Raw genomic sequence first — 47940 nt, 5'->3', positions numbered from 1 at the left:
AAGATCCGTCGCTATTTTTTAGAGGAAAAAGTGGGTCCCTATCCTTGCGAACCACCGGGTCCCTATCATGCGTACAGGTGGGGCCCTATCATGCGAACTCCAGGCTCCCTGTCATGCGCGCTGACAACTTTGATGAATTAGACAACTTTCTTTGGGCTAAGATTAATTAAATCGGTGACGGAGGAGATTTATATTCTTTACTATGTAGCGTTCGTAGATCGTGGTGAGGTACGCAGAATCATCAGCCTACGCCGTGCAACTCGTCGCGAGGTAAAGCACTATGTCGAAAACTTCTAAGAAAAAGACCATTCTTTTGCCTAGCGCAAAAGAAGACAAATCGATTATCGCAGCAGCGAAGCGAGACCCTGATGTACAACCCCTCACGCGAAAACAACTTAAGGCTATGCTTCCTCTACGCACTTTGCGTGGGCGACCAAAATCTGAAAATAAAAAACTTCTCGTATCGGTACGCTATAGTCCAGAGGTTGTGAGTTATTTCAAATCTACAGGCCAAGGTTGGCAGTCTTTAATGGATAAAGTGCTTCGTAACTACGTGGCACACCGTGCGCGCAGCCTATAGCGCAGGAGGCAGGACATGAAGAAGCCAGAAGTTTATCTTGAGAATGAAAGAAGAATCTTATCAATTTTTCTTTCGATATCTTGTGTGTAAAGATACGTTAAGTTTTTTGAGTTTTGACAATCTCTAATTTCTTCTTCTATTGCTTTAGGAAGAGGCTCCTTAATAAATTTGTCTATTTTGTGTTTTCTACTTTCAATCAATTCACTGAGATCGGCTGCAAACTCTCTGATGGCAAATAATCTGTACGCTTGCCATTTATCCCAAGCTATCATCCAAAAGAAATATTTTTTATTGCAAATTCTACATCGCAGAAAACCAGCAACAGCACCATCGTAGTAATCTAATAAGTAAATAATTTCAAAAGGCGAAGAGCCAGATTTTTTTTGTAGAAATAAAGTACAACATTGTATGCTCATGGTATCCTTCCAAAAAGTCGGTTATATAGATCCGTAATTTGCTGAGTGACCGGCTTTGGTAGCTCTAAAGTTTTGTGGCCAGTATCCCATTTTTTTGGAGTATCATGAACCTTAAAGTATTTTTCAACTTCATTTTTTTGCGCAGTTGAGATCTCTCGGCCATCAGTAGGTTTATTTTCACTTACAGAGACTCCATGAATTTTAGTATTAGGATCGTTTTCCGCTTCTTGTGACATTCGATTAAGTCTACGAACTGATTCTTTTGAACTTCCAAACCGATGCAACTCCGCACTTGCCTCCAAATAATTCGCCCCATGCCCCACGGCCATCATCGCACCTGCTGCGATTTGAGTAGTTCCCAAGGCCATCGCCGGCACAGCAGCAAGCGTACAGGCCCCAGCGGTAACGCCTTCGCACGCAAAGCTGAGTCCATCGGTAGTGGCCCCTGTACTTATAGCAAGGGCATCTCCAGCTAAACCCACAGCTGCACCATGCATTTGCCCTGTGGCAAAAGATTTTCCATCGCTGCAGTGAGAGTCTTCAATTTTGAGAGAACTCTGAATGGGATCTGTGAAAGATGAAACAGGATTAATCCCACGGCCAAAGCCTTTTACATAATCACTCACCTCACAAAAAGAATCCGAAAGCTTTTGTTCCAAATTTTTCAACCGACTCACTTGCTGCGGTGGATCCGGCGGATTCAGAGATGAAGAGGCTTGAGCAGCCCCGGGAGGAGGTGAATGATTTTCTGTTCCTGAAATAAAGTTTTGCACTTTAGCAACAGAGTTTGAAAAGAATGAGGTGATTGAAGAGAAGTCCATGCTGCCTTACAGAGCAGGAACTGTGCCTGTTTGCTGTAAAAAAAGAGCTGTTGAAAAACGAATACTTATTCAATCTACAAAAAAGAAAAAGAAAAGACGGCGTTCATAAATCGAACGCATAAAACTTTAAGCGTCCGAGTTTCAAACTTCCACAAAATAAAAGTTCATATTTTTCGTCCACTTTTTTTGGCATTTCCAATGCATTAGCTAGACCCAGTATTTAAAATAATTTAAAAAAAAAGTGAAAATTATGAAAAAAATTTTCTGCTCTTTGTTGCGTCAATTTTAATGTTGTGTGTGGTGAGAGTTTGGAGACGAAAAGTGGATTTGTAGTATGGTGAACTCCCCTCGATCCCCCAGGGCGAGCGCATCTAAATTTGTCCACCCTGAGCAATAATAGTTAAGAGGAAATCGTTATTCCATCCCGCGTTGCGTGATTTCGCCGCAATTCACCCGTTTTGATTAGGTCGTTCATTTAAGCATAGTCAAATGTCGGCGCGTATGACAGGGGAGAAAATGCGAGAGCATTTTCGTGAGTTCATATTATTCAACGCATTCCATTTTTCCTACACTCGTTCGATTTCCATACGCTCCATTTTTTCACAAATTCAATAAGCTCTCATTTTTCATCAACTCTTTTTTCCAGCAAACAGGCACAGTTCCTGCTTTGTAACTAAGCATGGAAACTCAACTCTCTTTTAAAGACCGTGCCAAGCAAGCCTTCTATTTTTATGCCGGGATAGGGCAAGGGGTTGTAGACACCGCCAAAGGCCTGGCCAAGCTCTCTCTGCTCCCTGCCATACAAGGCTTGGATACCTTAGAAAAAACGGCCGATTTTATTTCTCACCCCCAAGAAAAAGCAGAAGCCGCGTATCAAGAAGCCAGGCAGGATTATAAAGATCTGCAAAGGCTTTGGGATCAGCCCAAAGAAGAAATTTTAAAAAGATCTGAGAGACTGGGTCACGCAGTTCAACACGAATGGAATGAATTCACAAAGCCTTTTGAAAGCAGTGACCCCAATGTAAGGGCCAAGGCTTGGGGAGAGACTACTTTTAATGTTGCGTCCCTATTTTATGGGCCGGGAGAATTGAAAGGTGTGCTGGCGGTTGAGAAAGAGGCCTCTCTGCTGAGTAAGGCTGCAGGTCTTGAAGAAGCAGGGTTAAAAATTCTGGCTCAAACTGAAAAGAAGATTATCCCCGAGGCAGCAGAGCTTTTGGCCCAGGGAGCGAATGGATTTGAAAAAGAAACTTTGCTTTCAAAAATAAATCCCGAGGGTGTAGGTGAACTTAAACCTCAAAAATTTACGGTACACGAAGGCAAGCAGGGAAAGCATATTTTGGGGCATAATAATTTTGATCTACCGAGAAGCATCCTTACTCATCCTGATCCACAGGGTCTTGTTGATAAATTTGCAGGAACGGGTAAAGCTATGGGGCCTGGAAAAATATTTCCTGAAGCGGGTTATAAAGAAAGAATTGATTTTGGTGAAACAATTGGAAAATTTTATGACAAAGAAGCTAAAACATATTTTGAAACTACAATTGGTTCGATTGATTATGCAAAAAATGACGTCCACATCGTACCTAGGAGCCCTCGAAAATGACAATCACAGAAGAAGAAAATAAATTTAGAATTAGACTATTATTAGGCGCACAAAGTGCTTTACGAGGTGTTGCTACTCCAAGCCTAAGAGCTATCACTCTAGGCTGGGATTTTGAAAAGAGAATTATTTTTGTAAAATCTTATTTTGATAAATCCATTTGTGACATTGAAAGAGATTTAGTCTCCGCTTTCGCGACAGAAATAGCTTCTGATTTTTATGAAAACTGGCAGCTCGACGAACAAGTCATTCAACTAGATGCCCCACAAAAAATGGAGAGGCTTAAAGAATGGGTTTATATTCGATATGAAGGGGAATTGGGGCCACTTCCCTATTAAGAAACACTTCTTCTCCTGACAATTCTCACCGCACCCAACATCAAAATTGACGCAGCAAATGCATACAGTGTTTCATCATGAGAGGGAGAAGAAGAAAGAGAACACCCTCCACTGCTAGAAGCCGTGGCTGCAGGAGCTACCGTTACGCTTTGGTCGGTGGTTACGATTGAAGCTGGGTTACCGACTGCATTGTAAGTGCCATCGCTAGCGGCGAATTTGTAGCTGTGGCTGCCTTCGGCTAGGGCGTGGGTGACGTGATAGATTTTGCCGTCAGTGTAAGTGGTGTCTGTTGGGTCTGCTTCGGTCACTGGTGTTCCATCAATGGTTACGGTAATACTTGTCGGTGCTTCGTTATCGGCATCGGTATAGGTGACTTGAAAGACGCCTGTTGTGGAATCTATCGAGGGGCTTGAGAGCGTGGGTTCTTTGTTGCCCAGTAATGTCACAATTTTATTGCTGCCGGTGACAGAAATTAAGAGGTCCGCGTGGCCATCGTGGTTGAAGTCGTCGGTGACGATGTCAAAGGGATTGTTAATGGAGCGATTGGGCTTTTTTATCCTCTCTGTCGAAAGATGCCATTAAAAATTTTCTAAGAACTCAAATAAGCGACCTGGAATATTTCGCTGTCTTGCTCGCATCGCTTCATCTCTGGTCGTGGTAATGAGAGAGCCCAATCTTTGTACAGTCCAATCCATACCTGTTACTTGTTTTGTCCATGAACTTATGGATTCTGCATAAGCCCCGGATACAAAGAATTTTTAAGCTGTAACTAGCTTTAATCTAAAGAAAATAAAAATTATTTCATTAGATGCATTTAATTACTGGGGGTAGTTTTTTTTCATTTTTTTAAGCAACAATTTTATTCTCTTACCGATAACTCTTCTAGTGTTTTGATAATTAAAAATTCAAGGAGAGTTTATGTTTTCTTCCATTACAAATGTTATTCGTCAAACTCAAGATTTCTGGGCCGATCATCATTCGGTGACTCAAGCTTACAATGAAGCAATTGATCAAGCAGCTGGCCTTGTTGATACCCGTTTAAATGAAAATCACTCTTCTTCTGCTACTCGAGCATTAGTTGGCGTAAGCTTAGGTGCGGCTCGTGTTTTAGGAGCTATTCCACTAGGAATCAATCAGTGGGCTCTGGATACGGTTAGTGCCACTGTCTCTCATGGAGTACTTGGACCTCTCTATGGAATCGGAACTTTTGTTTCGACTCCAGTTAAAGGAATGCTCGATGGAGTAGGTTTAGTAGGCCGCAATCTTTGGAGCTGGGCTAACGGATCCTTGTCTCATAAAGGGGCACAAGCTGCAGCGGATGAAGTGACCACAACTCTCTTAACAGCTGCCTTATTAGTAATGGGCGGACGCTCCATGATTAAAGGGGGTGGAGAAGTTGCCAATGCTGTCCGTAATGCAGAAGCAGTTCAAATTCCAGTTCCTCAATGGATGCAAGATTTAGCCCAAGGTGGACGCTTTGCGGAAGCTCTTGCTGTGGACACAGTTTCCATTCGAGTTCCTACTCGGGCAGCAGTGGCTAATGCCGGTGGGCCTTTAGGCGCTGGGATAATGATGGCAAACGGGCCTCAAACTCCAGAAGAATGGGATAGGTATTTTACAGATAGAAGACATACCCTACCAGAACCTCAAAGAATCAGACTTGAGCAAATCACTGGTAGAATTAAACAGTCGATGGTAACTTTTCTTAAATCAGTGCTCCGCAACGGATTGTCGGGGCTAATAGGTGATGCTGAAGCTACAGAGGGAATCGTAGCGCTTTTAGGAGACGATAATGTTAGTGAAATTCCTTTTAGTGATTCTAAAGGAACTCCTATGCAGGTAACCATACAGAGAACTACGGGTGACTTGAAAATACCTGTTGTATTTAGGCTTGAGATAAATCCAAAAACTAAAATTCCAGTGGATTAATTTGGTACAGAAATAAACGTGATGCAAAAATGGAGTAGCCCGTTTTACTGCTAGCTGGGGAGAATCTATGATTGTGACAATAGGTGATTATCTTTGTATGCCACTTGATGCGGCAGGCAATGTAATGAATGAGGTTTACCGAATAGAACGAGCCGCTTTTGCAGCGACCTATCAATAGATTGTGTCCAATGAAAAATTCTTAATTAGAATTGAGTATAAATGCCAAATGAATTTACTTTTGCTGGATTCAAAATAAATAATTTTTTGTTAAAATCTTGAGAAACGCTCTGGTCTAAGCTGTTATAAACAATCAGCTTAGATTGAGAGCGTTTTTTATTTAAGTTAGCAATTGAAATATTTTTAATATTTGTTTTTTTCTTTAAAAAAGAAATTTCAGAATTAGAATTAATTTGAGAGAGCGCCTTTAAAGCTAACTCTTGCCATCTCCTCGCTAAATCCGAATTACTCGAATGATAATTCGCCCAGCCCCTTTCTTTAAGCACTTGAGCCACCCGGTTCAAAGCCGTTTGTGGATTTAATACCTCTTCCAGACTCCACCCTTTGGGCTGAAGATGTGCTTCGTTGTTAATCTGACCTATACCTACATCGACTCGATATTGTTTAGTGGCGATTAATGCTTCGGCCAGGCTTTTGGCTTCATTGAGAGAATCGAAGAATTTTGATTTTGCCGTTTGGGGTTTCCCCGGAAGATTCCAGGCAATGGTGTAGTAATGACAGTTGGATTCGTGGGCGATAATCGAGAGAAGTTCTTTTTCATCTAATAGATAGAAGCTACAAAAATAGTTGCAGAAGCATAGGGATTAGATAAGGAGTCATCAAAGCTTCGCGGCTCATTCCGTGCGATGGATGGGTCTGGGGACAAAAAAATACACTTTTTTGTTATATGGGTTGTTTAAAAAAAATAAGTAGCTTAACCATTTAAAATGTATATATAAAGTTATGAAAATAAAAATTCCGCCTCCGTAGCTCAGGGGATAGAGCAGCGGTTTCCTAAACCGTTGGTCGCATGTTCGATTCATGCCGGGGGCATTGGGGGAATTACTATGAATAAATCCGATCTTATAGAACAAATCATGTCGAAGGCCAATTTACCCAAGAAGCAGGCGGAGGATACTGTGAACTTGGTTTTTGATTTAATGTGTGGGGCCCTGATGAGAGGGGATCGTATCGAAATTAGGGGCTTTGGCAGTTTTGTGGTTCGCAGTTATGGCTCCTATAAGGGTAGAAACCCACGCACCAACCAATCGATAGAAGTAAAACCAAAAAAACTTCCTTATTTTAAGGTGGGCAAAGAACTGAAAGAACGAGTTGATGCAGGAAGTGCTTTACACCATGCTTGATGACCTTTCTCTTTTGAATTTACTAAAAATCTTTTTTACCGTTGGATTAGGGAAAAAGGCCTTTCATGTTCTTTACAAGAATCTGCCTTCTGCTTCTTTGAATTTACTTCAGGATGAAGCCTGGATTTATGCTCAACTGGAGCAAGTTCCCTTAAAAGAGGAAAGTAAACGACAAAAAATATTGAGCGATTATGCCTCCGAAGAAATTTTAAGACGGGCGGAAAAAGAAATTTTGTGGATGAAGGAAAGAGGGGGCAAAATCCTCAGTTTTTTGGATCCCGCCTATCCAGATCTACTCAAAGAAATTCCTGATGCAGCGCCTCTTCTTTTTACTCAAGGCAAGCTGGACACTTTCAGCACTCATTTCCCTCTCGCTTTTGTGGGCACTCGGGAGTGTAGCGATTATGGGAGAAAAGTAGTTGAAAGTTTTATTTCAGAACTTCAAGGTCAGAACTTCCTGATTGTAAGCGGCTTTGCAAGAGGGATTGATACTTGTGCCCACGAAGCGGCGCTCCGTCACAATTTGCCGACCGTTGGGGTTTTGGGAACGGGCCTGGATCTGGTTTATCCCAGGGAAAATCTGAAATTGTTTCAGCCGATGATTGAGCGAGGTGCCTTTGTCACTCAGTATGCCACAGAGACCCTTCCTCAAGCCTGGAATTTCCCCGAGCGTAATCGTTTGATCAGTGGCTTATCCAAAGGAGTCCTCCTCGTGGAAGTGCCCGAAAAAAGTGGGGCGCTGATTACAGCAAAGTTTGCGCTGGAGCAGGGCAGGGAGGTGTTTGCCGTCCCTGGTTCAATATTCTCAAAGAATAATGCCGGAGTTCATCGTTTAATCCAGGAAGGCGCAAAGTTGGTGACGAGTATTTCGGAAGTGCTCGAAGAATTTTTGCAGTTTCAGTCTCTTTATCAGTTTGGGCAGGCTAAAAAAACTTTGCCTTCTGAAAAAAGCCAGAATAAAGAGGCAGGCCCTGAAGGATTGAAAAACAGAATCGCTGAAGACTTGAAGGGTTCTGAAGCTCGCTTATATACTTGTTTGTCGGAGGATGCCTTGCATGTCGATCAACTCGTCGAAAAATCGGGACTGGGTTCTTCGGAGGCGATTGGGATACTCACCGATTTAATGCTGAGGGGTTATGTCAATGAACTCCCCGGAAAGTTTTTTGTAAAAGCAGAAAATTAAAAGGTAAAAAAATGTCCAAAACTCTCGTGATTGTTGAATCTCCTTCCAAAGCGAAGACCATCGGTAAATATTTGGGAAAAAACTATTCGGTGAAGGCGTCGGTGGGCCATGTGAAAGATCTGCCGGTGTCAAAGCTGGGTGTCGATATCAAAAATGATTTTGAGCCGACCTATGAAGTGATTAAAGGAAAGAAAAAAGTTATTGATGAAATCAAATCTGCCGCCGAGAAATCCGATTACGTGTTTCTGGCAACCGATCCGGATCGTGAGGGAGAGGCCATTGCCTGGCATATCGCCGAAGAAATAAGTTCAAAAAGCAAGGCTATCAAAAAAACCAAAAAAGATTCCAAAATTGCCAAAAAGCTTGAGGCTCCAGTAACTGCGGCCTCCGATAAAATTCAACGGGTGCTTTTTCATGAAATTACCAAGAAATCTATTTTAGAGGCCATTGCGCACCCTTTAGCCTTAAATCAAAGTCTGTTCGATGCCCAGCAAGCACGGCGTGTGCTCGATCGCCTGGTGGGTTATCAAATCAGCCCTCTGCTCTGGGAAAAAGTGCAACGGGGCTTATCGGCGGGGCGTGTGCAATCGGTGGCGGTTCGGATTATCTGCGAGCGCGAAGCCGAGATTGAAAAGTTTGTAAGTACCGAATACTGGAGTTTGGAAGCTCAGCTCGAAGGAAGCAAGGCGCCCTCTTTTGTGGCGAAGTTAATGGGCAAAGAAGGAAAAAAAATCGAGTTGGGAAATAAAGAAGTAACCGAGCAGATTAAAGAGGAAGTTTCCAAAACTCCTTTTATTCTCAAAGAAGTTCTTAAAAAGGAGCGACGACGCCAGCCTTCCCCGCCTTTTACCACCAGCACCCTCCAGCAAGAGGCCGCGCGAAAGTTGGGGTATTCGGCTAAGAAGACCATGATGCTGGCCCAAAAACTTTACGAAGGTGTGGAAGTGAGTGAAGGCGAAACGGCCGGTTTAATTACCTACATGCGTACCGATTCGACTCGCCTATCCCCCGACTCCCTTGTTGAAGTCCGCGAATTCATCCTTAAAAATTATTCCAAAGATTATTTGCCTGAAGCTGCGATTGTCTACAAAAGCAAGAAGGCGGCGCAGGATGCCCATGAAGCCATTCGCCCCACGTCTCTGCAATATGACCCTGCCCTGGTCGCAAAATCTTTGAGCGCTGATGAAATGAAATTGTACGAACTCATCTGGAAGCGTTTTATCGCCTGTCAGATGTCTCCCGCTGTGTTTGATCAAACCACTTTTAATATCAGCGCAGGGCCTTATGATTTCAGGGCGACGGGTTCGGTGATGAAATTCCCGGGCTTTATTGCCGTGTATCTGGAAGGCAAAGACGATACTGCGGATGAAGATGAAGAGAAGAGACTCCCCAATCTGGCAGCCCCGGAAAATTTAAAATTGTTGGATCTGCTTCCCGAACAGCATTTCACCCAGCCTCCCCCCCGCTTTACCGATGCTTCACTCGTGAAAGAATTGGAAGAAAAGGGAATTGGACGGCCTTCTACCTATGCGAGTATTCTTTCGACGATCGTGGATAAAAAATACATCAGCAAAGAACAGAATAAATTCAGGCCTACGACCTTGGGCAATATCGTCAATAACCTTTTGGTCAATCATTTTCCCGATATTTTAAATGTTCAGTTCACCGCAAAAATGGAGGACGAATTGGATGACGTCGAAGAAGGCAAGCTTGCTTGGCGAGACACCATAAAAAAATTCTACACCACTTTTGATGCCACTTTGCAAAAGGCAAAGGTGCAAATGAAAGATATCAAGCGGCAAGAAATTAAAACAGATTTTGTGTGTGAAAAATGTGGACGACCCATGGTGGTGAAATTCGGACGTCACGGGGAATTTCTGGCCTGCATTGGATATCCTGAATGTAAAAGTACCAAGGAAATCGCCAAAGCGGAGGATGGAGCTTATGCCATCCAGGAAACCCCCACCACTACTGAAGTGTGCGATAAATGCGCTTCTCCCATGTTGGTGAAACGGGGACGCTTTGGTAGTTTTCTGGCCTGCTCTAAATATCCCGAATGTAAAAGTACCAAAGCCATTTCCATTGGAGTGAACTGCCTTCAATGCTCGGCCCCTCTTGCCGAAAGAAAATCAAAACGGGGAAAGTCTTTCTACGGCTGTACCGCTTATCCCAAATGCACCTTCGCCTTGTGGGACAAACCGGTAAATGAGGCCTGTCCTCAATGTGGTTCTAAATATCTTTTGGTGAAATATTCCAAAAAAGAGGGCGAGAAAAAAGTGTGCCCCGGCAAAGACTGTGGCTATCAATTGATGGCAGAAGGCGCTTAATTGTGCACTTCCCGATACAACTGTTTTTTTGGGCTCACAAATAAACCGTAAAAGTCCAACTCATATTCAGTTCACCATTCTTTAAATATTTTTCAGGAGGTTTTGAAAAAGGGGAAGAATCTTTGAAAGTTTGGAGCACCTCCCGGTCGTAGCTTCCCACTCCCGATCCTTTAATGATAAATAAATGGGAGGTTTTTCCATCGGGATCTAGACTTATGCCTACGACACATTCAATTCGATTCACTTTAACCTTTTCATTCATCAAATAATTTCTCACCGAGGGAATAGGGTTCCAGCGCAGCTTTAAGATTCGTTTCATTTTAACAAAATAAGAAATCTCCTGCAGTTTCATCGCATTCAAATAAGTTTTTCCACCGAGGGTATAATCGGGTAAAAATTCCTGAGAACTGGAAGTTCCAGTTCTGCCGTAGGCCAGGCCTGAATCCAGGCTTTTGAAATCAAGACTGGGAGCAGAGTTGAGCTTGGGGGCCTCGGGTTTTGTAAAATTTTTGGCAAGGTCTTGTGGTTTCAAGCTGAGGTCTTTAGGTTGTTTTGGGGTTTCTTTGGGAGCTTCTTCAGGATTAGGTTTGGCGGTATTTTTTTCTTTTTCTGTAAGTATTCTTTTGCTGGGGCTTACTGCCTTTTTGGGAGTGGATCTTACAGTCGGAGCCACTTGTTCTTTTTTTACCGAAGAATCATATTCCGCCAGTTTGTTCGCCTTCTCGGGTTTCTTTGAGAGGGCTGGCTTGTCAATATCCACAATTTGGCCCAGCATCGCAGGATCAATCCACACTACTTTTTTATCTTTCTTTTCTTCAAATAAGTTGGTTTTGGATTTTGGCAAAAAAAGGAAAATTAAAATAAGAATCAGATGAAGTAGCAGAGAACAAAAAACGAAAAGGAGTAGTTTGTTGGATGTTTTTTGCTCAGCAAGCATGAGTGATCAACCCAGTAAAATATTCTTAAGCCAGAGTAGTGCAACAAAGCCAGCAAGGCCGAACGCGTAAGGGCTGTATTGGGTGTATTCTTCTTTTAAAATTGTGCCCGCGAAAAGGAGTCCAAAAAAACAAAGACAGAGGTTCAATTTTTTTAAATGATTTTGAATGGCTCTTAGATCCGAGTTTTGTTTTTTTGAGGTAAAATTCATTTCACCGCGGTTCATTTTTTTGAGGATTTTAGCCAGATCCTGGGGAAGCTGCAGGTAAGTCAGTACATTTTGCTTGAGTGTATCGATGACAAATTCACCTAAGGTTTTATTTTTTCCCAAAACAAATTTTTCTGCATAGGGAATAATAATGGAAAGCGGATTTAAATCTGGATCCAAATGAGTAGAAAGGCCAAGCAGTAGAATCATGGCCCGTTCCAGCAAGGCCCAATCTTTGGGGACATTAAAGGCGTGGAGCAGTTCTGAAAAACTCACATCCAATTTTTTGAATTCCACTATATCTTGTAGAGAAGCGACATTATTCAAATTAAAATCTTTAATTTGTTCAAGCTTGATGTCTTTTAGCCGATCATAAAAAAAATCGACAATTTTATCGAAGCTTTCTTCATTTTCCTCATGGGCGATAAATCCCATATCTTTGAGCGCCTTTCGGATGAGTTCATTGTCACGACGAATGATTCCCTCAATGAGCACTGCGGCTCCTGCACGCATGGCATCCGAAATTCTGGCGGTAGCGCCGAAATCCATGAAAACGATTTTGAAATTTTCACCCTCTCCCTTACCCCCTCCCCTTGGAGGAGAGGGTTGGGATGAGGTGTTTTCCACACTCACCAAAAAATTTCCAGGATGTGGATCGGCATGATAAACTCCATCTATAAAAATTTGTTTACAGTAGGCATGGATGAGTTTTTTTGCAATCTCGCTAGGGCTCACTCCCAATTGCTTTAGCTGGTCTACTTGGGAAATTTTAATGCCTTCCATGAATTGCAAAGTGAGAATACGATCGGTGCTGTACTGCCAATACACTTTCGAAAAGAGAAAATCTTTTTCGTCCTTCAAATTATTTTGCACCCATTCCAGATTTTTGCCTTCATTGATAAAGTTCAATTCCTGAAGCACGATGGAAGAAATTTCCTCAAAGGTTTGTTTGAGTTGGTAATGAGGAAAGAAAAGATCTAAAAACCAAAAAATCCGCCTTAAGATTTTCAGATCCTGATTCACGATTGTTTCGATATCCGGATATTGGACCTTGACCGCTACTTTCTCTCCCCCCTTCAAATAGGCCACATGCACTTGTCCCAGAGAAGCGCTGGCCAGTGGGGTTTTGCTGAATTCCTTGAAAATCTCATCGGGTTTTTTTTGGAATTCTTCTAAAAAACGTTGTTCGATTTCTTCGTAAGGGCAGGGGGGGACTGCATCTTGCAATTGCTCCAGGTTTTTTGTGTAGGCCTCGGGCAAAAAATGGGTCAAAATACTAATCGTTTGACCTACCTTAATGAAGAGCCCCTGAAGTTTAAGGATGGTTTTTAACAAGCGTTGGGCGTTTCTAGCATGGGCCCAGAGCAGGATCCTTTGATGAAGTTTTCTAGGGATAGTCCAATAGAGCAGTCCAAGGAAAAAATAGGAAACAAAGAGGTGCAAGGCACAGACATAGGCCTTAACAAAGCGAAGTTTTGACTTGGTTTTCATGAAAAGAGAAGATAGGCAGCTTATTTATGAAAGTTCAAGTTTCTCGAATATCCGACGAAGGTTTTTTTCAGAATTTTTCTGATAAAGACCCTTGGGCGAAGAAAAAATTTGAGGAGGCCTTTCAAGAGCATTGGAAAAAGGGAGAGCCCCTCCAGGGCTTTTTGAAAATCCAGAAAACGGGTGCCAACCTCTCTTTTACGGGGGAATTAACCCTTGATTACCATGGGACTTGTGACCGTTGTCTTGTCCCCTTTGTGATTCCCATGAAAGTTCAGAGCCAGCGCTGGATGGCGCCGCTCAAAGAATCGCAGCGTCAACGCGACATCGAGGCATCGGAAGATGTCGAGCTGAGTGCCGAAGACGTCAATTTCAGCTTTTACAAAAGCAATGAAATCGATTTGGGTGAAATGCTGGTGGAGCAGACTTTTTTGGATTTACCAATGGTGTTTTTGTGCCAACCCGCATGCAAAGGTTTATGTAAGGTTTGCGGTGGAAATTTGAATGAGAAAGACTGCCAGTGTGAGGAAAAACAACGCATGAAAGAATCTCCGTTCAGAATTCTGGGGAAGTTGGATGTAAAAAGATAGCATGCTTGTTTGGCGCTTGGTCCACAGATTTTGATACCAATACCTCCGCAGGAATCCGATAAGCAAATAATACTAAAATTCTGCTTTGCATTTTTTTACTTTAGTTTAATATGTTGCAGTTACTTAAATTTTTGGATTCCAGGGGGTATACATGAATAAAGCGAGAATTTTATCTTTCGTCGTTGGTTTTGCGTTACCTATTTTCTTGTTTCAAATTTCTTCTTTTTCTCAAGTTTTTCAACAGAGCAATACCTCTTGTGAATATCATTTGGTACTCTGTGACTCAGTTGCAGGCTCAGGTCTAACCTGTTCTGGAGGGTCTGAAAGTAGTGCCCATAGCGTTGCCTGCAAAAATTCTTCAACTTTTGCAGATTTCAATGGGGATGGATTTCCTGATTGTGTCGCCCTTCGCGCTGGAGAGCAAGGGAATGCAGCGTTTAGCATACTATTGGGAAATGGGCCTGGGAATGATTGTGGCGGGTTAACCGAGCAATTTGATTCGAACGTCTTAAACTATACGCCCAATCCTATAAATACTGTGGGTTCCATGGGTTCTGTTTCTGTAGGTCGTTTTTCAGCTACGCCGGATCTCACGTCGATTTTTTTCCCCCAATATTCAGATTACGAAATTACAATTTTTTCAAATCCTGATGCTTCTGGGGGTTATGGCCTTGATGGTTCAACGGTCACCCCTTCTCATCTCTCTTGGCTTCCGAAATATGGGGTGGCAAGCCCTACAGTGGCTCAGCCTACTTCTGCTGTCTTTGAATGTGCTGGAAGTGATGTTGCTGGAAATAAAGTGGTGCCACTCATTGATCAGAGTTCTCCGTCTAATCTGATTTTAGCTGTTTTTGATGCCTCTGGAACGCGTACGGATGTGGATACGGGAGTCCTCGCGGACACGACAGCCAGTGCCTCCATCGCTGTGGGAGATTTGAATAACGATCAAAATAAGGACGTCGCGATAGCCCTTAATGATAGCGTCAATGGGAGCAAGATTATTCTCTGTGATTTTACCGGAAAATGTCCCTCCAGCATGACTTATTTCTGTGACTACTACGATGTAGGCAGTGGCGCCTCGAATCCTCGTCCAACCTCCATTGCCATCGGTGATTTTAACGGGGATGGTTGGGGGGATATTGTCTATACCACCCCAGGCCTCACCGCTACCCCAGGGGCTGGTCAAGAAGGCAGGGGGATTCATTATTTAATAAATGGGCAAAATGGGGGATTCAATTTATCGAATTACCGTGTGTATGCGCCCACGACTACTGGAGAGCCATTTGCACTGACAACAGGTTGCTTTAATAATGACAATGCGGAGGACGTGGCTTTTACCTACCAGGATGACACAAATAATGTGAGTAGTGGACGGGTGGTGGTATTCAACTCTGCTTTCTCCAGTGGTGCTTACGCCCCGTCGAACACCGCTTTGCCGTTGAGCTTTGGGGCAGGCAAGTTTCTTGAGGCTACAGGGATTAGTTCTTCGAATTTCGATCTTGCCGGAGGGGATGATCTGATTGCCCTGGCCACTGCGCCCTCATTAGAAAGAAAAGCCTTTGTTTTCATGAATAGCTTGGAGAGCATTGTTTCCAATGCAGGTTCAGATATTTCTACATTAGTCGGAGTTGCAACCGTTGTGAGCGGTGAATGTTCTACTAATCCGGCGGATGCATCCGCTATCTTTTCTGCTTCCTGGTCCGTGGCTGTTGTGACGGGCGATTCAAATTACACTTCTTCAGGGACAAGTACTCTAGTCCCCACTTTTACTTTTAATACTCCGGGCACCTATGATCTGACCTTAACCTGCTCCAGCCGATGTGGAAAAGTGCCTTCTGACTTTGCCCACGATACAAAGAGGGTGACGGTCCTCTCCAAGGCATCCACTCCAAACCCAGGAGGAGGAAACCAAAATGTAAATAATTGTGGAAATAACGTCTGTGACCTCGGAGAATCGTGCGATGGCACGGCCTGTGGTCCTGTTCCCAGCGGATACACTTGTGTCAATTGTCAGCTGGTGCAGGATACCGGCGGGGGAAATACAAGTAATATCGATGGCGGATCTAACAATAACAACGGTAATAGTAATAGTGGAAATCAGAACAATTCAGGAAATGGCCAAGGACAAACTGGCGCACAAGTTGTGGGTGGCCAGACCACCCTCACAGATTCACAAGGTAACCCTTTAGATAATCAAGGAGGTTGTGTGGCTTCTCTTAATCCCGCGGTAAATTCCAATAAGACTCCGGTCTTTTTCTATGTGGGGCTTGTGGCTTTTTTGGTCGCACTGCGCTTTAGAAGAAGCTCTGCCTTAAAGGGCGTTTTTTCACTCTCTTTAATCCTTCTGAGTTTAATGCTTTTTAATCCACCCGCTAAAGCAGATCCTTCCTTTGGTTTAAATTTCTTTAAACCTGCGATGGATGATTCAGAATATTATTCTGTTTATGGCTCTCCCACTCTACAGCAGGGGAAATTTCATTTTGGGTTATGGTTTGATTATGCCCGACGTCCTTATGAAGTAGGAAATTCCAATTTTGTACGGCAGTCTGGAATAAGCGACAACGTGCTTATTGCCGATGCCCTTGCTTCTTACGGAGTCTTGAACTGGTTGGATGTAGGTATTCGTATGCCCGTGTATCTTTGGGAAAGTATCAATGCCCCCGCCTTGGGAAGATTGGATGAGGCTCATACTGAAATGGGCGATTTGGAGTTTGCCCTAAAATTTAAAATTTTAGACCGTAAGAAACACCATGTGGGTGTGAGTTTACTGCCTTATCTCTCTATTCCTAGCGCCACGAATGCTGCGACCAATTTTACCGGTAATGGGGATTTCTCAGGAGGAGGCAAGCTGATTGTCGATTTCAAACCCCACAAACGAGTTTCTGTGGCCGCCAACGTGGGTTACGAAATGCGCAGTCCAGTGCTGGATGTTGCAGGACATTTGATCGATGATCAATTTCAGGGGGGCTTGGGGGTGTCGGTAGATGCCCTTCCTAAAAAACTCAAAGTGATTGCTGAAGCGGAAGTAAAAACAGTGAAATTTTTTGAGGATAGACGAACCAGTCCTCTGGAAGCACGTTTGGGGGGACGATATAGCTTTAAAAATGGCATCGATGTAAATTTTGGTGGGGGGATGGGGATGACCAATGGGATCACTGCTCCTGCTTATCGCGCCTTTACAGGGGTGACTTATACGAAGAGACCTCCAGATGAGTTGGAAATAAAAAATACAGGCGATGAACTCCCTCTCAAAGACGATCAAGACGTCTATTTGGTGGGCGATGAAATTCGCATGGCCGAAAAACTATTTTTTGATTATGACAAGTTTAATATCCGCGAAATCAGTAAACCTATCTTAGGTAAAGTAGCCGCTTTTTTGAACAAGCATGTCGAACTGAAACGCGTGAGAGTAGAAGGGCATACCTGTGATCTGGGCTCCGATCGCTACAATCAAAAACTTTCTCAAAATAGGGCGCAGTCTGTGGTCGATCACTTGGTAGGGCAGGGTGTCGATGCTGGCCGTTTGAGAGCGGTGGGTTATGGAAAGGCCAAGCCTATTGTTCCCAATAGTGATGAATCTCATCGGGAACAAAATCGCCGGGTGCAGCTCTTTGTTGAAGAACGTAATTAAGTTCCCGTTGTACTAGTTGACAGGGGGCTTGCTTCTGGTGTAGCGCAGCACCTCGTTTTCGATTCATTATTTATAGTCCAGAAGAGGGTTATCATGCCAGTTCCTAAGAGAAAAACAAGCAAATCCAGGCGCGATATGCGACGCGCAACTCATAAACTTACAGCAACTCAATTTAATAAGTGCAATCGTTGCGGTTCACCTAAGTTGCCACATCGGGTCTGTGCCCACTGTGGTTTTTACAAGGGTAAAGAAGTTATTGCGATGGAGTGAGTTTTGCCAAATACGAGTGTAGAAAACAAAATTATTCGAATTATCTCTGAACAGTTGGGTATTTCCGAAGATGAAATACAAGGGGATTCTAATTTTGTCGAAGATTTGGGCGCAGATTCTTTAGATATTGTTGAGCTCATTATGGCCATGGAAGAAGAGTTTGAAATGGAAATTCCTGATGAAGAGGCAGAAAAGCTTCTTATGGTTCAGGACGTGGTCGAGTACGTCAAAAAACGTGTAAAATGAAACTTGTTTTAGCCTCTGACCATGCCGGTTATTTTCTTAAAAACACCTTACGAGATTTTTTAATCCAAAAAAAAATAGATTGTGTCGATTTGGGTCCTTTTTCGACAGCTTCTGTAGATTATCCGGATTTTGCGCATCTGCTTTGTGAGCAAATCCAGCAGGGCAGGGCAGAAGCGGGTGTCCTCATCTGTGGAACGGGTGTGGGTATTTCTATTGCTGCCAATAAAATAAAAGGCATTCGTGCTGCAGTGGTATCCGATTTGTTTTCAGCCCGAATGGCCAAGGAACATAATAATGCAAATGTACTTGCCTTGGGGGCCAGGATTTTAGATGAAGAGAAAGCAAAAAGAGTGCTCTGGGCCTGGTTAAAAGCAAAGTATGCAGGGGGAAGGCATCAACAGCGCTTGGATCAGATTAAGAATTTAGAATCCCTTTAATTACTAACAAATAGGTTCCACTATATGTCTCTACTCCAATCTCAAGATCCTGAAATTGCCGAAGCCATCCAGTTTGAGACCGAACGACAAGAATATAAGCTCGAAATGATTGCGAGCGAGAATTTTGTCAGCAAGGCCGTGATGGAGGCCCAGGGTTCAGTGCTTACCAATAAATATGCGGAAGGCTATCCGGGAAAGCGCTATTACGGGGGCTGCGAGTATGCAGATGTGGCTGAAAATCTGGCCATCCAGCGCGCCAAAAAACTTTTTAAGGCCGATCATGTGAATGTGCAACCCCATTCGGGGTCACAGGCCAACATGGCAGTTTATTTTTCCTTCTTAAAGCCTGGAGACAAGGTCTTGGGAATGAGTCTCTCTCATGGGGGGCATCTCACCCACGGTTCTCCGGTCAACTTTTCGGGTTTTCTTTTTGATGTTTCTTCTTATGGTTTAAATAGTGAGACTGAAACCATCGATTTTAATCAAGTTCGTGATTTAGCTCTAAAGAATAAACCCAAACTCATTGTAGTAGGAGCCTCTGCTTATCCCCGTCAAATTGACTTCAAAAAATTTCGTGAAATTGCCGATGAAGTAGGTGCTCGCATCCTGGCCGATATTGCTCATGTTGCGGGTCTTGTAGCCACTGCTCTCCATCCCGATCCAGTTCCCCATTGTGAATATGTGACCACGACTACCCACAAAACCCTCCGCGGGCCTCGAGGGGGCATGATTCTGTGTCAGGAGGCCTATGCGAAAGAAGTGAACAGTAAGATTTTCCCTGGTATTCAAGGTGGACCGCTGATGCATGTGATTGCTGCAAAAGCGGTGGCATTTAGAGAAGCACTCTCTGCTGATTTCAAGGTTTATGCGGCTCAGGTGATTCAAAATGCCCAGGCCTTGGCGGTCACTCTAATGGCCAAAGATTTTCGCTTGGTTTCGGGCGGGACAGACAATCATTTAATGTTAGTAGATCTTTCTCCAAGAGGTCTTACCGGAAAAGAGGCCGAAGAGGCCTTGGGTAAGGCAGGCATTACCGTGAATAAAAACACGGTGCCCCAGGAAAAACTCTCTCCCTTTGTCACCAGCGGTATTCGTATAGGTACGCCAGCCCTGACGACTCGTGGCATGAAAGAAAATGAAATGAAGCAGATTGGAAACTGGATTTCAGACATTTTGAACGATATAAAAAATGAATCTCTTCAACAGAAGATTAAGACTGAGATCAAAGAATTTTGTAAAAAATTTCCACTGTATCTTTAATAAATTATAGCTGTTCAGGTAACGCCCTGCTGTCCACTTATGAAATGCCCTTTTTGCGCCTACATCGATACCAAAGTGATCGACTCCCGCCTTTCCAAAGAGGGTGCGGAAATTCGTCGTCGTCGTGAATGCGATGAGTGTCAAAAACGTTTTACTACCTACGAGCGTGTGGAAGAAGTTTTGCCCATGGTGGTGAAAAAGGATGGACGACGTGAGGCCTTTGACCGAGCAAAAATTATCGGAGGTCTCATGCGGGCCTGCGAGAAGCGGCCTGTTCCCGTTCAAACCGTCGAAAAAATTGTGGATCAAATCCAGGCAGACTTCATCGAACGGGGAGAAAAGGAAATCCCCTCTACCCTGATTGGCGAACGCATTATGGATGGGCTCAAAAGCCTGGATAATGTGGCCTATGTGCGCTTTGCTTCCGTTTACCGATCTTTCAAAGACATGGACGAGTTTGTCGATTTGATTAAAACACGTGAAAAAGAAGAGAAAAGTGAAAAGTAAATTTTCTGAGTTTGATCGTCTTCAAATGTCCGAAGCTATTGAGCTTGCAGGGCACGCTTTAAAAACTTCTCCCAACCCTCAAGTGGGTGCTGTTCTTTGTGTAGGAACTGAAATTTTTGCTACAGGTTTTCATCAAGCAGCGGGATGTCCTCATGCTGAAATAGAAGTTTTCAACCAATTAAAAGAAATCCCAAAGAATGCTACCCTATACGTTACGCTGGAGCCCTGTTGTCATATCGATAAACAGACAGCTCCCTGCAGCGATGCGATTCTAAAAAGTGGAATTAAAAAAGTGGTCGTAGGTTGCTTGGATCCTAATCCGGCAGTTCAAGGGAAAGGTGTTCGTCTCCTTCGTAAAAATGGACTTCTTGTAGAAGTAGGTTGTTTAAAAGAGCAATGTGAGGATTTGATTCGTCCTTTTCAAAAATGGATCACGCAAAAAAAACCTTATCTCATTTTAAAATCTGCGATGACCTTGGATGGAAAGATTGCCGACTCTCAAGGAAATTCCAAATGGATCAGCTCCAAAGAATCTCGCAAGAAAGTTCATGAACTCCGCGCAAAAGCAGATGCTATCATGGTAGGCGCTGGAACAGTAAAAGCGGATGATCCTCTTTTGACGGTAAGAGAAGTGAAAGGAGAAAATCCTCTCAGGATTATTATCGATCCAAACTTGAGTTTGAATAGTTCTTATCAGGTTTTTCAGAGCGCTAAGGAAACTCCTACTCTTTTGGTGATTCATGAAAATTTGAAAGACAAAAAGAAATTGAAAAGTTTCCGTCAAATGGGAGTCGAAATCCTTTTTTGTAAATTCAAAAAAGAAAAAATGGATTGGCAGAATTTAATGCAGCAATTGACCTCAAAAAATATCACTCAAATTTTGGTAGAAGGTGGGGCAGCTCTTTCTTCTTCTTTGCTCGAAATAGGTTTTGTGGATGAACTGCAGCTCTTTATAGCTGTTAAAATATTGGGGGGACTGGGTTTGCAGTTGTTTCAAAATTTCGAGAAAAAGAAATTGTCAGAGGCTTGTTCTTTTCAGCTAGTGGAACAAGAAAGTGTTGGGGGTGATTTGTGGATGAAGTTGTATCCATTGATACCCAAAAATGAAGCCTAGGAAAGTACTCGAAAAGTTGGAAGTTTTTTGAGGGCTTTTTCGAAAGTGACTGTGTAGTCACAAGCCTCTTGTTTATTGACCCAGCCGATGAGGCAATCGCTAAAGTCTACCTTAGTTTCGGAAAATTCTTCCAAGGCCTTCCAAACCAAGTCGCTTCTCTCAAACAGGAATTGTCGTACCCCTAAAATTTTTTGAACTACTTGTACAATGTTGTCGTGTTTTAATTTGTAACAAGATTCTAAAACCCAGACCATTTCACAGACCACAATTAAAGAAATAAACATTTCTTCCTGCTTCTCAATGAAACGCGAGGCAATTTCATGTTGAATTTTATCATCGGCCACCAGGTAACGGATGAGGATATTCGTGTCTAAACCAATCATTTGCTTCCTTTTCTTTTTCGCTCCTGGATTACCTGATTCATCTCTTCTAAAGAAACAGCAGGGCCTTTATGAAATTTTTTAAGTAGGCCCTTTAGGCTACTCACTTCAGTGTGAAGAGGTTTTAGTAAAATTTCTCCCCCCTTAGAAATGATATACTCGAGTCGGTCACCACTTTTAATTTTTAAAAAATCCCTCACTTCTAAAGGGATGGTAGTTTGGCCTTTGCTAGTCAAGGTGGATACTGACATATTGTTCCTTATTTATTAATTAGTTCCTTACTTTACAGTAAGGAATATTATAAATATTGTCAATTTGGTTTATTTTTTTATTGCCCTCCTCAATTTTATCAGGCTATCGCTTTCACCCATGTTTACCGGAATTATTGAAGGCCAGGGACAAATCACCCAAATAGAAAAATTGAAGCATTCACTTCGAATGAGTGTCCGTTCCCCATTCTCTCTTTCCAAAGAAAAACTGGGCGATTCTATAGCCGTGGATGGTTGTTGCCTGACGATCACTCAAAAAAAAGGATCTACTTTTAGTGTAGACATCTCTCCGGAAACCCTTGTTAAAACTTGTCTGGCGGACTGTCAGCAAGGGAGTTTGGTGAACTTGGAAAGAGCTCTCAGGTTGGGAGACCGGCTGGGCGGGCATTGGGTGCAAGGTCATGTGGATACGGTGGCGACTATTGGCGCTATCCGCTGGACCCAAGAAAAGGACGGTAAATATTTATGGCTCAAGATCGCTTATCCTAAAAACCTGCGAAAATATTTGGTGAGCAAAGGTTCCATCACGGTGAGTGGCGTGAGTTTGACGATTAATGATTTAAAAAAAGACACTTTTGAATTGTGCCTGATTCCTCACACCCAGAAGATGACGACATTGACAGCCAAAAAAGTGGGGGATAGGGTCAATTTAGAAGTGGATATTCTGGTAAAATATGTAGAAAGTATTCTGGGTAAATCATGAACAAACTCCCTCAAGATTTGGAATCCTTAATGAAATCGGTAGAACGTGTTGAAGTGGCCCTCGAAGAATTTCGTGCGGGTCGCATGGTGATTTTGGTGGATGATGAAGATCGGGAAAATGAGGGAGATCTTGCCTTTGCGGCGGAGAAAGTTACGCCGGAAGCCATCAACTTCATGGCCAAATATGCGCGAGGCCTCATTTGCCTGACTCTCACCCAGGAAAAAGCGCAAAGTCTGGACATGCCACTGATGGTGGATGCCCGGAATAATGATTCCGCTTTTGGCACTCCTTTTACCGTTTCGGTGGATGCCCGACAGGGCATCAGCACCGGCATTTCTGCTGCAGACCGATCTCACACCATTCAACTGGCCATTCGAGAGGATGCGAGGCCTTCTGATTTTGTTCGCCCGGGGCATATTTTCCCCTTGCGAGCGGCAGAAGGTGGGGTGTTGGTCCGCACCGGGCAAACGGAAGGCTCAGTGGATCTGGCAAGATTGGCCGGATTGAAGCCTGCGGGGGTGATCTGTGAGATCATGAACGAAGATGGAACCATGTCGCGCCGGCCCGATTTGGAAGTTTTTTCAAAAAAACATCAACTGCAGATTGTTTCGGTGGCGGATATCATTCGCTATCGTTTGAGAAATGAATCTCTGGTGTCGCGTGCCTCGGAGGCCGAGCTTCCGACTGAGCATGGAAATTTCAAAATCATCGTTTTCGATAATAAAATTGATAACCGTCATCATGTGGCTTTAGTGAAGGGAAACATTGAAGAGCAAAAAGAAGTTTTGGTTCGGGTGCATTCCGAATGCCTCACCGGAGATGCCTTTGCTTCTTATCGTTGTGATTGTGGGCCGCAGTTGCATCAGGCCATGAAGATGATAGAAGCCCAGGGGTCGGGAGTGATTTTGTATATCCGCCAGGAAGGTCGTGGTATTGGCTTGATGAATAAAATCAAGGCCTATCGTCTGCAGCAACAGGGAATGGATACGGTGGAAGCCAATGAAAAATTAGGGTTCAAGCCCGATTTGAGAGATTATGGAATTGGGGCTCAAATTTTGGTGGATTTGGGAATCAAAAAAATTCGTTTAATAACCAACAATCCCAAAAAAATTGTGGGCCTTGAGGCCTATGGTTTAGAGATGACGGAGCGGGTTCCCATTGAGATGGCTCCTCATGCCAGTAACAAAGATTATCTAAAAACCAAAAAAGATAAAATGGGGCATTTGCTGGATAAGGTTTGAATTAAAACTCTTATAATATTACCATTGAAAAATGGCGTTAATATTGCCATAATAAATCCCATGAATAATACCAATAATTTAACCACTATCGATAAGTCTGGTCGCCTCGTTCTTCCAAAAAATATTCGAGATCAATTTTTTTTAAAAGAAGGCACGATTTTAGAAATAAATGCCAAGGAGGAAGGGATTTTAATGACCCCTCAAAAACCAAAAGGAAAATTCATAAAGAAAAATGGAATTAAAGTTTTGCATATTGAGGGGGACTTGGAACCTGGTTTTTTAGAGAACCTAGTCAACGATTGCAGACAAGAAAGATAGCAAGGTGAATATTTTCTTAGATACTTCGGCTCTGGTAGCCGCTTTTGTAGACACTCATGAACGTCACAAGTTTTCCCATGCTTGGCTGAACAAAGCCTTGCATCATGTGCCTTTGATGGGGGTTCATAGTATTGCAGAAATGTTCAATAGCTTTTGTCGAATTTATTCAAAAGTCGATTATCCAGTGGATGAAGTACGAGATGTTTTTGAAAATGAACTCAAAAAATTTAAAAAAATTGTTTTAGAAGAAGAAGAGTATCGTGAAGTTATTTGTAAATTATTACATGTGGGGTTAAAAGGGTCTTTAATTTACGACGCTCTCCTCTATCAAGCTGCGTGTAAGGCTAAAGCCGATGTGCTGATTACCTTAAATGCAAAAGATTTTTTAAGATTTGATTGGGGCAAAGTAAAAATTGTCTCTCCCGAGTGAACAACCTATGCAAAAACTAAAATCTTCCTCTATTAAAAAAAATATTTCCATCGAAGGGGTGCGAGTGGGCATTGTGGTCAGTCGCTTTAATTCTCAAATTACATCCAAACTTTTGAAAGGTGCCCTGCAGGCCTTGAAAGAATCTGGTTTAGATGAAGAAGATATCCTGGTCAAAGAAGTCCCTGGTGCTTTTGAAATTCCGCTGGCCTCACAATGGATGCTAGAAAGTGGAGAGGCCAATGTGGATGCGGTGATTTGTTTGGGGGCAGTGATTCGGGGAGATACTTCGCATTATGATTATGTTTGTCAGGGAGTGACTCAGGGAATTATGCAAGTTCAGCTCAACATGGGCACCGTTTTAGGTTTTGGAATTTTAACCACCGACAATGAGCAACAAGCCCTAGATCGCTGTCGAGAGGATGATTCAAACAAAGGTTATGAAGCCGCAAAAGTGGTGCTAGAAATGCTTGCCTTGGAAGATGAGTTCTATGGGGAATAGAAGAAAGGCTCGCGAGGCCGCCTTACAACTTTTATATCCGATTGATTTGGGAAAATTTTCTCCCCAGGAGCTTTTTCCTTTGTTCTGGAAAAACCAAGCTGAGGAGGAAGGAACCCGGGATTTTACGGAACACCTAGTCTTGGGTGTCACCCACAATTTAAAAGAGATAGACGAGTTACTCGAAAAACATTCTACTCACTGGAAGCTTTCACGCATGTCTATTGTCGACAGAAATATTTTACGTATGGCCGTGTACGAAATTTTATACTGTGAAGATATTCCAAAAAGTGTCACCTTGAATGAAGCAATTGATATCGGAAAAAAATTTGGTACAGAAGATTCGGGGGCCTTTATCAACGGCGTACTGGATAACCTGGCAAAAGGAGTAAAAAATTGATTCGTCTTAGCATTTGCAATACTCCCATGGATTTAGTGGATACCGATCTTTTACTGGTGACGACCTACCTGGACGATCGTCCTCTGAAAGGGAGTGTCGGCCTGATGGATTGGCGATTCAATGGGAGTCTTTCCAGACTCATTCTCAAATCCCGTTTTTCGGGTGAGCGGGGAGAAGCTTTACTAATGCCTACCTGGGGTCGTGTGGAGGCCAACGAATTGATGCTACTGGGAATTGGCGAAAAAAATAAAATTCATGATCCAGACATCCCTCATTTGGTGGGAATGATGGTCGATAAAATTTTGCAAAAGGGAAATACCTCCTTTGCCCTCTCTATTTCCGATTTTATCAGTGGGATGTTCGAGTGGAGAAATGCAGTCAGGTTGTTTATGTCGATGATTGCAGGCAATAAAGAAGACCTCAGTGTTACTTTGGTAGAAGATAAGGCCTTCGTGGAAGATGCCAAGGCGCGCCATATGGATTTTTCTTATGATGTACAGGTGCATTATCAGCTGAATTAACCTCGTACTCAGTCACCGACAAATTGACGACCCGCTGTAATCAATGTGACTGTGCGTTAATTATTGGATCATAATGTTTGTTTTTCTTTCTTGAATCAGCGTCTTCCCTATGCTGTAAGCAAGGGATGAGTATCATCATCCAGGCCCAAAACCTGACCAAGCGCTATGCCGGTTTCCTGGCAGTTGACCATATCAATTTTGAAATTCAAGAAGGCCAATGCTTTGGTTTTCTGGGGCCTAACGGGGCGGGAAAGAGTTCTACCCTCAAGATGATCTACTGTTTTTCATCCGTCACGGACGGGGATTTGTGGGTGCTGGGAAAGAACGTCACTCGAGAGGCCTCGGCGATCAAGCGAGAGATGGGCGTGGTGCCGCAGGAAGACAATCTGGACCCCGATCTTTCGGTGTTCGACAACCTGCTCATCTATGCCAATTATTTTGATATTCCACACGCTGAAGCGAAAAAACGTGCGGAGGAGCTGCTCGATTTTCTGCAACTCTCCGAAAAAAAGAAGGAGCATATCAAAAAACTTTCCGGCGGAATGAAGCGTCGTTTGGTGATTGCCCGGGCGCTCATCAATAAACCCAAAATTTTAATCCTTGATGAACCGACGACGGGCCTTGACCCCCAAGCGCGCCATCTCATCTGGAACAAATTGCGCAGCCTCAAAAAACTGGGAGTCACCCTGGTGCTGACGACGCATTATATGGAAGAGGCCGCTCAACTTTGCGATACCCTGGTGATGATGGATAAAGGAAAGATTCTGACTCAAGGTCTGCCTTCTGTATTGGTGAAGGAATGGGTAGGAAACGAAGTGTACGAAATCAGGGCCCCCAAACCGCTTTTAGAATCTCTCAGCGCGCGCTTTGTTCAAGAGGCCTTTGAATGTGAAAGGGGAGAAGAGGTCCTTTATGTGTTTGTGAGAGAAGGGCAGAAAATCAACGAAGAATTGCATCAATTGTTTGCCCATCATCCCTATCTGCATCGCATGGCCAATTTAGAAGATGTTTTTTTGAGGGTGGCAGGAAGGGATTTGAAGGAATTTTAAATGCTCAAAATCTGTTACCGAAATTACAAAGTCTGGTCTCGCTACATCGGTTCCTCTCTGGTCGCTAATCTTGGCGAACCCTTGCTGTATCTGCTCGCGATGGGTTTTGGAGTCGGGCATTATGTGCAACAAATCGACGGAAGGCCTTATCCGCAGTTTATTGCTCCGGCCCTGGTGGTGGTGGCCATCATGAATGCGGCCACCTTTGAAACCACTTTTTCTTCCTACACGCGCCTGGCCGTGCAAAAAACCTTTGATGCCATGGCGGTCACACCTCTTTCGGTTCGCGATATTGTCTTTGGGGAAATTTTATGGGCGGCCATCAAGGGGATGTTTTCGGCAGTTATCATTATGGCAGTGCTTGCCAGCTTTGGCTTAATCAGAAGCCCTTGGGCCCTGATGGCGCTGCCCTTGGGCTTTGTCGAAGGCCTACTCTTTGCGGCGATTGGCTTACTGGTTTCGGCCTATGCCAATGGTTACGAGGTGTTTAACTACTATTTTACGCTCTTTGTCTCACCGATGTTTTTATTCTCGGGTACTTTTTTTCCGCTCAATCACATGCCCAATCTGGTGCAAAAGTTGGCCTGGATTTTTCCCCTCACTTATGCCTCTCAGGGGGCGAGGGAGGTGTTTTTTGCTATGCCGGGCAAGGTTTATTTTAAGTCATTTTTTTGCCTGTTGCTGATGATGATTCCTCTCACCTATTGGGTTTTGAAGAAGATGGAGAGGAAGTTGATTGTTTGAAAAGAAAGGTGGATAAAGCATCTGAGACGTATTCATTCACAAATTGCGAAACAGGTTTTGAAAGTGCTACAGGAAATGTTTCTGCCTCAGCGAGTCGAATTTTATGAATAAAAAAGCCGTACTCCTCCTTGTCTGCCGCGATGAACCGGGTATTGTCTCCAGGGTTTCCAATTTCATTTTTCAAAATGGCGGAAATATTTTGGATTCGGATCAGCATTGTGATTTGGAGACTCAAACTTTTTTTCTGCGCATTGAATGGAGTTTGGAGAATTTCAAACTGTCACGCGAAGCGGCTCAAAGGCAGATCGAGGCTCTTACCCAGTCCTTTCGCATTAGCACCCAATTAAAATATAACGATTCTCTTGCTCGCCTGGCGCTTTTCGTTTCGAAATATCCCCATTGCCTCTACGACTTGCTGGTCCGTCATCAGCTGGGGGAGCTTGAAGTGGAAATTCCTCTCATTATCAGTAATCACTCCGAGTTAAAATCGGTGGCGCAGCATTTTAAGATTCCTTTTCATGTCCTTTCGGTAAATGCCCAAAATAAAACCCAAGCGGAGGCGGCACAAATAAAATTACTGCAAGATCATCAGATCGATTTCATCGTCCTTGCCCGTTACATGCAGGTGCTATCTGCAGACTTCATTTCAAAATATTCTCATCGCATTATTAATATTCATCATTCCTTTTTGCCGGCCTTTGTGGGTGCAAAACCTTATCATCAGGCCTATGCCCGGGGAGTGAAGGTGATTGGTGCCACCAGCCACTATGTGACCGAGGAAGTAGACCAGGGGCCTATCATCGCCCAACAAGTGGCAGAAGTGTCCCACCGCGATCGCGTGGAAGATCTGGTTCGAAAAGGGCGTGACTTGGAACGCTCGGCCCTGGCGCATGCCGTGCGTATGCATGTACAGCATCGGGTACTGGCTTATAAAAATAAAACCATTGTGTTTGAATAAAGGCATTTTATGTTTGATCAACTCAGCCAAAAATTTACAAAAGTTTTAGATAAAATGCGGGGTCTATCCCGCATCGATGAAAAAAATACGGATGATGCCCTTCGCGAAGTGCGGCTTTCACTGCTTGAAGCCGATGTACATTTCAAGGTGGTGAAAGAATTTACCGATGCCGTAAAAGTGCGGGCCTTGGGGCAAGAGGTGATGAAATCTCTCACACCGGGCCAGATGTTGGTCAAAATAGTTCACGAAGAACTCATCAAAGTTTTAGGTGAAACCCAGGAAATCAATCTTGCTTTCAAACCCCCGGTTGTTATTTTGCTAGCGGGTTTGCAAGGGGCAGGGAAGACCACTAGCGCCGCCAAGCTGGCCTTGTATCTGCGCGATAAAAAAAAGCGTACGCCTTATCTGGTGCCTGCCGACGTGAATCGTCCGGCAGCTATCGAACAACTTAAAACTTTGGCTGATAAACTCAACATTGCTGTTTACCCCACCAAAACCAGCGACGATCCGGTGAAGATTGCCCGCATTGCTCGTGATTATGCCGCCGATTTTGGCTACGATACCGTGATTATCGATACCGCAGGACGTTTGCATATCGATGACATCCTGATGAAAGAGCTGAATAAAATTTGTAGCAAGGTTGAAGTTCAACAAAAAATTCTGGTGGTCGATTCGATGACCGGGCAAGAAGCGGTGAAGGTGGCGCAAAATTTTAATGCCACCATTCCTCTCGATGGAGTGATTCTCACAAAGACCGACGGCGATGCCCGCGGTGGCGCGGCCTTGTCGCTGCGTCATGTGCTGGGCAAACCGATTTTCTTTTTAGGCGTAGGCGAGAAGCCGACTGAGTTTGAGCAATTTCATCCCGACCGCATGGCTTCGCGCATCCTGGGAATGGGCGATGTGCTTTCGCTCATTGAACAGGCTCAGCAAAATATCGATTTGGATCTAGCCAAAGAAATGACGGATCGGGTGCTTAAAAAGGGATTCACCCTCCTCGATTTTCAATCGCAGCTGGGCCAGATGAAAAAAATGGGTTCCTTGGAAAAAATGGCGGGGATGATTCCTGGCGTTTCCAAAATGAAGGCAGATATCAATTTTGGCGATTTAGAAACCGATCTCAAAAAGAAGGCGGCGATTTTAAATTCGATGACGCGCAAAGAAAAATTGAATCCTAAAATTTTAAATGGAAACCGGCGATTGAGAATAGCGAAAGGTAGCGGCACCCAAGTGGCTGAGGTAAATCGTCTGTTGAAGGAATTTGAACAGATGAAGGGGATGATGGATAAGTTTGGCAATATGAGTTTTAAGGGGATGAAGCAGTTGGCGGGGAGGTTTGGGTTTTAAAATTCAAATTTTATGCTCACTACCCACCGCTTTCTTTTTTTAATATTAATTTTCCTGTTTACCACATCTTACTTCCTCGAAAAAATTCGCCACTCTCCCAACCCTCGCCAAAATATTTATATCCTCGATACAGAAAATCAAACTCTGGCCCAACAAAGTAGCGAGCGCTTTGGTTACAGGCAGTGGAAACCCTTGGAGCAAATTCATCCCCAGCTTGTTCAGGCCTTGTTGAATCAGGAAGACCATCGCTTTTATGGGCATCTTGGAATTGATCCTTTTGCCATCGGTCGTGCGCTGTGGGTAAATTTAAAATCGCTGCGTCTGGTGCAAGGGGCTTCTACGCTGACTCAGCAATATTCCAAAATGTTACTCGAAAACTATTTGGGCCATCGGGTTTCCAGAAATCTGTTTTGGAAAATGATGGAAAGTTTTTTGGCCTTCGATTGCGAGTTGCATTATACGAAACAGGAAATTTTAGAACGCTATCTCAATAATGCCTATCTGGGACATCGGCTTTATGGCGTGGAAGCCGCGTCAAAGGCCTATTTCGGAAAACCTAATCTGTTGCTGAATGACGAAGAAATAAAAACTTTAGCGCGTCATTTTAAGCGGCCCGAGGCAGTGCAGGAAATCAAAGAAAAACCAAGCCTCAATAATGCCTCTCCCCATTTGCTGGCCTGGCTTAAAAATAAGGCCCAAATTCAAGCCGCTCAGCCCGATGCCGATCTTGTGTTTCAATCCACCCTCAATAAAGACCTGCAAAAAAAAGCCTCTGAAATTGTGCAAGAAGGCGTGCAGGAACTGCAGAAGAGCGACCCTCAAATTCAGGCAGCCCTGGTGGTGATTGATGTGCAAAGCTCTTCGCTTCAGGCGCTGGTAGGTTCTGCAAACTTTTTTGAATCCCGGGAAGGCGCGCAGGTCAACCATGCCCTCGCTTTGCGCCAGCCCGGTTCCACCCTCAAACCTTTTACTTACTTTCTAGCCTTTGAACATGGGCGTTTCCCTTCTGATTTGGTGGTTGATGCGCCTTATCATTTTTATCAATTGGAAGATGTGGCCTATAGCCCCCGTAATTTTGATAGGCGTTATCACGGGGTACTTACCTTACGCGAAGCCCTGGCGAATTCTTTCAACATCCCTGCCGTACTTACCCTCGAAGAAATGGGTACTTCCTATTATCTGGATTTACTGCATGAGTTTGGTTTTAGATCTCTCGATGAATCTCCCGCCCACTATGGCTTGGCGCTCACCTTGGGTTCGGGCTCAGTCACTTTATTGGAGTTGAGCAATGCCTACGCCGCTTTGGCCCGAGGCGGGGAATTTCGTGAATTGATTATAGATGCAAGATCCTCGACCTTGTCATTCCAGCGAGGGCGGGATGACAAAGGTGATTACGAAAGCGGCCCCAAAAAACAGGCGGCCTTTTTAGTGACCAGTATTCTGAGTGATTCTGAAGCGCGCCGCCTGGCCTTTGGAGATGCGGACTTGATGAATATTGAAGAGAAAAAAGTAGCCATTAAAACTGGCACTTCGCATGATTCCAGGGATGCCTGGGCTATGGGTTATAGCCCTCGTTATGTGGTAGGTGTTTGGGTGGGGCATACCGATAATAGCCCCATGCCGGGTTTTACCGGAGCCCAGGCGGCGGTTCCTTTATGGCATCAAATCATGCAATTTCTGGAAGAAGGAAAAGAAGCTCAATATTTTAATCGCCCTGCAAACCTGGTCCAAAAGGCAATTTGCGAAGATGAAGTGTGTCAAAAAGTGGGTTTGGAATGGCTGCCTCAAAACCAGGAAAACCTGTCTGCAAAAGCCCCGCACGAAAGTTTACGCTTTATTCGTCCCACCGATGGGGCACATTATTTGTTTGATCTCCACAAGAAAAAAGAAGATCAAAAAATTTTATGCGAATTGAAAATCCCCGAGGCCATACAGAAAAAATATAAGGGGACAGAAACCAAAATCACCTGGATGCTGGATGGTGAGTTCTTGAGGCAGAGCAAAATGAGTGAGAACAAGTTTTTTTTGAGTCTAAATCCGGGAACTCATGAGCTGAAGGCCTTTGTGGGAGAGGAAAAGGCGAGGCGAGTGAGGATGAAGGTGAGTGAGATTGAGAGGTAATTGAGTTTTTGAAAAAAACTTATTTACTCAGATTACGCGATTTTTCATCCCCCACCCTCTCCCTCGACGGGAGAGTGTGCATAATAGAAATAAATCCTTTTTTGAAAAGATTACACAACAATTTCTATTCTGTGCCGATAAGCTTTTAGAACTGAAAGATTGACTATTCTCTTAAGGCTTAAAAACTTATGGTTACAATCAACAGAACTACGCAAGCATTAACATTGGTTATAAATAGCGCTGATCTAGCCGTACATCAAGGCGCTGAAGCCTCTGTATCCGCAAATGCTGTCCCTGAATTTTCTCCTTTGAGCCCAATCTTGGGCGCCTTGCGCCGAGCCAAACATTCCCTGTTTTCCTCTCTGTATTCTTCCGTAGGATCGGGTCTCTGTGCCCGACCGGCATTGGAGTTTTTCGATCAGGAAATCTGTACCCAATCTTTTGCTCTACAGCTGGGGATAGCGGTGGCTGCCGGAATCCCCGCCGGCTTCGCAGGAAGGGCTGCCGGCCAAGGTCTGATTGCCTTTGTCGGCAATAACGCACTCGGTAGAGTGGCCGCATTCTGTATTCGTATTCCCGTCACGCACCTGGTGAATCAATATCTTTCCGGAAACATCCAGGCCTATTTGTCCCATCAGTCCTATTCGTCCAACTCATTTTCGGCCCAAGATTTACTCAGCATGGGTAACCTGGGAGCCGCGGAGGTGCTGGGCCATGCGCTGGGCGGAAGCACAGGTAGCTTTATTTTAGGAAGATTGATCGGTGGGGCGACGAATTGTGTGGCAACAGGACTAGAGATCTTCGCGGGGCATCAAATCAATAAAGTCTCACGCCAGATTTTACATCGCAATGTATTTGAAGCCGTGGAGCAAAGAGAAGTTTGGAGAGATGCCTTGAACTGGCGAGAGCTGATCAAAAATAGTGTAACGGATGCGGCTTTTTGTGTGGGGCATGGGATGTTTGCAGTTGGAAGTCATCTTCTTCGTAGGGTTGGGCCTCCGTGCCCGACCGCAAATGGTGACGGGCGGCCACAGAGGGCCGCCCCTACGGTAGAATCCCCCAGCTGCCAAGACTTCATCGAGTTTGCAGGCCGAATCCCAGAGATTTGGCATCAAACACAGCTGCAAACCTTGATGCTGGCGATGGGAGCGGTGGGGGAGGGGGGAATTGGTCCGAGAACACGAGGAACACGAGAGGACCTTTCGGTTTATCAAGGAGATCTTGCTGATTTGCAAAGACGCCTGGCAACAACCAGAAGAGGGGATGAACGGCGAGAGGTGGAGAAATTGATTACTGAGACAGAGGCCAAAATTGCAGAGCTGGAAAGGGTGCTCGGTGTAAACGCGCTTGCCAAGGCGCATCCTCTTTCACAACTAATGAGCTTCGTTCGAATTCTCGGGGGTAGATTTAGAATGGGCGAAGAAGGCCCTGATGCTTATTTAGATAAACGCCCTGTTCAAGAGCTTAGTCTGCCTGATTTTGGTATGACTGAAACCGTGGTGACGAATGCGGCCTTTGAGCTTTATCAAAGAGAGATGTCAAAAACACCTTACGCGCTTATTGCCACAGAAAAAGGAAATCCCTTTTGTTGGGTCGTGGGTCGTTTTGAAACAGAAGAGGATGCCCAGGCTTATTTTAATGAAGTCATTAAGGGGGAAGCTGTCACTGTAGAAGCGGCTTTGCAGGCAATTATCGAATGTTGTGGAAATGATGACCAGGCCCGGGCATTTTTTTCAAACAGGCAATTCGATCTCAATCGATATGATCAAGGGAATCCCACTGAATATCCCAATGGATTACGCATCGAACGAGTCGTGCCAACAGTTAGAAAAATAGCCAACCCAGTCCTCCCAGTAAACAGACCCAACCAACCCGCTCATGTAAGCTGGGTAGGGGCCTTGGGCTTTTGTGATTGGGCGGGAAGAATACTCACGGGGCAGCCGGGCCGCCTACCCAGCGCCGCAGAGGCTGAGTTTGTAAGGAGAGGGGGAGTTGATCCTCAAACGAAACAATGCCGCAATTTTAAATATGGGACCAGTGATGGACAAGCACCGAATGCAGAGAATGCTGATTTTAATCGACGATGGGAGGATGGGCCCTTAGAGGTGGATGCAGTTCCTCCTGGCCCCTTGGGAGTTAGGATCAATGGAGTCTTGGAGTGGTGCAATGGTTGGTATCGAACAAGGTTAGAGGGACTGGCCAAGACAACAGCAGGGTTTCGAAATCCGGTAATAATTAATGGTTCTATTAAACGCGAGCTGCGTGGTTTTACCTGGGACTTCAAACGTGCCGAGAACGCGCTGGCGGCCCGTCGGGACAGTCGCTCGCCTAATCTTGGCGCAAGAGATACCGGTTTTCGTGTTGTTGTAGCACCTCGGGACTAAAAATCAGATGACAGAAATTGATTTTGAGTTGCAGGTGGAACTGAAAAAGGTTTTTTTAAGTCAAACCAGACCCGCCAAAAACCGATCGGCACTCATCACCCAAGCTTTTTGAGTCTCCGTGGTCTTTTTGAAATACACATTTGGAGTAGAAACAATTTGAAACACATGCTCAGGCTTCAACAGATCAGAATAATAAAGCAGGTCTTTGGAAACCGCTTGATCACTCAGTTTGGCTTCAATCAATACCCAGGGTTTTTCATTTTTTAGAAGGATGAAATCCACTTCCCGCTTATTTTTATCTCGTAAGTAATGAAGTGAAAGTTTTGCCAGACCAAAATCATTATAGAGGGAGACGAATTTTTTGAGATGAACTGCAACCAGGTTTTCGAACCTTTTTCCTTCGTCTTCTAGTTCTCTCCAATTCCATAAAAAAACCTTCTTTTCTTTCTTGATCGCCCTGGCCATTTTTTTCGAATAAGGCGAAATGCAAAAAAGATAATAAACCCGCTCCAAAATGTGGATCCAATTTTGAATCGTTTTAAAAGTGGTTTCAATATCCTGAGTGAGGGAGTTGATGGAAAGGGGCGAGCCCACTCGTTCGGGTAATAGATGAAATAAATGTTCCATCATGCCCAACTCTTTTACACTGCTTAAATCCCGTACGTCTTGTCGGAGGACCAGCTCTCTTCGCAGGTTTTCCCATTGCTGGTAATAGGCCTCATCTTTTTTGAGATAAGGATCTGGAAAACCGGAGTAGTTCCATAAGTTTTCATAGAGAATTCGGGCTTTTTTATTTTCCTCAAAATTTTGAAACTGTTTTGAAAGGGGAGTGAGGCCATTCTCCAGCAGTTCGCCTACGCTTAAGGGAAGAAGGTGATAAATGAAAAAGCGTCCAAATAAACTGTCTGAGCCTTTTTTATAGACGTCCAAGCGGCCGCTGCCGGTGATTAAAAAATCCACTTCCGGATAAAATCGATCGTAAACTCCCTTTAAAAAATTTTTCCAGCGAGAATACTTATGAATTTCATCAAAAACGACTAAAGGTTGTTTTGCAGAGGGAAAATCTTTTTCGAAAGAATAGGCATCTTTCAATAACTTCTTTTTTTGATAGGCATCGTCCCAATTGTAATAAAGGGGAGAACAGGAATGCTCTTTAAGAAGTGCCTTTGCCAGAAAGGTTTTTCCTGCCTGCCGTGGCCCCACGAGAAAGGCCATTTTGTGGTGAGGGAAGTGTCTTTCTTCCAACAATTGAAAAAGTGAGCGTTTGGGGAGCATGCAGACTATTTTGGATAGAACTCCAAAAAAGTCCAGACTATTTTGGATAGAGCTCCAAAAAAGTCCTATATTTGTACCCGTTGATTTTTAATTGCACTCTTCATTTTAATCAGGTTATCGCCTCGTCTATGTTTACTGGAATTATCGAGAGTCAAGGTCAGATTACTGAGCCTTCGGGGAGTTATTAAGGATCCCCTAGGACTTGATTTTTAATTTTCCAGCCTTTATCCTCCACGCTTTTAGGTAAGTTTTTAACTTGAGTTCCGCAGATTTTAGTAAGAAGCCACTCTGAAAAGTCCTCTCTCCCTTGAGGGGAGAGAGTCAGAGAGAGGGTGATCCTGAGTGCACTAGAAATACCCCTCACCCTGACCCTCTCCCTCAAGGGGAGAGGGGAAATGCTTTATAGGTGGGGACTTGCCAAGAATGAGCAAAAAATGATTCTTAAAATCTGCGGAACTCAAGTTTTTAATAAAAGAGGCCCTCCATGAAATTCGATAAAATCGATTTCAAAAAAATTATCGAAGATCCCGATTCCAATTTTCCTCTCTGGATTTTTCTCCTTTCCATTTTCCTCTTGCTTCCCATCGGCGCTTGGCTCGTGCATCATTTTGAAAAACCCAAGTTCAAGCAAGTGTTGCAAATCAACAAGGTCGATTTAAAAAAGATGAATTTGAATCAGGAGGCGCCGAATCCCGCAGAAGGGCTGCATGTCTTGATTGCCTCTCCGATGGGTGAAATCCCAGCCCAGTCGGAAGGAATAAAAATTTTATTCGATCATCCCATGATTCCCTTTACTGAAGTGGATCCGGATAAACATCCTGGTATCGATTTGAAAATAGAACCTCCTATCAAAGGAGAATTTCGCTGGGTGGGGTCCAAGGGGATGGAATATCGATTTTTGGAAGAGCTTCCCTTGGCCAGAAATTTTAGGGCTATTTTGCCCAAGGGTTTAAAGTCGCTGGATGGAAAGGAACTCGCGAAAGAACATGTTATTGAGTTTCATACCTCGGAACCCGTGGCCCGCTTTGTCTCTCCGCGCTCAGGACAGAGCTTTGTCAAGGTTTCCACGCCTCTCAAAATCAATTTTTCCCAGAAAATGAATCGTGCCGAAATAGAGGCCGGGCTGAGCTGCCATACGATTACGCGCGAAGCGGATCCTCTTTATCCAAATAATCGTTCTCACGATAAAATTCAAAGTAGCGACTGCGAAGAGAAGATGAAATTTTCCTGGGAAGCCCCCAAAAAAGCAGAAGACTTGAGCGAAACCCTTTTTGTGTCTGCTGACAAAGGCTGGAAGCTCAATACCGAATATGAATTTCTTTTGGCGAAAGAGCTTTCTCCGCTAACAGGAGATCGAAAGACCTCGGTCTCGCCCAAACTGGGGATGCACACCGCGGAGCCCATGAAATTGGAACGCATCTATGTGGCCCATGCCTATCCCGATTCCAATGTCTGGTCTCAGGACGAATCCGTCACCGACCAGCTTTTTTCGCGGACGGAAGATGCAAAAGAACTGAAAAAACTTTTCCTCAGCCGTGGAACGATCAAACTGGATAAGAAACTGCCGACCGGAGATATTTGTTTCGAGTTTAACAATCCGATTAATAGAAAAAACTTTGAATCGTCCGTGCAATTTATCCCCCAAGGGGCTGAGAAACCGGACCCTAGCGCTAGAATCACTTATTATTATCAAGACCGCGTTTATGGTTCTGAAGAAGAAGAAAATTCAGAAATGGAAACTGCTACCGATCCTCAAGATCTTCCCCAACGCACGGCTTGTGTCAGCCCTTCGAGCAAATTCAATCATCCTTATGAAATCAGAATTACCAAGGCCTTGGAAGATCGATTGGGACAAACAGACAGGCCAGACCTGACGCCGCAAAGAATATTATTTCAAACAATGCATGCGGGTTTGGAAGGCACTCTCGACATCACCAAAAAAATGCTCTATTCCAAAAAGCTTCCGCTGCTTCCCTACACCAGCATCAATGCCGAAAAGATGCAGCTGAAATTAATTCCTTGTCGGGCTTCAGCGAGTACCTTGTCTCATGGAAACCCTTGTGAGAATGCTCAAAGTGAAGAGGGAGAAGGAGAAGATTCTTATGAGGCCAATGCCTCTTCAGTGGATGCAGCAGAAGAGAAAAATAAAAGCGAAGAGGCCAAAGATCCTTATCTGAAAGAGTTTACGATTTCTGCGCCTTACGATGAGTACTACCACGGGAAAATTAGTCTAGCAGAGGCCTATCCCCATTTGCAGGCGGGTTTTTATATGCTGGAGGTGACGTTTTTTCCGATGAGTGAAATGACACTCAAGAAGAAGGTGAAAAAGTTGGGTATCGACACCGAGACCTTGGTACAAGCGGAACCGGTGACGACCAGCAAGACCCTGCTTTTGACGCAAACGGCTCTGGCCTTAAAGCATTATGAAAACAAGACGGTGGTCTGGGCCCTGGATATCGAAAGCGGAAAACCCTTGGCTCAGCTGCCCATCCAAATCTGGAGAGACCAGCAATTGGTGGCCACGGGTTATACGAATAGCGATGGAATTTTAGAATTGTTGAACAATCAAATTGATCTTCCCGCCGAGTACGAAGGGCATCTGACCGTCATTGTAGACGATCCCAAATATTACAGCCTCCTCTCCACTGAAAAAGATGTCGAAGGTCTGGAGGCCTCTTCTTTTGGTTACGAGTTTGAAAAACCCACTCAGGTTAAAAACTACTTTGCCTTTTTGCATACCGATAGACCCGTCTATCGCCCTGGCCAGAAGGTATTTTTCTCAGGCTTTGTCCGTGGGCTTCGTGAAGGGGTGTATCATCTGCCCAGCGATTTGAAGGAAGTAGATTTGAAGATTGTCGATTCGAATCACAGTGAGATCTACAAGAAAAAGCTCCCTCTTTCTGTGACGGGAGTCTTGGAAGATGAAATCCTCTTGGGCGGAGAAGAGATTCCCCGCGGGCGCTACAGTCTCAACATTTCTATCCCCACGCTGTCCTGGAAGGGAGAAGCCAAGACCCAGAGTTTTACAAAAATCTTTTATGTGAACAGCTACAAGAAACCGGATTTTAAATTGTCTCTTTCGTCCAGTACGGACGAGGCCTTGAGCGGAGAGCCCATCAAGATAAAGGCCCAGGGGGAATATTATTTTGGGGCAAAACTCAAAAATGCCGAACTCAGCTGGAATATCCGACAAGAGGCCTATCGCTTTAAACCCAAGGCCTTTCAGGATTACAGTTTTGTGGATGAAGAAAAGATCTTAAAAAAGAAGAAGAAGGGAAATTATGGAGACACTTCTTATTCAGAAGAAAAAGATTTTTTTGAAGAAGATGGAAAGGTCCTCGCGTCGGGAGTTTATTCCACCGATTCGGATTCCCGGATTATGGATCCCAAGATCAAGCATGATCCTGCCAGCAGTGATAACAAAACGGGTATTGAGGCGGTAGTGGTGGCGGATGTCTACGATAAGCTGGATGAGCAGGGGCTTTTTGAAATCAACACCACTCCCAATTTAAAGGAAGACGAAACCGCGCAACTCTATACTTTAAGCGTGTCCGCCAAGGAATTAGGGGCCCAGATTTTTGCCGTCAAAGATTTCATGGTGCATCGGGCTGCCGCCTATGTGGGAGTGAAGGCCAAACAAAAAGTGATTAATGCCGGGGAGCCCTTGCAATTCAATCTGGTCACTTTAAATACCAAGGGTCAGCGCCTCCCCAATCGCAGTATTTCTTTGAAGCTTTATAGCCGCGAATACAAGACCATCAAAAAACGCAATGAAGATGGAAATTGGGTGTTTGAATCGGAACCCGAAGACAAATTAATTACGACCAGCAGTGTTCAAAGTGACGCTCAAGCCCAAGGCACTTGGACCTTTCCCGCTACTTCGAAAGGGGCCTATTATCGTTTGGAAGCCGAGATCCAGGATGAAAAAGGGCGCATCAATCAGGCGGCTACGCTGGTGGGGGTGGGCGGAGATCCCGATCTGGCTTACAAAGCCAACAGCGATGTGAGGATGGCCCTGGCCACCGATCAAAACTTTTATAAGGTAGGGGAGGTGGCGAAAATTCTGGTGCCGGAAGCCAAACCCGGATCCACTGGGCTTTTGACGGTGGAGCGTGCGGGAGTGCTGAAGCAGGAAGTAATTCATTTTGAAGGTCAAAATACTTTTAATATTCCCATCCAGGAAGATTATCTGCCCAATGTCTATGTGAGCCTATTGCTCTTTAATAAGCAAGGTGACGAAGACGCAACGATGAAGATGGGAATGACCGAACTGAAAATCTCTCCTGAGCGCAAAAGTGTGGTCGTGAAGGTAGAGCCGGAGAAAGCCAAATATCAGCCCAAAGAAAAAGCGCGCGTCAAAATTACTACCTTAGATGAAAAGGGAAGGCCACTGGCTGCAGACGTCATCGTCTCGGTGGCCGATGAATCGGTTTTAAGATTGATTGATTATGAAAGTCCCAATCTGGTCGACTATTTTTATTTCCCTCGTAAGTTAGGCGTGTTCACGGCAGAAAACATGATCCACTTTAAGAGTGGAGACGGCGAAAACGATGTGGTGGATCAGAAAAAACGAAACAAGTTTTTGGACACGGCCTTCTTTAGTGGCCACGTAAAGACCGCAGCCAATGGAGAGGCCTGGGTGGAGTTTAATCTGCCTGACAACTTGACCACTTGGGTGGCGGAGGCCCTGGCGGTGACGAGCGAGACCCGCGTGGGATCCGCTTTTAATACCTTTAAATCGGGTGTTCCCGTATTTGCGCGGCCTTCGCTTCCTCGCTTCTTGGCGGTGGAAGATGTCGCAAAGCCGACAGTCTTTGTAGAAAATAATTCCGAAGAAAATTTTCAAGGCAGTTTGGAAATTGCGGTGCAAGGCGGCGCGGCCCTCAAATCGGAAAAAACTTTTGAAATAAAACTGCCTGCCCATGAGCGAAACCCCTTGGAATATGAACTGGCGGGTGTCAGTGCCAATGAAGCAAAAATTGCCTTTACCCTCAAAGATGCCAGTGGATCCGTGTTGGATATTCTGGAAAATTCGTTTCCGGTTTACGATCGTTCCCTCCCTCAAATTTATACAGCCTCTGGAGCTACTCGTGATCAGACTGTCGAAAAAATTCAGATGCCTCAAAACCTGAGGCAAGATCGGGGAGGGCTTGAGGTGGAAGTTTCCAGCTCTCCACTTTCACTTTTACAGAAAAATTTCGCTTATCTTTTGTCTTATCCCTATGGATGCGCCGAACAGCGCAGCTCGGCGCTCATTGCCTTGCACGAGCTTGCAGATTTGCAAAAACAATTTCATCAAAAAGGCACAAAAATTCCTCAGGCCTGGGAAGCTTTGCTGAAGCAGAATTTTAAGATCAAAGACGATGGAAGTCTGGATGAAGAGGCCCTAAAACGAATTTATTCCAAGTCGCTGGCCGAGCTGAAAACCTTTCAGAAAAGAGATGGGGGTTTTAACTTTTGGACTCAAGATCAAGGCTCGGACCCTTTTGTCTCGGCCTTGGTGGCCCGAGTTTTGGCGCTTTATCCAACAGAGAGTTACGATAATAAAGTGGCCGTCGATTTATTGGACTATCTTCAATCGGTACTGAACGCCCAAAAAACACTTCCTGCTCCCAATGATCCCAAAGCTTCTGCAGATCAATATGCGCTGGATTCTCGTGTAGAGCTCGCTTGGTCGATGCTGGAGTTGGGTCAGAAGATGGCGAGGGATAATGCCTTAGCCCGAGAGCAGATCCAGACGGCTCTCAAATACCTCGATCGATTTTCTACGCGGGGCCTGGCCAGTCTGGTTCTGGCGCAGAGCATCCTCGCACCCGGCCCCGAGAGCGCGTCCACTCAGTCTTCGCTGTGGACCTCCATCACTCAAAAAATATCCGGTAAGAAAAATACGGCGCTCAGTCCCGCGATTGATTTACTGAGAAATGAAGTCCAAAGGCAAAAGAGTGAACAAGGGGAAAGGGCCTATTGGAAAGATACGGCGAGGGTCTACGATGAAGTGACGATCAGCGCCCGAGTGCTGCGCGCCTTTCTGGCCTATGATCCCAAAGACGAATTGGTATTGCCCAGTGTGCGTTATCTGATTTCAAAAATGAAAGGTGGAAACCTGGGAAATACGCAAGCCACCCGCGAGGCCTTGATGGCCTTGCTTCAATACTCCAATCTTGCTGCCTCCGATTCCAATACAGCCAATAAAATCGACGTCAAACTGCAAGTGGGAAAAGATCTCACGCAAGAAAAAATGTTTCCTTTCTCGCTCGCCAGCTGGATACAAAAACAATACTCGGTGACGGAGTTGACCCATCAGACCCAGCCGCTCGAGATGAAACTCAGCACTTCCGATTCCAACTCTGCCCTTTATTATCAAGCAGAACTTAGTGCCTATTATCCTCTGGATGCTATCCCGCGCGCAGAAGAAGGCTTGATGGTTCAGCGCGAATTTTACGATTTGAAAGACCTCAAAGAAGAGCATCCGCTGACTCAATTTGAACTGGGTGAAAATTATAAGGTGACACTGATGGTGATTGCGGAACAAGCTTTGAACCAATTGATGGTCGAGCATTTGCTGCCTGCGGGATTTGAAGCGGTGGATTTCTCCCTTTCCGATGCAGGCTCTTATCAAACAGAAAGTCTGGCCGAGTCGGCAGAAATGACTTCTCCTGTTTATCGATCTTCGCTCTTCACTCACGACGAACTGCATGACGATCGAGTGATGTGGCTGGCGCCTTATGCCAGCTACGGCATCTACAAAGTGCGACACATCGTGCGAGCGGCTCAGGTGGGCAATTTTCAGGCCCCAGGCGCCTTGGCCCATCCTTTTTATGAGAGTGGTTATGAGGGGAGAAGTCGGTCGTTTTGGGTGGAGATTAAATGAATTTCTGCCCTCTAAAAAAACCTCTTGTGCCCTGGGAAAGCTTCTTGTATAGGAAAAAGCCTTTTTTTGGAAATTTGTTTTTAATTTTTAAGGAGTCCCAATGGCAGTTCGAATTCGCCTTGCGAGGCATGGAGCTAAGAAAAAACCCTATTACCGAATTGTGGTGGCAGACAAGGAATGTCCTCGTGATGGCCGTTATCTGGAGGTTCTGGGGACTTACGATCCTGCAAAAAAAGATCAAAAAGTAAGTTTGAAAGAAGAAAGACTGCAATACTGGATGGGTGTGGGCGCGCAGCCTTCTGAAACCGTGGGCCAGCTTATAAAAGTGGGTCGGAAAACAGCCGCTCAGTCCGCAGTGGTTTCTACTAAATAGTCCCTGATTTAGTTCACAATGGAGATGATTATGACTCTTCGAGAACTCGTAGAAGTGATGGCGAAGGCCTTGGTCGATAAACCAGATGAAGTGGTGGTCACTGAAATAGAAGGGGAACACACGAGTGTGATTGAGTTGAAAGTGGCCAAAGACGATTTAGGTAAAATTATTGGAAAAGAAGGGCGTACTGCGCGTTCCCTGCGCACTATCCTGGGGGCTACTTCCACCAAGTTGCGTAAGAGAACCGTTCTTGAAATTATTGAGTAATATGGATCATCACTCTCTCCCTGCCGAAAATGAATTTGTTGCCCTTGGAAAATTCGGCTCTGCTTGGGGAATAAAAGGCGAACTTAAATTACATTTATATAATTTTCGTTCCGAAAATATTAAAAAAGCCCGCCAGCTATACTATAGCCCGGCGGGCTTTTCTTTTGAGCCTTTACAACTCCTCTCACTCAAGCAGCTCCCTAAGATGTGGGTGGCAAAATTTGAGCAGTTCCACTCCCCGGAGTCTGTCAGTGCCCTAAAAGGGAGGGAGTTCTTCCTATTGAAAAAAGATTTGGAGCTGTCCAAAAATCTCGAAGAGTTTTATGCCTTTGAATTGAAGGACTTTGTAGTGATGAACGAAGAATCCCAGCGTTTAGGAAAGGTGAGAAATCTGCTGTACTATGGAGCTTCTGAGCTTTTAGAGGTCTTCAACGAAGCAACTAACAAGGAAGAACTTATTCCTTTTGTAAAAGATTTCGTCTTGAAGCTGGATCGGGATTTAAAGGTGATTACCGTGCGCTGGAGTAATTTAGATTAAGTATAAGGTTTTTCCCTACTCCTCCCCTTAAGCTAAGGGGAGGTTGGGAGGGGTTATGGCGCACTTGTAGGCAATTACCATAACGCCCCCTAACCCCCTCTTAGCTTAAGAGGGGGAAACATATACAAAAAATGTGTTCTCTATAGAAAAATGCTTAAAAAAATTGAAATACTCACCATCTTTCCCCACTTTTTTGATTCCTACCTTCAGCAAAGCCTAGTGGGTAAGGCCCTTCAAAAGAAGCTATTTTCCGTTCTAGTACAAGATCTGCGTTTATTTACCCAAAACAAGCACAAGCGTGTGGATGATAGTCCTTATGGTGGAGGTGCGGGCATGGTTCTAAGTCCTGCCCCTTTGGCGGCTGCCATTCAGGATTATAAACAAAGAGAAGCAGGGGGAAGGCTTATTTATCTCACTCCCCAAGGCCCACTTCTCAAGCAGGAAAAAATAAAGTCCTGGGTTTCTGATTTTGAAAATATTCTTTTAATCTGTGGACGTTATGAAGGAATTGATCAACGGATTATTGATAAATATGTCGATGAAGAAATTTCGATTGGAGATTATATTTTGTCCGGTGGGGAAGTGGCCGCTCAAGTGGTCATAGATGCCTGTTTGCGTCTCATCCCCGGGGTGATAGGAAAAGAAGAGTCGCTTCAGGAAGAATCGATCGAATGGGGCCTGCTCGAATACCCGCATTACACAAGACCTGAAGTTTTTGAGGATTTGCCTGTGCCCGAAACCCTACTTTCTGGCAATCCTAAAAAGATAAAAGCCTGGCGTCTGGAACAAGCCCTGGAAAAAACACGAATTCGCCGGCCTGATCTTTTAGATAAGTTTGACAAGAAAAAAGGATCCTGATACATCCTCGCGGCCTTTGACCACTTAGAAACTATAGGGTTAAAGTCCTTTTGGTTTCTGACGGCGTTGAAAATCTGTTCAAAATGCTCATTTACTTTTAGTAAACTCCGCTTTTTCTCATATTTTCGCCTTGTCAGAAACCAAAAATCCTTTTAACCCCATACTTTCTTATAAATTGAGATGGAGCTGTTTTTATGAATACCTTACAAAAAATTTGTTACCAAAACTTACCTGCCGTAAAGGCCAGTACTTTTAAAGCCGGGGATAGCGTTAAAGTTCACTGTAGAATTATCGAAGGTGAAAAAGAACGTATCCAAATTTTTGAAGGGGTAGTCATTCGTATCCATAACAACGGCCTCAGTTCCACCTTTACCGTTCGTAAAGTGTCCTACGGCGTTGGCGTTGAAAGAATTTTTCCCTACTATTCACCCACCCTCGAAAAAATCGAGACACTGGCTCGGGGTCGTGTTCGACGTGCTAAACTTTATTATTTGCGTGAATTAAAGGGTAAAAAGGCGCGTATCACCGAAGAACAACGTAAAATACTGATCCCGGAACCTGCCCCTCAGGTCGCGGTATCTACAGAAGCTCAACCTGCTTAATCATTTTCCACAATCTATCAATCCAAAAAAAATAGAGCCTTATCTTCGATCTCAAGCCTGCTCCTTGATTGCGGGTACCGACGAAGTTGGGCGAGGCTGTCTGGCGGGTCCAGTCGTGGCGGCAGCGGTCATTTTGCCCCATCCTCCTGGTTTTGATGGAATTACCGATTCCAAATTACTCAGCCCCCAAAAAAGAGATGACTTATATCAAAAAATTTTAGAGGTCGCGCTTGCCTGGGGTGTTGGTGTGGTTTCTCCCCAAATAATTGACGAAATTAACATCTTTCAAGCCTCTCTCAAGGCGATGGCTATTGCTGTTGAACAGCTTTCGCTAAAACCGGAAATTCTTTTAATCGATGGACGACATTGCCTGCCATTGTGTCTCCCTCAAAAAGCAATCATCCAGGGCGACTTGCATTGTGTTTCCATCGGGGCTGCATCCATTATTGCCAAGGTGACTCGCGATCGGATGATGAAAGAGTATGAAAAAGAGTTTCCGGCTTTTTCATTTGGAATCCACAAAGGTTATCCGACTGCAAGGCATCGTGAGGAGCTGGCTCAAAAGGGGCCTTGTGAAATACACCGAAGGTCGTTTAAGCTACTGTGATGCATTTCGTCCCCGAAATAATCCTTCTTCTAGCCTCTCTGGTCGGTGTTGCCCTTGTCCCTCTAGGTCTGCCCGGCACCTGGCTGATTTTTGCCTTGTCTTTTCTCTATTCCCTTCTCTGGAATTTTTCTCGTTCCAGTTCCGATTTTAAAGTTTTAGCACTTCTATTTATACTAGCCCTTATGGGTGAAATACTTGAGCTCTTTGTCTCTTTTTGGGGAGCTAAGAAGCTTCAAGTATCTACAGGTGCATTCTGGGCTTCATTGGCCGGAGGCCTATTGGGGGCCTTGATAGGTGTGCCTGTTTTTTTGATTGGATCTCTCTTGGGTTTGTTACTGGGCACTTTTTTAGGGGCCTTTGTTTATGAGTATGTGAAAAGGCAGTCGTTTAAAAATGCCACACTTTCAGCTTTTGCCGTCTTTTTTTCGCGCATGGTTGCCAGTTTTATGAAGACTGCTTTGGCTTTGGGGATGTGGGTTTATTTACTTTTTAAAGTTTAGATTTTGATGAGGTGTAAAATTTAAATTTCAATTCTCCACCCAAAGATACGGCACTTTTTGGAAATGTTTCAAATTATTCGTTATGGTTGAGCTATGATTTTTTACCGTGTTGCATAAAAAAAACAGCAATTTTTTTCTTTTCTTGTTTGGAGAAGCAAGCTCCATAAACTGTCTCGAAAAAACTCACTTTAGATTCTTGTAAATTCATGAGTGGATTACGTTCATGAATTCCAGCCCAACACATTTCACGGCAGAAATGGGTGAGGGAAATTCCCCTTAAAAATTTTTCTTCACTCGAAAGAGCCTTTATTTTTTCGTCATATAATTTTTGAACTTCTAAGGAAGTGTCAGATCGATACATAGAATTTTTTAAGTTCCTCAAGTATTCCTAAATACTGGGCGCATTTTTCTAAATAAATAAAATCCAGTTTTTTTGAAAGCACTCTCATGAGATTTGTAATATCTTTTTGCTGTATTTCAGATAAACTTTCTCGAGACCAATGGAGCTTTGCTAAAATTAAATCTTCAGGAGAAATGACATTGAGTTTGATGCCGGAGAATTCCTTCACTTGCCGCCTTTTGAATTGCTGTAGAGAGAGCGGATCATTTTTGCGAATAATAAAATCAATTTTGAAGACCGATTCATTATCAATGATATTAAACATGCTTTCTTGGCTAATAGCCGCTTCGACCGCCTCTAGACTTATATAAGAATCTTGCTCGAAAAGAGTGACCATTTTTTTTATATCTTTTTCAGATATCTCAATGACAATATCGAAATCATTAGTTGCTCGAGGATGGCCATAAAAATTAAGAGCCATGGAACCTGTTAACATATAGGGGATAGAAGCTTTTTCGAGTTGCCCTATAACCTTTTTTAAGGTTTTTAATTCTCTATTTTCATTCAGTAAATCCATCCCTCGACCTTTATCGGATTTGCTTTAATTCTCAAGGAGAAATCCAATTTTCTTACCCGTTCAGGTATTTTTCTTTGAATTGCTATACGTTGTTCGGGTAGTGATTTAAAAAACACTTCAATAAGTTACAGAGGACTCGATACTCTTAAGAAAAAAAACCTAGCAACAAATTCTTCCCTCTACCGATAAGCTTTTAAGACCGGGAGCTGAGCCATTTCAGCTTCCCTGGAGCTTTAAAAACTTATGGTAACCGTAAACAGAACTATACAATCTTCAACTTTACCGACAAACGATTCCCGCTTGTCGTCTCATCTTGCCGCAGAAGCGCCCCTGCCAAATATTAGCCCGTCTCAATTTCCCCATTTGAGCCAAGCCTTGGGTGCCTTGCGCGAAATCAAACATTTGTCAGCGCGCATGACAGGGAGCCTGGAGTTCGCATGATAGGGCCCCACCTGTACGCATGATAGGGACCCGGTGGTTCGCAAGGATAGGGACCCACTTTTTCCTCTAAAAAATAGCGACGGATCTT

At 44.2% G+C, this 47940-nt stretch carries 48 protein-coding genes and 1 tRNA gene; 38 read left to right on the top strand and 11 right to left on the bottom strand.

The genetic code is table 11. The annotated features are described in order from the left end of the window. The first annotated feature begins 280 nt into the window (after window positions 1–280). Complete coding sequence (locus HQM15_08700; GenBank protein MBF0492845.1) at window positions 281–580, top strand: BrnA antitoxin family protein; 300 nt, start codon at window positions 281–283, stop codon at window positions 578–580. A gap of 32 nt (window positions 581–612) precedes the next feature. On the opposite strand, the gene HQM15_08695 is transcribed toward HQM15_08700, so the two are convergent. Both HQM15_08695 and HQM15_08690 read right to left on the bottom strand, forming a co-directional pair. Further along, window positions 613–996: a hypothetical protein gene (locus HQM15_08695; GenBank protein MBF0492844.1), complete on the bottom strand. Its 384-nt coding sequence runs from the start codon at window positions 994–996 to the stop codon at window positions 613–615. Beyond that, the gene (locus tag HQM15_08690) at window positions 993–1817 is read right to left on the bottom strand and encodes a hypothetical protein (GenBank protein MBF0492843.1); all 825 of its coding nucleotides are present in this window, start codon (window positions 1815–1817) and stop codon (window positions 993–995) included. The genes HQM15_08695 and HQM15_08690 overlap by 4 nt, the downstream gene beginning before the upstream one ends. Before the next feature lie 679 nt (window positions 1818–2496). Between HQM15_08690 and HQM15_08685 the strand changes: the two genes are divergently transcribed. Together HQM15_08685 and HQM15_08680 are read left to right on the top strand one after the other, a co-directional pair. Beyond that, window positions 2497–3420 (top strand): hypothetical protein, encoded by a 924-nt coding sequence (locus HQM15_08685; protein ID MBF0492842.1) that lies wholly within the window; start codon window positions 2497–2499, stop codon window positions 3418–3420. Further along, window positions 3417–3755, top strand: a complete 339-nt coding sequence (locus HQM15_08680; protein ID MBF0492841.1) for a hypothetical protein — start codon at window positions 3417–3419, stop codon at window positions 3753–3755. The genes HQM15_08685 and HQM15_08680 overlap by 4 nt, the downstream gene beginning before the upstream one ends. Here the strand turns inward: HQM15_08680 and HQM15_08675 are convergent. Next, window positions 3752–4201, bottom strand: a complete 450-nt coding sequence (locus HQM15_08675) for a hypothetical protein (protein MBF0492840.1) — start codon at window positions 4199–4201, stop codon at window positions 3752–3754. The genes HQM15_08680 and HQM15_08675 overlap by 4 nt on opposite strands. Before the next feature lie 472 nt (window positions 4202–4673). Here HQM15_08675 and HQM15_08670 point away from each other — a divergent pair, with 472 nt between their 5' ends. Next, window positions 4674–5684, top strand: a complete 1011-nt coding sequence (locus tag HQM15_08670; protein ID MBF0492839.1) for a hypothetical protein — start codon at window positions 4674–4676, stop codon at window positions 5682–5684. Between the two features lie 203 nt (window positions 5685–5887). Here HQM15_08670 and HQM15_08665 read toward each other — a convergent pair whose 3' ends face one another. Further along, window positions 5888–6196 (bottom strand): hypothetical protein, encoded by a 309-nt coding sequence (locus HQM15_08665; GenBank protein ID MBF0492838.1) that lies wholly within the window; start codon window positions 6194–6196, stop codon window positions 5888–5890. Window positions 6197–6661: 465 nt separating this feature from the next. Here HQM15_08665 and HQM15_08660 point away from each other — a divergent pair. The 4 genes from HQM15_08660 to topA all read left to right on the top strand — a co-directional run bounded on the left by HQM15_08660 (window position 6662) and on the right by topA (window position 10555). Beyond that, window positions 6662–6734 (top strand) — tRNA-Arg (locus HQM15_08660). Between the two features lie 14 nt (window positions 6735–6748). Further along, window positions 6749–7045 carry an integration host factor subunit beta gene (locus HQM15_08655; protein MBF0492837.1) on the top strand — a complete coding sequence of 99 codons (297 nt, stop codon included), beginning with the start codon at window positions 6749–6751 and terminating at the stop codon, window positions 7043–7045. After that, a complete protein-coding gene (gene dprA / locus HQM15_08650) occupies window positions 7038–8228 on the top strand; it encodes a DNA-protecting protein DprA (GenBank protein MBF0492836.1) in 1191 nt (396 codons plus the stop codon). The genes HQM15_08655 and dprA overlap by 8 nt, the downstream gene beginning before the upstream one ends. An 11-nt stretch (window positions 8229–8239) precedes the next feature. Then, window positions 8240–10555: a type I DNA topoisomerase gene (topA, locus tag HQM15_08645; GenBank protein MBF0492835.1), complete on the top strand. Its 2316-nt coding sequence runs from the start codon at window positions 8240–8242 to the stop codon at window positions 10553–10555. Window positions 10556–10589: 34 nt separating this feature from the next. On the opposite strand, the gene HQM15_08640 is transcribed toward topA, so the two are convergent. Together HQM15_08640 and HQM15_08635 are read right to left on the bottom strand one after the other, a co-directional pair. Continuing rightward, the gene (locus HQM15_08640; GenBank protein MBF0492834.1) at window positions 10590–11399 is read right to left on the bottom strand and encodes a TonB family protein; all 810 of its coding nucleotides are present in this window, start codon (window positions 11397–11399) and stop codon (window positions 10590–10592) included. A gap of 99 nt (window positions 11400–11498) precedes the next feature. Beyond that, window positions 11499–13190: an AarF/ABC1/UbiB kinase family protein gene (locus HQM15_08635; protein ID MBF0492833.1), complete on the bottom strand. Its 1692-nt coding sequence runs from the start codon at window positions 13188–13190 to the stop codon at window positions 11499–11501. A gap of 26 nt (window positions 13191–13216) precedes the next feature. Here HQM15_08635 and HQM15_08630 point away from each other — a divergent pair, with 26 nt between their 5' ends. The 8 genes from HQM15_08630 (at window position 13217) to ribD (ending at window position 21242) form a co-directional block, all read left to right on the top strand. Next, complete coding sequence (locus HQM15_08630) at window positions 13217–13777, top strand: DUF177 domain-containing protein (protein MBF0492832.1); 561 nt, start codon at window positions 13217–13219, stop codon at window positions 13775–13777. Window positions 13778–13928: 151 nt separating this feature from the next. Continuing rightward, complete coding sequence (locus HQM15_08625; protein ID MBF0492831.1) at window positions 13929–17408, top strand: OmpA family protein; 3480 nt, start codon at window positions 13929–13931, stop codon at window positions 17406–17408. 93 nt (window positions 17409–17501) lie between these two features. Beyond that, the gene (gene rpmF / locus HQM15_08620; GenBank protein ID MBF0492830.1) at window positions 17502–17678 is read left to right on the top strand and encodes a 50S ribosomal protein L32; all 177 of its coding nucleotides are present in this window, start codon (window positions 17502–17504) and stop codon (window positions 17676–17678) included. Window positions 17679–17681: 3 nt separating this feature from the next. Beyond that, window positions 17682–17924, top strand: coding sequence for an acyl carrier protein (acpP, locus tag HQM15_08615; GenBank protein ID MBF0492829.1), 243 nt, complete (start codon window positions 17682–17684; stop codon window positions 17922–17924). Then, window positions 17921–18361: a ribose 5-phosphate isomerase B gene (rpiB, locus tag HQM15_08610; GenBank protein ID MBF0492828.1), complete on the top strand. Its 441-nt coding sequence runs from the start codon at window positions 17921–17923 to the stop codon at window positions 18359–18361. Before acpP ends, rpiB begins: the two co-directional genes overlap by 4 nt. 24 nt (window positions 18362–18385) lie before the next feature. Continuing rightward, window positions 18386–19621 carry a serine hydroxymethyltransferase gene (locus HQM15_08605; protein MBF0492827.1) on the top strand — a complete coding sequence of 412 codons (1236 nt, stop codon included), beginning with the start codon at window positions 18386–18388 and terminating at the stop codon, window positions 19619–19621. A gap of 39 nt (window positions 19622–19660) precedes the next feature. Continuing rightward, a complete protein-coding gene (gene nrdR, locus HQM15_08600; protein ID MBF0492826.1) occupies window positions 19661–20128 on the top strand; it encodes a transcriptional repressor NrdR in 468 nt (155 codons plus the stop codon). 25 nt (window positions 20129–20153) lie between these two features. Further along, window positions 20154–21242: a bifunctional diaminohydroxyphosphoribosylaminopyrimidine deaminase/5-amino-6-(5-phosphoribosylamino)uracil reductase RibD gene (gene ribD, locus HQM15_08595; GenBank protein MBF0492825.1), complete on the top strand. Its 1089-nt coding sequence runs from the start codon at window positions 20154–20156 to the stop codon at window positions 21240–21242. Here the strand turns inward: ribD and HQM15_08590 are convergent. Next, the gene (locus HQM15_08590; protein ID MBF0492824.1) at window positions 21239–21625 is read right to left on the bottom strand and encodes a type II toxin-antitoxin system VapC family toxin; all 387 of its coding nucleotides are present in this window, start codon (window positions 21623–21625) and stop codon (window positions 21239–21241) included. The two genes, ribD and HQM15_08590, sit on opposite strands and share 4 nt — an antisense overlap. Beyond that, entirely contained in the window at window positions 21622–21873 is a 252-nt protein-coding gene (locus tag HQM15_08585) for a type II toxin-antitoxin system PrlF family antitoxin (protein MBF0492823.1), read from the bottom strand. Before HQM15_08585 ends, HQM15_08590 begins: the two co-directional genes overlap by 4 nt. A 118-nt stretch (window positions 21874–21991) precedes the next feature. On the opposite strand from HQM15_08585, the gene HQM15_08580 reads away from it, so the two are divergent. The 13 genes from HQM15_08580 to HQM15_08520 all read left to right on the top strand — a co-directional run bounded on the left by HQM15_08580 (window position 21992) and on the right by HQM15_08520 (window position 34603). Further along, on the top strand, window positions 21992–22594 hold the full coding sequence (locus HQM15_08580) for a riboflavin synthase (GenBank protein MBF0492822.1): 603 nt from the start codon (window positions 21992–21994) through the stop codon (window positions 22592–22594). 29 nt (window positions 22595–22623) lie between these two features. Then, window positions 22624–23835, top strand: coding sequence for a bifunctional 3,4-dihydroxy-2-butanone-4-phosphate synthase/GTP cyclohydrolase II (locus HQM15_08575; protein MBF0492821.1), 1212 nt, complete (start codon window positions 22624–22626; stop codon window positions 23833–23835). A gap of 60 nt (window positions 23836–23895) precedes the next feature. Then, complete coding sequence (locus HQM15_08570; protein MBF0492820.1) at window positions 23896–24153, top strand: AbrB/MazE/SpoVT family DNA-binding domain-containing protein; 258 nt, start codon at window positions 23896–23898, stop codon at window positions 24151–24153. A 4-nt stretch (window positions 24154–24157) separates the two neighbouring features. Then, a complete protein-coding gene (locus HQM15_08565; protein MBF0492819.1) occupies window positions 24158–24583 on the top strand; it encodes a type II toxin-antitoxin system VapC family toxin in 426 nt (141 codons plus the stop codon). A 7-nt stretch (window positions 24584–24590) separates the two neighbouring features. Further along, a complete protein-coding gene (locus HQM15_08560) occupies window positions 24591–25082 on the top strand; it encodes a 6,7-dimethyl-8-ribityllumazine synthase (protein MBF0492818.1) in 492 nt (163 codons plus the stop codon). Beyond that, the gene (nusB, locus tag HQM15_08555) at window positions 25072–25479 is read left to right on the top strand and encodes a transcription antitermination factor NusB (protein ID MBF0492817.1); all 408 of its coding nucleotides are present in this window, start codon (window positions 25072–25074) and stop codon (window positions 25477–25479) included. Before HQM15_08560 ends, nusB begins: the two co-directional genes overlap by 11 nt. Further along, complete coding sequence (locus HQM15_08550) at window positions 25476–26000, top strand: hypothetical protein (protein MBF0492816.1); 525 nt, start codon at window positions 25476–25478, stop codon at window positions 25998–26000. The genes nusB and HQM15_08550 overlap by 4 nt, the downstream gene beginning before the upstream one ends. Window positions 26001–26125: 125 nt before the next feature. Then, window positions 26126–27049 carry an ATP-binding cassette domain-containing protein gene (locus HQM15_08545; GenBank protein ID MBF0492815.1) on the top strand — a complete coding sequence of 308 codons (924 nt, stop codon included), beginning with the start codon at window positions 26126–26128 and terminating at the stop codon, window positions 27047–27049. Then, entirely contained in the window at window positions 27050–27793 is a 744-nt protein-coding gene (locus HQM15_08540; protein ID MBF0492814.1) for an ABC transporter permease, read from the top strand. Window positions 27794–27896: 103 nt separating this feature from the next. Next, complete coding sequence (gene purU, locus HQM15_08535) at window positions 27897–28751, top strand: formyltetrahydrofolate deformylase (protein MBF0492813.1); 855 nt, start codon at window positions 27897–27899, stop codon at window positions 28749–28751. Between the two features lie 9 nt (window positions 28752–28760). Beyond that, on the top strand, window positions 28761–30098 hold the full coding sequence (gene ffh / locus HQM15_08530) for a signal recognition particle protein (GenBank protein ID MBF0492812.1): 1338 nt from the start codon (window positions 28761–28763) through the stop codon (window positions 30096–30098). A 12-nt stretch (window positions 30099–30110) separates the two neighbouring features. Continuing rightward, complete coding sequence (locus tag HQM15_08525) at window positions 30111–32219, top strand: transglycosylase domain-containing protein (protein ID MBF0492811.1); 2109 nt, start codon at window positions 30111–30113, stop codon at window positions 32217–32219. A 188-nt stretch (window positions 32220–32407) separates the two neighbouring features. Then, window positions 32408–34603 carry an SUMF1/EgtB/PvdO family nonheme iron enzyme gene (locus HQM15_08520; GenBank protein ID MBF0492810.1) on the top strand — a complete coding sequence of 732 codons (2196 nt, stop codon included), beginning with the start codon at window positions 32408–32410 and terminating at the stop codon, window positions 34601–34603. A gap of 60 nt (window positions 34604–34663) precedes the next feature. Here HQM15_08520 and HQM15_08515 read toward each other — a convergent pair whose 3' ends face one another. Next, complete coding sequence (locus HQM15_08515; GenBank protein ID MBF0492809.1) at window positions 34664–35878, bottom strand: ATP-binding protein; 1215 nt, start codon at window positions 35876–35878, stop codon at window positions 34664–34666. Between the two features lie 484 nt (window positions 35879–36362). On the opposite strand from HQM15_08515, the gene HQM15_08510 reads away from it, so the two are divergent. The 8 genes from HQM15_08510 (at window position 36363) to HQM15_08475 (ending at window position 46494) form a co-directional block, all read left to right on the top strand. Further along, complete coding sequence (locus HQM15_08510; protein ID MBF0492808.1) at window positions 36363–42749, top strand: hypothetical protein; 6387 nt, start codon at window positions 36363–36365, stop codon at window positions 42747–42749. Between the two features lie 100 nt (window positions 42750–42849). Beyond that, the gene (gene rpsP, locus HQM15_08505; protein ID MBF0492807.1) at window positions 42850–43122 is read left to right on the top strand and encodes a 30S ribosomal protein S16; all 273 of its coding nucleotides are present in this window, start codon (window positions 42850–42852) and stop codon (window positions 43120–43122) included. A 30-nt stretch (window positions 43123–43152) separates the two neighbouring features. Further along, entirely contained in the window at window positions 43153–43389 is a 237-nt protein-coding gene (locus HQM15_08500) for a KH domain-containing protein (GenBank protein MBF0492806.1), read from the top strand. 1 nt (window position 43390) lies between these two features. Continuing rightward, window positions 43391–43927 carry a 16S rRNA processing protein RimM gene (rimM, locus tag HQM15_08495; GenBank protein ID MBF0492805.1) on the top strand — a complete coding sequence of 179 codons (537 nt, stop codon included), beginning with the start codon at window positions 43391–43393 and terminating at the stop codon, window positions 43925–43927. Window positions 43928–44077: 150 nt separating this feature from the next. Further along, on the top strand, window positions 44078–44785 hold the full coding sequence (trmD, locus tag HQM15_08490; GenBank protein ID MBF0492804.1) for a tRNA (guanosine(37)-N1)-methyltransferase TrmD: 708 nt from the start codon (window positions 44078–44080) through the stop codon (window positions 44783–44785). A 194-nt stretch (window positions 44786–44979) separates the two neighbouring features. Beyond that, window positions 44980–45387 carry a 50S ribosomal protein L19 gene (gene rplS, locus HQM15_08485; protein ID MBF0492803.1) on the top strand — a complete coding sequence of 136 codons (408 nt, stop codon included), beginning with the start codon at window positions 44980–44982 and terminating at the stop codon, window positions 45385–45387. Window positions 45388–45403: 16 nt separating this feature from the next. Next, complete coding sequence (locus tag HQM15_08480; GenBank protein ID MBF0492802.1) at window positions 45404–45994, top strand: ribonuclease HII; 591 nt, start codon at window positions 45404–45406, stop codon at window positions 45992–45994. Continuing rightward, window positions 45994–46494, top strand: a complete 501-nt coding sequence (locus HQM15_08475) for a DUF456 domain-containing protein (GenBank protein MBF0492801.1) — start codon at window positions 45994–45996, stop codon at window positions 46492–46494. The genes HQM15_08480 and HQM15_08475 overlap by 1 nt, the downstream gene beginning before the upstream one ends. 91 nt (window positions 46495–46585) lie before the next feature. Here the strand turns inward: HQM15_08475 and HQM15_08470 are convergent, their stop codons facing one another. Both HQM15_08470 and HQM15_08465 read right to left on the bottom strand, forming a co-directional pair. After that, a complete protein-coding gene (locus HQM15_08470) occupies window positions 46586–46855 on the bottom strand; it encodes a hypothetical protein (protein ID MBF0492800.1) in 270 nt (89 codons plus the stop codon). After that, the gene (locus HQM15_08465; GenBank protein ID MBF0492799.1) at window positions 46842–47411 is read right to left on the bottom strand and encodes a hypothetical protein; all 570 of its coding nucleotides are present in this window, start codon (window positions 47409–47411) and stop codon (window positions 46842–46844) included. The genes HQM15_08470 and HQM15_08465 overlap by 14 nt, the downstream gene beginning before the upstream one ends. 243 nt (window positions 47412–47654) lie before the next feature. Between HQM15_08465 and HQM15_08460 the strand changes: the two genes are divergently transcribed. After that, entirely contained in the window at window positions 47655–47852 is a 198-nt protein-coding gene (locus HQM15_08460; protein MBF0492798.1) for a hypothetical protein, read from the top strand. The last annotated feature ends 88 nt before the right edge of the window (window positions 47853–47940 follow it).

This window comes from Deltaproteobacteria bacterium (assembly GCA_015233135.1).
In the GTDB taxonomy this organism is placed as follows: domain Bacteria; phylum UBA10199; class UBA10199; order JADFYH01; family JADFYH01; genus JADFYH01.
Note: the sequence above shows the minus strand (reverse complement) of the source record. Positions and strands in the feature narration are given on the sequence as shown.

Coding starts and splice junctions, on each gene's coding strand:
- HQM15_08605 (MBF0492827.1), top strand. CDS start 18,386: ATGTCTCTACTCCAATCTCAAGATCCTGAAATTGCCGAAGCCATCCAG.
- HQM15_08635 (MBF0492833.1), bottom strand. CDS start 13,190: ATGAAAACCAAGTCAAAACTTCGCTTTGTTAAGGCCTATGTCTGTGCC.
- HQM15_08630 (MBF0492832.1), top strand. CDS start 13,217: ATGAAAGTTCAAGTTTCTCGAATATCCGACGAAGGTTTTTTTCAGAAT.
- HQM15_08680 (MBF0492841.1), top strand. CDS start 3,417: ATGACAATCACAGAAGAAGAAAATAAATTTAGAATTAGACTATTATTA.
- HQM15_08690 (MBF0492843.1), bottom strand. CDS start 1,817: ATGGACTTCTCTTCAATCACCTCATTCTTTTCAAACTCTGTTGCTAAA.
- HQM15_08685 (MBF0492842.1), top strand. CDS start 2,497: ATGGAAACTCAACTCTCTTTTAAAGACCGTGCCAAGCAAGCCTTCTAT.
- ribD (MBF0492825.1), top strand. CDS start 20,154: ATGTCCGAAGCTATTGAGCTTGCAGGGCACGCTTTAAAAACTTCTCCC.
- HQM15_08655 (MBF0492837.1), top strand. CDS start 6,749: ATGAATAAATCCGATCTTATAGAACAAATCATGTCGAAGGCCAATTTA.
- rimM (MBF0492805.1), top strand. CDS start 43,391: ATGGATCATCACTCTCTCCCTGCCGAAAATGAATTTGTTGCCCTTGGA.
- HQM15_08585 (MBF0492823.1), bottom strand. CDS start 21,873: ATGTCAGTATCCACCTTGACTAGCAAAGGCCAAACTACCATCCCTTTA.
- trmD (MBF0492804.1), top strand. CDS start 44,078: ATGCTTAAAAAAATTGAAATACTCACCATCTTTCCCCACTTTTTTGAT.
- dprA (MBF0492836.1), top strand. CDS start 7,038: ATGCTTGATGACCTTTCTCTTTTGAATTTACTAAAAATCTTTTTTACC.
- HQM15_08500 (MBF0492806.1), top strand. CDS start 43,153: ATGACTCTTCGAGAACTCGTAGAAGTGATGGCGAAGGCCTTGGTCGAT.
- HQM15_08540 (MBF0492814.1), top strand. CDS start 27,050: ATGCTCAAAATCTGTTACCGAAATTACAAAGTCTGGTCTCGCTACATC.
- HQM15_08545 (MBF0492815.1), top strand. CDS start 26,126: ATGAGTATCATCATCCAGGCCCAAAACCTGACCAAGCGCTATGCCGGT.
- HQM15_08695 (MBF0492844.1), bottom strand. CDS start 996: ATGAGCATACAATGTTGTACTTTATTTCTACAAAAAAAATCTGGCTCT.
- HQM15_08700 (MBF0492845.1), top strand. CDS start 281: ATGTCGAAAACTTCTAAGAAAAAGACCATTCTTTTGCCTAGCGCAAAA.
- HQM15_08570 (MBF0492820.1), top strand. CDS start 23,896: ATGAATAATACCAATAATTTAACCACTATCGATAAGTCTGGTCGCCTC.
- HQM15_08625 (MBF0492831.1), top strand. CDS start 13,929: ATGAATAAAGCGAGAATTTTATCTTTCGTCGTTGGTTTTGCGTTACCT.
- HQM15_08590 (MBF0492824.1), bottom strand. CDS start 21,625: ATGATTGGTTTAGACACGAATATCCTCATCCGTTACCTGGTGGCCGAT.
- HQM15_08460 (MBF0492798.1), top strand. CDS start 47,655: ATGGTAACCGTAAACAGAACTATACAATCTTCAACTTTACCGACAAAC.
- topA (MBF0492835.1), top strand. CDS start 8,240: ATGTCCAAAACTCTCGTGATTGTTGAATCTCCTTCCAAAGCGAAGACC.
- HQM15_08510 (MBF0492808.1), top strand. CDS start 36,363: ATGAAATTCGATAAAATCGATTTCAAAAAAATTATCGAAGATCCCGAT.
- ffh (MBF0492812.1), top strand. CDS start 28,761: ATGTTTGATCAACTCAGCCAAAAATTTACAAAAGTTTTAGATAAAATG.
- HQM15_08670 (MBF0492839.1), top strand. CDS start 4,674: ATGTTTTCTTCCATTACAAATGTTATTCGTCAAACTCAAGATTTCTGG.
- rpsP (MBF0492807.1), top strand. CDS start 42,850: ATGGCAGTTCGAATTCGCCTTGCGAGGCATGGAGCTAAGAAAAAACCC.
- nrdR (MBF0492826.1), top strand. CDS start 19,661: ATGAAATGCCCTTTTTGCGCCTACATCGATACCAAAGTGATCGACTCC.
- HQM15_08520 (MBF0492810.1), top strand. CDS start 32,408: ATGGTTACAATCAACAGAACTACGCAAGCATTAACATTGGTTATAAAT.
- rpiB (MBF0492828.1), top strand. CDS start 17,921: ATGAAACTTGTTTTAGCCTCTGACCATGCCGGTTATTTTCTTAAAAAC.
- HQM15_08475 (MBF0492801.1), top strand. CDS start 45,994: ATGCATTTCGTCCCCGAAATAATCCTTCTTCTAGCCTCTCTGGTCGGT.
- HQM15_08525 (MBF0492811.1), top strand. CDS start 30,111: ATGCTCACTACCCACCGCTTTCTTTTTTTAATATTAATTTTCCTGTTT.
- HQM15_08560 (MBF0492818.1), top strand. CDS start 24,591: ATGCAAAAACTAAAATCTTCCTCTATTAAAAAAAATATTTCCATCGAA.
- HQM15_08465 (MBF0492799.1), bottom strand. CDS start 47,411: ATGGATTTACTGAATGAAAATAGAGAATTAAAAACCTTAAAAAAGGTT.
- HQM15_08515 (MBF0492809.1), bottom strand. CDS start 35,878: ATGCTCCCCAAACGCTCACTTTTTCAATTGTTGGAAGAAAGACACTTC.
- HQM15_08580 (MBF0492822.1), top strand. CDS start 21,992: ATGTTTACCGGAATTATTGAAGGCCAGGGACAAATCACCCAAATAGAA.
- HQM15_08575 (MBF0492821.1), top strand. CDS start 22,624: ATGAAATCGGTAGAACGTGTTGAAGTGGCCCTCGAAGAATTTCGTGCG.
- purU (MBF0492813.1), top strand. CDS start 27,897: ATGAATAAAAAAGCCGTACTCCTCCTTGTCTGCCGCGATGAACCGGGT.
- nusB (MBF0492817.1), top strand. CDS start 25,072: ATGGGGAATAGAAGAAAGGCTCGCGAGGCCGCCTTACAACTTTTATAT.
- rpmF (MBF0492830.1), top strand. CDS start 17,502: ATGCCAGTTCCTAAGAGAAAAACAAGCAAATCCAGGCGCGATATGCGA.
- rplS (MBF0492803.1), top strand. CDS start 44,980: ATGAATACCTTACAAAAAATTTGTTACCAAAACTTACCTGCCGTAAAG.
- HQM15_08470 (MBF0492800.1), bottom strand. CDS start 46,855: ATGTATCGATCTGACACTTCCTTAGAAGTTCAAAAATTATATGACGAA.